Source organism: Mycetohabitans endofungorum, assembly GCF_002927045.1.
Taxonomy (GTDB): Bacteria; Pseudomonadota; Gammaproteobacteria; order Burkholderiales; family Burkholderiaceae; genus Mycetohabitans; species Mycetohabitans endofungorum.
Genome location: NZ_PRDW01000004.1, coordinates 229,286 through 279,875 on the forward strand (window position 1 = coordinate 229,286; position 50,590 = coordinate 279,875).

Annotated in this window: 50 protein-coding genes and 5 pseudogenes; 25 read left to right on the forward strand and 30 right to left on the reverse strand. The window is 61.1% G+C overall.

Annotated elements, in window-relative coordinates:
• Positions 1 to 26 precede the first annotated feature (26 nt).
• The gene (locus B0O95_RS05840) at positions 27 to 266 is read right to left on the reverse strand and encodes a hypothetical protein (RefSeq protein ID WP_104077111.1); all 240 of its coding nucleotides are present in this window, start codon (positions 264 to 266) and stop codon (positions 27 to 29) included.
• 225 nt (positions 267 to 491) lie between these two features.
• Between B0O95_RS05840 and B0O95_RS05845 the strand changes: the two genes are divergently transcribed.
• The 6 genes and pseudogenes from B0O95_RS05845 to B0O95_RS05870 all read left to right on the forward strand — a co-directional run.
• A complete protein-coding gene (locus B0O95_RS05845; protein ID WP_104077039.1) occupies positions 492 to 911 on the forward strand; it encodes a hypothetical protein in 420 nt (139 codons plus the stop codon).
• 64 nt (positions 912 to 975) lie between these two features.
• Complete coding sequence (locus tag B0O95_RS15370; RefSeq protein ID WP_146063993.1) at positions 976 to 1,362, forward strand: hypothetical protein; 387 nt, start codon at positions 976 to 978, stop codon at positions 1,360 to 1,362.
• Entirely contained in the window at positions 1,359 to 2,825 is a 1,467-nt protein-coding gene (locus B0O95_RS05855; RefSeq protein ID WP_104077041.1) for a TolC family protein, read from the forward strand. Before B0O95_RS15370 ends, B0O95_RS05855 begins: the two co-directional genes overlap by 4 nt.
• Before the next feature lies 1 nt (position 2,826).
• Positions 2,827 to 4,131, forward strand: coding sequence for a multicopper oxidase family protein (locus tag B0O95_RS05860; RefSeq protein WP_104077042.1), 1,305 nt, complete (start codon positions 2,827 to 2,829; stop codon positions 4,129 to 4,131).
• 104 nt (positions 4,132 to 4,235) lie between these two features.
• Positions 4,236 to 5,177: a class A beta-lactamase gene (gene bla / locus B0O95_RS05865; RefSeq protein ID WP_104077043.1), complete on the forward strand. Its 942-nt coding sequence runs from the start codon at positions 4,236 to 4,238 to the stop codon at positions 5,175 to 5,177.
• Positions 5,178 to 5,233: 56 nt separating this feature from the next.
• Positions 5,234 to 5,422 (forward strand): annotated as a pseudogene (locus B0O95_RS05870) (helix-turn-helix transcriptional regulator); the annotation flags it as partial.
• A 125-nt stretch (positions 5,423 to 5,547) separates the two neighbouring features.
• Here the strand turns inward: B0O95_RS05870 and B0O95_RS05875 are convergent.
• From B0O95_RS05875 to B0O95_RS05885, 3 genes are all read right to left on the reverse strand, one after another.
• A complete protein-coding gene (locus B0O95_RS05875) occupies positions 5,548 to 5,793 on the reverse strand; it encodes a hypothetical protein (RefSeq protein ID WP_104077112.1) in 246 nt (81 codons plus the stop codon).
• A gap of 167 nt (positions 5,794 to 5,960) precedes the next feature.
• Positions 5,961 to 6,380 carry an Hsp20/alpha crystallin family protein gene (locus B0O95_RS05880; RefSeq protein WP_104077044.1) on the reverse strand — a complete coding sequence of 140 codons (420 nt, stop codon included), beginning with the start codon at positions 6,378 to 6,380 and terminating at the stop codon, positions 5,961 to 5,963.
• A gap of 37 nt (positions 6,381 to 6,417) precedes the next feature.
• Positions 6,418 to 6,858, reverse strand: a complete 441-nt coding sequence (locus B0O95_RS05885) for an Hsp20/alpha crystallin family protein (protein ID WP_104077045.1) — start codon at positions 6,856 to 6,858, stop codon at positions 6,418 to 6,420.
• A 412-nt stretch (positions 6,859 to 7,270) separates the two neighbouring features.
• Here B0O95_RS05885 and B0O95_RS05890 point away from each other — a divergent pair, with 412 nt between their 5' ends.
• From B0O95_RS05890 to B0O95_RS05910, 4 genes are all read left to right on the forward strand, one after another.
• Positions 7,271 to 9,862, forward strand: a complete 2,592-nt coding sequence (locus B0O95_RS05890) for a penicillin-binding protein 1A (RefSeq protein WP_233203160.1) — start codon at positions 7,271 to 7,273, stop codon at positions 9,860 to 9,862.
• Positions 9,863 to 10,283: 421 nt separating this feature from the next.
• Positions 10,284 to 11,378 carry an NAD(P)H-dependent flavin oxidoreductase gene (locus B0O95_RS05900; RefSeq protein ID WP_233203142.1) on the forward strand — a complete coding sequence of 365 codons (1,095 nt, stop codon included), beginning with the start codon at positions 10,284 to 10,286 and terminating at the stop codon, positions 11,376 to 11,378.
• A gap of 83 nt (positions 11,379 to 11,461) precedes the next feature.
• Positions 11,462 to 11,905 (forward strand): hypothetical protein, encoded by a 444-nt coding sequence (locus B0O95_RS05905; RefSeq protein ID WP_146063994.1) that lies wholly within the window; start codon positions 11,462 to 11,464, stop codon positions 11,903 to 11,905.
• 383 nt (positions 11,906 to 12,288) lie between these two features.
• Positions 12,289 to 13,458: a chitinase gene (locus B0O95_RS05910; RefSeq protein WP_269845324.1), complete on the forward strand. Its 1,170-nt coding sequence runs from the start codon at positions 12,289 to 12,291 to the stop codon at positions 13,456 to 13,458.
• 93 nt (positions 13,459 to 13,551) lie between these two features.
• Here the strand turns inward: B0O95_RS05910 and B0O95_RS16425 are convergent.
• Positions 13,552 to 13,804, reverse strand: a pseudogene (locus B0O95_RS16425) (OmpW family protein); the annotation flags it as partial.
• A gap of 88 nt (positions 13,805 to 13,892) precedes the next feature.
• Between B0O95_RS16425 and dinB the strand changes: the two are divergent.
• Positions 13,893 to 15,062: a DNA polymerase IV gene (gene dinB, locus B0O95_RS05915; RefSeq protein WP_104077049.1), complete on the forward strand. Its 1,170-nt coding sequence runs from the start codon at positions 13,893 to 13,895 to the stop codon at positions 15,060 to 15,062.
• A gap of 93 nt (positions 15,063 to 15,155) precedes the next feature.
• Here the strand turns inward: dinB and B0O95_RS05920 are convergent, their stop codons facing one another.
• The gene (locus B0O95_RS05920; protein ID WP_104077050.1) at positions 15,156 to 15,806 is read right to left on the reverse strand and encodes a GntR family transcriptional regulator; all 651 of its coding nucleotides are present in this window, start codon (positions 15,804 to 15,806) and stop codon (positions 15,156 to 15,158) included.
• A 216-nt stretch (positions 15,807 to 16,022) separates the two neighbouring features.
• On the opposite strand from B0O95_RS05920, the gene bioB reads away from it, so the two are divergent.
• The 3 genes and pseudogenes from bioB to B0O95_RS05935 all read left to right on the forward strand — a co-directional run bounded on the left by bioB (position 16,023) and on the right by B0O95_RS05935 (position 17,983).
• On the forward strand, positions 16,023 to 17,063 hold the full coding sequence (bioB, locus tag B0O95_RS05925) for a biotin synthase BioB (protein WP_104077051.1): 1,041 nt from the start codon (positions 16,023 to 16,025) through the stop codon (positions 17,061 to 17,063).
• Between the two features lie 17 nt (positions 17,064 to 17,080).
• Positions 17,081 to 17,224, forward strand: a pseudogene (locus tag B0O95_RS05930) (8-amino-7-oxononanoate synthase); the annotation flags it as partial.
• A 315-nt stretch (positions 17,225 to 17,539) separates the two neighbouring features.
• Positions 17,540 to 17,983, forward strand: coding sequence for a hypothetical protein (locus tag B0O95_RS05935; protein ID WP_146063995.1), 444 nt, complete (start codon positions 17,540 to 17,542; stop codon positions 17,981 to 17,983).
• A 153-nt stretch (positions 17,984 to 18,136) separates the two neighbouring features.
• Here B0O95_RS05935 and map read toward each other — a convergent pair whose 3' ends face one another.
• Together map and B0O95_RS05945 are read right to left on the reverse strand one after the other, a co-directional pair.
• A complete protein-coding gene (gene map, locus B0O95_RS05940) occupies positions 18,137 to 18,967 on the reverse strand; it encodes a type I methionyl aminopeptidase (protein WP_104077114.1) in 831 nt (276 codons plus the stop codon).
• A complete protein-coding gene (locus B0O95_RS05945) occupies positions 18,967 to 19,200 on the reverse strand; it encodes a ParD-like family protein (RefSeq protein ID WP_104077053.1) in 234 nt (77 codons plus the stop codon). The genes map and B0O95_RS05945 overlap by 1 nt, the downstream gene beginning before the upstream one ends.
• Positions 19,201 to 19,533: 333 nt before the next feature.
• Here B0O95_RS05945 and B0O95_RS05950 point away from each other — a divergent pair, with 333 nt between their 5' ends.
• From B0O95_RS05950 to B0O95_RS05980, 7 genes are all read left to right on the forward strand, one after another.
• Positions 19,534 to 20,535 (forward strand): LysR substrate-binding domain-containing protein, encoded by a 1,002-nt coding sequence (locus tag B0O95_RS05950; RefSeq protein WP_104077054.1) that lies wholly within the window; start codon positions 19,534 to 19,536, stop codon positions 20,533 to 20,535.
• A gap of 204 nt (positions 20,536 to 20,739) precedes the next feature.
• The gene (locus B0O95_RS05955; protein WP_104077055.1) at positions 20,740 to 21,942 is read left to right on the forward strand and encodes an ABC transporter substrate-binding protein; all 1,203 of its coding nucleotides are present in this window, start codon (positions 20,740 to 20,742) and stop codon (positions 21,940 to 21,942) included.
• A 12-nt stretch (positions 21,943 to 21,954) separates the two neighbouring features.
• The gene (locus B0O95_RS05960; protein WP_104077056.1) at positions 21,955 to 22,872 is read left to right on the forward strand and encodes a branched-chain amino acid ABC transporter permease; all 918 of its coding nucleotides are present in this window, start codon (positions 21,955 to 21,957) and stop codon (positions 22,870 to 22,872) included.
• 14 nt (positions 22,873 to 22,886) lie between these two features.
• Positions 22,887 to 23,924, forward strand: coding sequence for a branched-chain amino acid ABC transporter permease (locus B0O95_RS05965; RefSeq protein WP_233203145.1), 1,038 nt, complete (start codon positions 22,887 to 22,889; stop codon positions 23,922 to 23,924).
• A complete protein-coding gene (locus B0O95_RS05970; RefSeq protein ID WP_104077058.1) occupies positions 23,921 to 24,691 on the forward strand; it encodes an ABC transporter ATP-binding protein in 771 nt (256 codons plus the stop codon). Before B0O95_RS05965 ends, B0O95_RS05970 begins: the two co-directional genes overlap by 4 nt.
• Entirely contained in the window at positions 24,688 to 25,404 is a 717-nt protein-coding gene (locus B0O95_RS05975) for an ABC transporter ATP-binding protein (RefSeq protein WP_104077059.1), read from the forward strand. Before B0O95_RS05970 ends, B0O95_RS05975 begins: the two co-directional genes overlap by 4 nt.
• Positions 25,405 to 25,459: 55 nt before the next feature.
• Positions 25,460 to 26,368 (forward strand): alpha/beta hydrolase, encoded by a 909-nt coding sequence (locus B0O95_RS05980; RefSeq protein ID WP_104077060.1) that lies wholly within the window; start codon positions 25,460 to 25,462, stop codon positions 26,366 to 26,368.
• Here the strand turns inward: B0O95_RS05980 and B0O95_RS05985 are convergent.
• From B0O95_RS05985 to B0O95_RS06015, 7 genes and pseudogenes are all read right to left on the reverse strand, one after another.
• On the reverse strand, positions 26,316 to 27,080 hold the full coding sequence (locus B0O95_RS05985; RefSeq protein ID WP_104077061.1) for an alpha/beta hydrolase: 765 nt from the start codon (positions 27,078 to 27,080) through the stop codon (positions 26,316 to 26,318). The two genes, B0O95_RS05980 and B0O95_RS05985, sit on opposite strands and share 53 nt — an antisense overlap.
• 361 nt (positions 27,081 to 27,441) lie before the next feature.
• Positions 27,442 to 28,107, reverse strand: a complete 666-nt coding sequence (locus B0O95_RS05990; protein WP_233203147.1) for a MarC family NAAT transporter — start codon at positions 28,105 to 28,107, stop codon at positions 27,442 to 27,444.
• A gap of 440 nt (positions 28,108 to 28,547) precedes the next feature.
• A pseudogene (locus B0O95_RS05995) lies at positions 28,548 to 30,059 on the reverse strand (SpoVR family protein); the annotation flags it as partial.
• Positions 30,060 to 30,166: 107 nt separating this feature from the next.
• Positions 30,167 to 31,438, reverse strand: coding sequence for a YeaH/YhbH family protein (locus B0O95_RS06000; RefSeq protein WP_104077062.1), 1,272 nt, complete (start codon positions 31,436 to 31,438; stop codon positions 30,167 to 30,169).
• A gap of 146 nt (positions 31,439 to 31,584) precedes the next feature.
• On the reverse strand, positions 31,585 to 33,507 hold the full coding sequence (locus tag B0O95_RS06005) for a PrkA family serine protein kinase (RefSeq protein WP_104077063.1): 1,923 nt from the start codon (positions 33,505 to 33,507) through the stop codon (positions 31,585 to 31,587).
• A 326-nt stretch (positions 33,508 to 33,833) separates the two neighbouring features.
• The gene (locus B0O95_RS06010; protein ID WP_104077064.1) at positions 33,834 to 34,823 is read right to left on the reverse strand and encodes a LacI family DNA-binding transcriptional regulator; all 990 of its coding nucleotides are present in this window, start codon (positions 34,821 to 34,823) and stop codon (positions 33,834 to 33,836) included.
• A 364-nt stretch (positions 34,824 to 35,187) separates the two neighbouring features.
• On the reverse strand, positions 35,188 to 35,571 hold the full coding sequence (locus B0O95_RS06015) for a response regulator (protein WP_158249450.1): 384 nt from the start codon (positions 35,569 to 35,571) through the stop codon (positions 35,188 to 35,190).
• Positions 35,572 to 36,163: 592 nt separating this feature from the next.
• On the opposite strand from B0O95_RS06015, the gene B0O95_RS06020 reads away from it, so the two are divergent.
• Positions 36,164 to 36,700, forward strand: a complete 537-nt coding sequence (locus B0O95_RS06020; RefSeq protein WP_104077066.1) for a hypothetical protein — start codon at positions 36,164 to 36,166, stop codon at positions 36,698 to 36,700.
• A gap of 134 nt (positions 36,701 to 36,834) precedes the next feature.
• Positions 36,835 to 37,425, forward strand: a complete 591-nt coding sequence (locus B0O95_RS06025) for a BPSL1445 family SYLF domain-containing lipoprotein (RefSeq protein WP_104077067.1) — start codon at positions 36,835 to 36,837, stop codon at positions 37,423 to 37,425.
• A gap of 139 nt (positions 37,426 to 37,564) precedes the next feature.
• Here the strand turns inward: B0O95_RS06025 and B0O95_RS06030 are convergent, their stop codons facing one another.
• The 10 genes from B0O95_RS06030 to mltG all read right to left on the reverse strand — a co-directional run bounded on the left by B0O95_RS06030 (position 37,565) and on the right by mltG (position 46,752).
• Entirely contained in the window at positions 37,565 to 38,665 is a 1,101-nt protein-coding gene (locus B0O95_RS06030) for a glycosyltransferase family 4 protein (protein ID WP_104077068.1), read from the reverse strand.
• A gap of 159 nt (positions 38,666 to 38,824) precedes the next feature.
• Positions 38,825 to 40,225 carry an alpha,alpha-trehalose-phosphate synthase (UDP-forming) gene (gene otsA / locus B0O95_RS06035; RefSeq protein ID WP_104077069.1) on the reverse strand — a complete coding sequence of 467 codons (1,401 nt, stop codon included), beginning with the start codon at positions 40,223 to 40,225 and terminating at the stop codon, positions 38,825 to 38,827.
• A gap of 80 nt (positions 40,226 to 40,305) precedes the next feature.
• Positions 40,306 to 41,487 carry a mechanosensitive ion channel family protein gene (locus B0O95_RS06040; protein WP_104077117.1) on the reverse strand — a complete coding sequence of 394 codons (1,182 nt, stop codon included), beginning with the start codon at positions 41,485 to 41,487 and terminating at the stop codon, positions 40,306 to 40,308.
• 10 nt (positions 41,488 to 41,497) lie between these two features.
• Positions 41,498 to 41,863: a Rap1a/Tai family immunity protein gene (locus B0O95_RS06045; protein ID WP_104077070.1), complete on the reverse strand. Its 366-nt coding sequence runs from the start codon at positions 41,861 to 41,863 to the stop codon at positions 41,498 to 41,500.
• A gap of 60 nt (positions 41,864 to 41,923) precedes the next feature.
• Positions 41,924 to 42,733, reverse strand: coding sequence for an ankyrin repeat domain-containing protein (locus B0O95_RS06050; RefSeq protein WP_370641762.1), 810 nt, complete (start codon positions 42,731 to 42,733; stop codon positions 41,924 to 41,926).
• A gap of 49 nt (positions 42,734 to 42,782) precedes the next feature.
• Complete coding sequence (locus B0O95_RS06055) at positions 42,783 to 43,565, reverse strand: TatD family hydrolase (RefSeq protein ID WP_104077072.1); 783 nt, start codon at positions 43,563 to 43,565, stop codon at positions 42,783 to 42,785.
• Between the two features lie 45 nt (positions 43,566 to 43,610).
• Positions 43,611 to 43,925: a GNAT family N-acetyltransferase gene (locus B0O95_RS06060; protein WP_104077073.1), complete on the reverse strand. Its 315-nt coding sequence runs from the start codon at positions 43,923 to 43,925 to the stop codon at positions 43,611 to 43,613.
• Positions 43,922 to 44,995 carry a DNA polymerase III subunit delta' gene (locus tag B0O95_RS06065; RefSeq protein ID WP_104077074.1) on the reverse strand — a complete coding sequence of 358 codons (1,074 nt, stop codon included), beginning with the start codon at positions 44,993 to 44,995 and terminating at the stop codon, positions 43,922 to 43,924. The genes B0O95_RS06060 and B0O95_RS06065 overlap by 4 nt, the downstream gene beginning before the upstream one ends.
• A 10-nt stretch (positions 44,996 to 45,005) precedes the next feature.
• Positions 45,006 to 45,662 carry a dTMP kinase gene (tmk, locus tag B0O95_RS06070; RefSeq protein WP_104077075.1) on the reverse strand — a complete coding sequence of 219 codons (657 nt, stop codon included), beginning with the start codon at positions 45,660 to 45,662 and terminating at the stop codon, positions 45,006 to 45,008.
• 1 nt (position 45,663) lies between these two features.
• Positions 45,664 to 46,752 carry an endolytic transglycosylase MltG gene (gene mltG / locus B0O95_RS06075; RefSeq protein ID WP_104077076.1) on the reverse strand — a complete coding sequence of 363 codons (1,089 nt, stop codon included), beginning with the start codon at positions 46,750 to 46,752 and terminating at the stop codon, positions 45,664 to 45,666.
• Between the two features lie 239 nt (positions 46,753 to 46,991).
• Between mltG and B0O95_RS06080 the strand changes: the two genes are divergently transcribed.
• Both B0O95_RS06080 and B0O95_RS06085 read left to right on the forward strand, forming a co-directional pair.
• A complete protein-coding gene (locus B0O95_RS06080; protein ID WP_199180435.1) occupies positions 46,992 to 47,162 on the forward strand; it encodes a hypothetical protein in 171 nt (56 codons plus the stop codon).
• Positions 47,163 to 47,268: 106 nt separating this feature from the next.
• Positions 47,269 to 47,561: pseudogene (locus B0O95_RS06085) on the forward strand (addiction module antidote protein); the annotation flags it as partial.
• Positions 47,562 to 47,773: 212 nt separating this feature from the next.
• On the opposite strand, the gene B0O95_RS06090 reads toward B0O95_RS06085, so the two are convergent.
• The 5 genes from B0O95_RS06090 to B0O95_RS06110 all read right to left on the reverse strand — a co-directional run.
• The gene (locus B0O95_RS06090) at positions 47,774 to 48,109 is read right to left on the reverse strand and encodes a BrnA antitoxin family protein (RefSeq protein WP_104077077.1); all 336 of its coding nucleotides are present in this window, start codon (positions 48,107 to 48,109) and stop codon (positions 47,774 to 47,776) included.
• A gap of 124 nt (positions 48,110 to 48,233) precedes the next feature.
• Positions 48,234 to 48,599, reverse strand: coding sequence for a helix-turn-helix domain-containing protein (locus B0O95_RS06095; protein ID WP_104077078.1), 366 nt, complete (start codon positions 48,597 to 48,599; stop codon positions 48,234 to 48,236).
• A gap of 4 nt (positions 48,600 to 48,603) precedes the next feature.
• Complete coding sequence (locus tag B0O95_RS06100; RefSeq protein ID WP_104077079.1) at positions 48,604 to 48,906, reverse strand: type II toxin-antitoxin system HigB family toxin; 303 nt, start codon at positions 48,904 to 48,906, stop codon at positions 48,604 to 48,606.
• A gap of 484 nt (positions 48,907 to 49,390) precedes the next feature.
• Positions 49,391 to 49,948, reverse strand: a complete 558-nt coding sequence (locus B0O95_RS15375) for a hypothetical protein (RefSeq protein WP_146063996.1) — start codon at positions 49,946 to 49,948, stop codon at positions 49,391 to 49,393.
• Between the two features lie 340 nt (positions 49,949 to 50,288).
• Positions 50,289 to 50,590, reverse strand: a 302-nt coding sequence (locus tag B0O95_RS06110; RefSeq protein WP_146063997.1) for a transposase, incomplete at its 5' end; no start/stop codon positions are given.

The window sequence follows — 50,590 nt, forward strand, 5'->3', positions numbered from 1 at the left end:
CTCGGCTGATCGAGGAGCGGCGGGTTTCAGGCGTCCAGCAGGGCCATGATGCGACCGGTTTCCCGGTCCGATTCGAAAGGGCCCATGCCATGTTGCTGCAGCAGTGCCCGGACGGCATAAAACATTAGAAAACGGTTCATATCGACTTCGTGACGGCGGCCGACGAGCAACTCGTCCAACGTAACGCTGGCGCTGTTTGGCAGGTACTGCTTGACGATGGCTGATCCATCGTTGCGAATCCATTTCAGCAAGTCGTTCCTGTTCATCTCGACTCCTGGCGGGGCCGTGCCCGAGCCGGTGCCGATCATCGGGCAGGCGCAACGGATCATGACGGCGGTAAGGTGGCGGTGCGATACGGCATGCACCGACGCGGTGCTGTATGTGGCGAAGGCGCAAGGCCGCAACGCCGCAACGCCGTGGTCGCCACTTAGCAGGTATCGGTTCATGCTAAACTGCTGCGTATGTCCGTCTGGCGCAGAGCTTCTATCGTCTTGCTGTTGATGCTGGGTTTGCCGATCCGGCTCGCGGTGGCATCCGTGAATTGCGATCTGTCGCAGTTCGCGCCGCCAGTAATGCATGCGCATTCCGCGCATGTCAAGACCGCCGTGTGCGACATCGATCCGCATGCGGTGTTGGCCACCCGGGCGGTATCCCCGGACGCTTCATACGTGGGCGCGTCCGATGGCGCGCATGCCGGCCAGCGAGGCCATGGCGACCACGTATCACATCATGGCGCGGGCCAGTGCAGTGGTGGCGCAAACTGCTGCGTCGGCGCGCCACTGCCGTGTGTCGGCACGATTGCCGACATTCGTGCATTCGTCAATCTCCGTTTGTTGCCTCAGCCATCCGTTGGCGCAATCCGCTTCTTGACTGGCGGTATTGAGCGACCTCCGAGCGCGTATCCCGTCTGAGTTCATCGTCCGCTCGCCAGTGCAAGCGAAGCGGTGACTTGTCGGCCGGCCGTCACGCCGGCCCTTGGACCTGTTCGAGATCATCATGCGCAAGCTGTTTGCAGCGCTCGCGTGCGCCGTGGCTCATGTGCCGCAGCTCATCTACGCCGAGTCTGCCTTTCCCGGGCCGGCCGACGCCAGTGCGTCGGTTCCGGCTGTCACCGTGCCACCGGCCTTTGCCGGATATCATCGATACGACGATAGCGACGCCGTCGAGTGGATTCGGTTGAATCGTGCGCTCGCGCCGGGCCGTGGCGAGTCGGTCGGGCCGAGCCGTTCCACCCCGCAGGGGCGGGCCGCGTCGCATGATCATGCCGGCCACGTTGTCCGTGTCAACCACGCTGGCCACACTGATTCCATTGGTCGAGTTAATCACACAGGTCACACAGGTCATCAGGAGCATACGCAATGAGGTCCCGGCGCGCTCGATGCAGAGCCGTACTGACCGTGGCGCTGGCCACGACGATACTGGCGGGCTGCGCGGTACCGCCAGCCGATGGAGGCTTTGGCGCGATCGCTGACGCCGCGTCCAAGCGGCTCGGCAAGCAAGCTGTCTGGGTGCGTACCGACGAAGATCGGCAAGCGGTGGCGCAACGTACCCGCGAGCTGCTTTTACGGCCGCTGTCGATCGACGATGCCGTCCAGGTGGCGTTGCTCAATAATCCCGGCTTGCAGGCCACGTATGCCGATCTGGGTATTGCACAAGCGGATTTGGCGCAGGCCAGCCGCCTGCCGAACCCCGGATTTCGCTTTAGCCGGACGCATTCGAACAGCAACTTGAGCATCGAGCGTACATTCTCGCTCGGTCTGCTCAGCGCGCTGACGATGCCGGCGGTGATGCGTATCGAGGGGGCGCACGTGGAGCAAACCAATTTAGCCCTCGCCGACGCGATGCTGGCCGTCGCAGCCGACACGCGCCGGGCCTACATCGAGGCAGTGGCGGCACGGCAAGCGCTGCAATATGCGCAACAGGTGGTGGACTCGGCGCAAGCAGGGGCAGAGTTGGCGCGCAGACTGCGCGAGGCAGGCAATTGGAGCAAGCTGGATTATGCACGGCAGCAGGCATTCTATGCGCAAGCGGCCGCGATGCTGGCCAAGGCGCAGCTACAAGTGTCAACCGAGCGCGAGAAGCTGACCCGCGTAATGGGACTGTGGGGCGATGCGATCGACTACGCGTTACCTGATCGCCTGCCGGCGCTGCCCGCCGAGCGCATGGCGCTTGTCGACTTGGAACCGTGGGCGATCGATCAGCGTCTGGACGTGCAGGCTGCACGACTGCAGGCGCGCCGCGTCGCCGCGTCGCTTGGCCTGACGCGCGCCACGAAGATGGTCAATGCCTTGGATCTCGGCTACATGGACAACAACGAGACGGACAAGGGCCACGAGCATGGCTACGAGATCAGTGTCGAGGTGCCGATATTCGATTGGGGCGGCGCAAAGGTGGCACGTGCCGAGGCGACGTACAGGCAGGCGGTTGAGCGACTCGCACAGGTGGCGCTCCAGGCACGCTCGCAGGTTCGGCAATCTTATGCCGCGTACGTCACGAGCTATGACGTCGCACGGCACTATCGCGACGAGGTACTTCCTGTGCGCAAGGCGATTTCCAACGAGATGTTGCTGCGCTACAACGGCATGCTTGCCAGCGTGTTCGATCTGCTGGCTGACGCCCGCGACCAGGCTGACGCGGTGAGCGCATCTATCGACGCACTGAAAGACTTTTGGCTCGCCGAAACGGAGCTAGAGCGTGCGCTCGGCGGCCGCCTGCCGACGGCGGTAGCGCAGCACGCCGGGGCGGTGGCGGCGGCAAGCGTTCCTGTAGCAAGTCAACCAACGACACACGAGCCGGCTGCTGCTCACCCGCGGGAGGGGCACTGAGATGGTCACACGCCGACAATTCTTGAACGGCTCCGGCGCCGCATTGCTGGGCGCGGCGCTGGTTAGCAAAGCCGGCGCGGCGGCTTTGCCGGAGGCACCGTCCAGCGCCAGTGTCGCGACCCAGCCGCCGTTGGCTCCGCGCGATGGCCGGCCGTACAAACCGGTCGTCACGCTCAACGGCTGGTCGCTGCCTTGGCGCATGCGCAATGGCTGGAAGGAATTCCATCTGGTAGCTGAGCCGGTGGTGCGCGAGATCGCACTGGGGATGCAAGCGCACCTGTGGGGCTATAACGGACAGGCGCCGGGCCCGACGATCGAAGCGGTTGAAGGCGACAAGGTGCGCATCTTCGTGACGAACCGCTTGCCCGAGCGTACCACCGTGCATTGGCATGGGATGCCGCTGCCGTGCGGGATGGATGGCGTGGGCGGTCTGACACAGCCGCATATCCCGCCCGGCAAAACGTTTGTCTACGAGTTCCAGCTCGAGCGGCACGGCACTTTCATGTATCACCCGCATGCCGACGAAATGGTGCAAATGGCGATGGGCATGATGGGCCTGTTTATTGTCCACCCGAAAGCGCGTGGCGTGATGCCAGTCGATCGGGATTTCGTATTCTTGATGTCCGCGTATGACATCGATCCTGGCAGCTTCACGCCGCGGGTGAACGAGATGACGGATTTCAACGTCTGGAGTTGGAATGCACGGGTGTTTCCTGGTATCGACCCGCTGCCGGTGCGCCGCGGCGATCGTGTGCGGATTCGCTTCGGCAACCTGACGATGACCAATCATCCTATCCATCTGCACGGGTACACCTTCGAGGTGACGGGAACCGATGGGGGCTGGATCGCGCCGGCAGCGCGATGGCCGGAAGTGACCGTGGATGTCGGCGTTGGCCAGATGCGGGTGATCGAGTTCGAGGCATCGCGCCCGGGAGATTGGGCGTTCCATTGTCACAAGTCGCACCATACGATGAATGCGATGGGCCACCAGGTGCCGAACATGATCGGCGTGCCGCAACAGGACTTGGTCAAGCGTATCAACAAGCTGGTGCCCGACTATATGGCAATGGGCAGCACCGGCGGATCGATGGGTGAAATGCAGATGCCATTGCCAGATAACACGCTGCCGATGATGACCGGGCAGGGACCGTTCGGTGCGCTCGAAATGGGCGGGATGTTCACCATCGTGAAGGTCCGCGAGGGCCTGGGCCGCGACGACTACCGGGATCCGGGCTGGTACCGGCACCCCAGGGGAACGGTCGCGTACGAATACGCGCAGGACTCGGCCGCCGCGCGCGTAAAGTAATTATCATTGCTTGTCTACACACGGAAAAGAACCGATAGTTCTCTTTCTCGGGCAATACTATTAGACAACAGCATTTTCTGCATCGACTAACAAAAGGAAAGCTAATGCGTTACTGTCGCTCCCGTCGCGCGCTGCTGCGTGCCTGTGCAATGCTCCCGTGGATGCCGACGCTGGCAGCGTGCGCGGCGCAAGGACCGAGCGCCTCGGCGCCGGGGCCATCTATGTTGCGAGGGCCGGCCACATTGCAAAGACCAGCCGCGTTGCAACTCGAAGCGCTTGCGGTACTGGAGGCGCGCATGAGCGGGCGCCTCGGGGTTTGCGCGATCGACACGGGTAGCGGTGCGCGGCTCGTGCACCGTGCAGAGGAGCGTTTCCCGTTCTGCAGTACGTTCAAGGCGGTGCTTGCGGCAGCCGTACTGGCCCGCAGCGGGGATACGCCCGATTGGTTGTCGCAGCGCGTTCGGTATGGCTCGGCTGATGTGGTCAGTTATTCGCCGATCAGCGGGCAACATGTCGGCGCCGGAATGCGCATTGACGAAATGTGCGCGGCAACGCTGCAGTACAGTGATAATACGGCAGCGAATCAGTTGATGAAGGTCCTTGGCGGAATTGATGCGGTAACAGCATTTGCCCGTTCAGTGGGCGATGCTACCTTCCGGCTGGATCGCTGGGAGCCGGAGTTGAACACAGCGATACCTGGGGACGTGCGCGACACGTCGACGCCGGCGGCGATGGCGGACACGCTGCGTGCGGTGATGCTGGGCAATGTGTTGCGTCCGTGGCAGCAGCAGCGATTGCAGCAATGGATGCTGGGCAATCGCACAGGCGACAAGCGAATCCGTGCCGGCGTGACCGCGCAGTGGCGCGTTGCCGACAAGACGGGTACCGGGGAGTACGGCACTACCAACGACATCGGGGTCCTTTGGCCGCCCGGACGGGCGCCGATTGTGCTGTCCATCTATTTCACCCAGCCGCAGCAGGATGCACCGGCGCGCGACGAGGCGATCGAGCACGCCACGCGTATCGTGGTTGACGCGCTGAGTTGAAGGCGTACCCCGGCGAGCCGCCATTCGGAGCGCTCGTGAACGAGACTTTGTCGGATATGCCACCAGGCGCCCAATTGGGCAGCCAGCTCAGGCGTTGGCGGGCGCTGCATCGCATCAAGCAGGCGCATGCTGCCGAGCTGTTCGGTGTCAGCCAGTCGACGATTTCTCGCTGGGAGGCGGGCTTACAACCAATGGAGTTGGCCGAGCAGCGGCACGTGGCGCATACATTGTCGGCGCGGCTCGAGTATGGGCGCCGGTACACGAGCACCCATCCGTTCTTCGCCGAGATACGGCAAGTGCTTGATAGCGAGACGCTCGCACGGATCACGCAACCGTGGTGAACCATCGTTGTGCACTCGTGCCTGCTGTGCTAGAGCGCGTCCTCCGCGCCGACGTGCCGTTGCGGCGGTGTGTGGGTGGCCTTCAGCCGGCGCGCTGCGGCTAGCAGCGACTGGCCGGTTGGCGTCAGCATCGGGCGGCGATGGCCTTCGGCGAGCTCTTCCAACTCGACGAGTTGCCGCTCGAGCAGCGTGTCCAGTTCAGCACGGTTCATGTCGATCTGCTCCGGTGCGTTGCGGATCAGCATCAACGTGGCGAATTCGTGTGGGCTCAGCATCTTCGTCTCCAAATCGTTCATGAGGCTGCGATCCTGTCGCCTAGGATCACAAGATAAAGCGGCGAGATGACAGGCCGATGGCAGCGGCCGCCCAGCGCCCCAGCGCGATTACGCATCGGGGCGCGGGCTGTCGAGCGGACACCGGTCCGCTCGATCACTGACGGTGTTCAGCCGATGCTGACGTCGATCCGGCGGGGCTTGGCCTCGTCGCGGCGTGGGATGGTCAGCTTCAGCACGCCGTCGCGCAACTGCGCGTCGCTGCGTGATGCATCCAGATCCGCACCCAGCGCGAACGTGCGGGCGAAATGCGGATCGCGCAATTCGGCGTGCTGGACTCGCAAGCCGGTGGGCGTCGGCACGACGGCCTCGGCCTCGATCGACAGTGTGCTGTCCTGCACGCTCACGCAAAGCTTGTCGCGTGGCACGCCGGGCAGGTCGACCAGTAGCGTGACGCCGTTGCGGTCCTCGAAAATATCCACGGCCGGCGCCACTGTCGTGCGGCGTGGTTGCGGCGCCGTTGCGTTTTGTGCGGCGACGCTGGCGTCCTGTTGGGTGGGACGTTCGACCAGTTCGGTGGTGTTGCTCATGGTGTGCTCCTGGTTTGCGTCAATGCGGGTCAATAGGTCATTGCACTGTGATCGATCGCGGCTTAGATGCCTCGAGCTTGCCGATGGTCACGCTCAGGCAGCCGTTCACATAGCGCGCCTGGACCTTGTCTGGATCGGCCTGGTGCGGCAATTCGATGATGCGGCGGAACGTGCCGCTGAAACGCTCCTGCAGATAGGTCCGCGTGTCGTCGGGACGCTCCGGTTGCACGCGCTTGCGCTCGCCGCTGAGGATCAGCAAGCCGTTGTCGATCGACACATCGATCTGCGCCGGATCGAGTCCGGGGGCGAATGCGACAATCTCGATCGACTCGTCCGTGCTGCCGATGTTGACCGCCGGGAATGTCCCGACGCGCGACGCGCGCAAGCTAGTCGGCATGTTGGCGAACAGGTTCGCGACCTGCCGTTGTAGACGATCGATGTCGTTGAAGATGTCTGTGCTAAAAAACAAATCACTCATGGTTTGCTCCTTCGATCCTTCGTCGAAGGGGCGAACCGGGCTACGCGCTCCAGCCCGCCCGTCAACGCTGGATCCGTCGACAAACAAATCGAAACACGCAGCGCGTAATACGCGACTGCCCAAGTGATTCATAACATAGTTCTGCCACACGAAATTTCAAGAGGAGGCGGTTGATGCAGGCGCAGGTTGGTGTTGGATCAGCGGCAAGTTGGCGGTAAGCAAATTGGCGGTAAGTCAGTGGTAAGTCGGCGGGGCCGGCGACACGGCGTGCCCCCGGTACACGCAGCATCCGAGCCGACGTGCGATCGCCGCCTATTTTGGTACGATTCAGTCTTTCATCGAACGGTAGCCGACTGTGAGACGCACGGACATTGCCCCGCTGCGCGCGTGGTGCGCCGCCCTGCTGGACCGCATGGGGCCGCACGCCACGAGGCTCTGGCGGCGTGCGCGGCATCCGGGTCGGTGCAACCTGGCCTGGGTGGCCGCGGTGGTGCCTGCCGCGATGGCACTGTACGTGCTGATCCTGGCGCCGTTCACGCCCGGCATCGGCGATATCCGTAAGGCGAAGGTCGAGCAACCGGCGCAGGTATTGTCCGCGGACGGCAAGTTGCTGGCCCAGTTCAAGCCGTCCAATCGTGAATGGGTCGCTTTGTCCGACATCTCGCCGCACGTACTCGATGCGTTGATTGCGACGGAGGACCATCGGTTCTATCAGCATCACGGCTTGGATTGGCGACGCACGGCAGCGGCGGCCGCACAGACGTTTTCCGGCGACCGGCAAGGCGGCTCGACCCTCACGCAGCAGCTTGCCCGCAATCTGTACCCGGATGAAATCGGGCGGGCGCCCACGCTCACGCGCAAAATCAAGGAGGCGATTACCGCCTTGAAGATCGAGGCCGTGTACACGAAAGCCGAGATCCTGGAAACCTATCTGAACACCGTCCCATTCCTGTACAACGCGTATGGGATCGAGATGGCGGCCCGCACCTATTTCGACAAGCCAGCCAGCGAATTGGATGTGTTGCAAAGTGCGACGCTGGTCGGCATGCTCAAAGGCAACAGCTACTACAACCCGGTCATCAACCCGGAGCGCGCGTTACAGCGGCGCAACACGGTGCTCGCGCAGATGGTCAAGTACGGCAAGTTGACGCCGAAGGCGTACGAATCGCTTGCGCGTCGGCCGTTACGGCTGGATTTCGAGCGGCAGGTCGAGCCGCCTGGCCCCGCTCCCCATTTTGCGCAGCAATTGCGCAAATGGCTGATCGCGTGGGCGGATCGCCACGACTACAATATCTACTCCGACGGCTTGGTCGTGCGCACAACCATCGATTCGCGGCTGCAGGCGATAGCCACGCAATCCGTCGTGCTGCACGGCAATCAATTACAAACCATTGCCAACGCTGCTTGGTCGAGCGCTTCGGCGTGCGTGGGCAGTCACGATTTCGTACAGACCTTCGTGCGCGACACGCCGGATTACCGGGCGGCGCTCGACGCGGGGTTGACGAGCCAGCAGGCGCTGAAACGGCTGCTGGCCGATCGCGGTTTCATGCAGGCGCTGTGTGACGAGAAAACACGTGTACAGGCGGACTTTGTCGCACTCGATCCGCGCGATGGCGCAATCAAAGCATGGGTAGGCAGCCGCGATTTCAACAAGGATCCATTCGACCACGTGCAACAGGCGCGGCGGCAACCCGGCTCAACGTTTAAGCCGTTCGTCTATGCCGTCGCGTTCGAGCAGGGCGCTCGTGCCGACGATACGATTGTCGACCAGCCAGTGTCGATCGCGCTGGAGGGAGGCGAAATCTGGCGTCCCGCCGATGACATCCCGCCCAGTGGACAGCCCATGACGCTGCGCGACGCTCTGGCGTACTCGCGCAATCGTATCACCGCTCAATTGATGCAATCGGTCGGGCCCGCGAAGGTGGCCAAGCTTGCCCAGGCGATGGGCGTGCGCGACAGCATGCTGAACCCTGTGCCGTCGCTGGCGCTCGGCACGAGTCCCGTCACGCTCAAGGAGATGGTGTCCGCATACAGTACCATCGCCGATGGCGGCCGCTATGTGCGGCCGATGATGGTCACCCGTATCGAGGACCGGGATGGCAACGTGCTGGCGCAACTCGCGCCGGATGCAGGCAAGCAGGTGCTGCCTGCCGAGGTCGCATGGACGTTGCTCGACGTGATGCGGGGCGTGATCGATCGGGGCACCGGTACCGCGATCCGCACCCGCTTCGGCATTCGCGCGGACGTAGCCGGCAAGATGGGCACGACGCAAGACAACGCGGATGGCTGGTTCATCCTGATGCACCCGCAATTGGTCGCCGGCGCGTGGGTTGGCTTCAATGACAGCCGTGTAACACTGCGCAGCGATTACTGGGGGCAGGGCGCGCATAGTGCGCTGCCGATCGTTGGCGATTTTTATCAGCGTGCGCTGCGCGCGCGGCTGATCGATCCGCGCCTGCGGTTCGCGAGCGAGCCGCCGCCCGGTATTGTGCAGCGCACGCTCGCGCAGGTTCGTGCCTGGCTCGCGCAAGTGTTTCCTGCGACGCACCAGGCCGAGCCCCCAGCGCCGCCGCGCCGGGCGCCGCGACGGATCGAACCGTCAGCGGGTGAGGTTGTCGTGCCGCCGCCGGCGAGCGGCGTCGCCGTGGACGGCGCGAACATGGGGCTGCCGGCGGGCGCGCCGGTATCATCGGCGGCATCCGTCGCGTCGGCCTCGTCGGCCGTGTCGGCCAGCGTGCCGCCGACATCGACGCCGGGTTCGACGTCCGAGGTGCCCGTCGCGCTTGCTGCGTCGCCGGCGGCGGCTTCTAGGGCGCCGGGTGCAGCGGCGTCGGTCGGCTCTGGCGGCGCAGCCGGCAGTCCGGCCACGTCGCTCGGCCCGTCGTCGCCGGAACCGGCTGCCTCGCGCGGCGTACCCCCGTTCGGCAATGACGTGCCGTGGGCGCCGACGCCAAGCCCTGATGCAATGGATTCGGATGCCGTCGGCCCACGCGCCGGCGAGTAAAGCGCCTGCGCCGCCGAGCATCGACGTGCCGATGTCGGGCAGGGGATATCGAACGGCGAGCGCTGGCGCATTGCGATAAAAAGCGCAGGCATCAACCAGAAGAACATAAACATCCAGGCGCTATAGCCCGCGGCGTCACCGGCGAGCCGCACGCCGATGGCGTCAATCACGGTGTAGACGGCGATCATTGCGAAGTCATTCGTGTAGCTGGTCATCGATGTCTCGGCTCGATCATGTCGAAGCCCGGGTTCTCGATACAGTCGATACAACGGATCTGTTTTGGCGATGGGTTGCATCTTGCATTTTCATTGGATCGCCGGCGGCTGAGCCCGTATGCTACGAACATGCCCTTCCGGCGTCCGTGCTGCCGGACGCACCGATCTGGCCAGGCATTGGCACGATCCGCCACCAGGAGACCACCATGAACCCTTCGCCTTCTTCACCGAACACCGGCGATGCTCGAAGCCGTGCGGCCGTGTTCTGCAGCCAATTTGGACTGTCGGCGCCGATCCTGCTAGCGCCGATGGCCGGCGCGTGCCCGCCGGCATTGTCGATTGCCGTGGCCAATGCAGGCGGCATGGGTGCCATGGGGGCACTGCTGACGCCACCGGAAGGTATCGTGCAATGGGCCGACGCGTTTCGCCGCGGCAGCACCGGGCGCTTCCAATTGAATCTATGGATTCCCGATCCGCCGCCTGAACGCGACCGGGACAACGAGCAGCGCGTGCGCGCATTTCTGGCGCAGTGGGGGCCTGGCGTGCCCGAGTCAGCAGGCGAGGCGGTGCCACCGGATTTCGCCGCGCAATGCGACGCGCTGATCGAGGCGCGGCCGGAGGTCGTCACCTCGATCATGGGGGTATTTCCGCCCGCGTACGTGAAGCGCTTGAAGGACCACGGCATTGCCTGGTTCGCGACGGTCACGACGCTGGACGAAGCCCGCGAGGCACAGGCAGCGGGAGCCGATGCGATCATTGCGCAAGGCTTCGAGGCGGGGGGTCACCGTGGCGCGTTCGATGCGGCCCGGGCGGAACGGCAGGCCGTTGGCCTGTTTGCGCTGTTGCCTCGCCTGGCTGACCACATTCGCGTACCGTTGATCGCCGCCGGCGGTATCGGCGATGGCCGCACGTTGGCGGCCGCGCTGATCCTCGGGGCGAGCGCGGTGCAAATCGGTACTGCCTTCCTGCGTTGCCCGGAGGCGGCGCTGAACTCCGCATGGGCGGACGCGCTGGACGGGTTGGAGCCGGAAGACACCGTACCGACGCGCGCGTTCACCGGCCGCCTCGGCCGTTCGGTGGCGACCGATTACGTGCTTGCAGCGGCGGCGCCGGATGCCCCGCATCCGGCGCCGTATCCGGTACAGCGCGCGCTTACCGCATCGATGAAAGAGGCCGGCGCAGCGGCGCGCGACTATCACCGAATGCAGGTATGGGCCGGGCAGGCTGCTGCAATGGCGCGAGCGGTCCCCGCGGCCGACATGGTGCGCGGCGCGTGGGCTGGCGCACAGCGCTATTTATAAATAGTGCGCTCGTCACCGGCGGCTCGGCAAGCGCCGGGTGGTAGTCCAGTGGAGAGTCGTGGTCGATCTCGATCGAGTTCTGGGTGTCGTCGATGCTGCTTTTCCCGATCGCGCGACAGAGGTCGGCGTGGCTTGCGCTGGGGCTTGCGTTCGCGGCGTGGGCATTCTTCTTCGCGCTGCACGGTCCAAACCTGCTGACGCAGTCGGACTATACGCGCTACGTGAACTTCGGCGTCATGCGCGGTATTGGCGGGATGCTGTTCGGCAACCTGTTGTTCCGGTTGAGCTCGACGCCTGTCGCATCGAGCCTGCGCCTCTTGAGCGCCCAGCCGGTTCAGGTGGCGCTTGTTGCGGTCGTGGGATGGGCCGTCTTCTATCAGGACGGCCACGCGTGGTTAGACGTGTCGATTATTCTGGCGTTCGACTGCGTTGTGCTGCTCATGGATGGAGGGAGGGAGCGGTATCGGGCGCATCTTCTCGCAGACGATCACTTCTCCGGGAGCGTCAGGCGCACCTTCCGCTCCTGAAGATATGCCATTGAGTATGACGCCCGCACCGGTATGTACCACTTTCCATGCCTTCGCCAGGTGCGATGCCGGCTCGCGCCTGCGATGCATCAATGCCCACTTTCGCTCATGATCCGGCAATGTTCGTGGACGGCGCGACGTCTGCTTCGGCCCGCCGCAGTAGCGCAATACGTGTCGACTCCCGAACCTGATCTTCAGCTTTGTTCTAAACGCCACGAGAATCAATTCGGACGTTGTTCATAGCGACTATCACGAACAGACAGACCTGTATTGTCGAGTGTTAATAGCGATGCGGCCAGCGCGCCTGTGGTGATCACCGTTCTCTTCATCGATCAGGAGAAGCAATGAAAAAGCACCTGTTGAAAGCGATAGCCCTGTCAGCCATGAGCGTTGGTCTCTGCGGGCAGGCGTTTGGCGAAGGCGTGTATGCGCCTTATGTCGACATGACGGCATGGCCCACGCCCTCGCTGGACGAGATCGGCGTGCAGCAAGGGATCCAGCAGTTCACGATGGCGTTCGTGTTGTCCGGCGGCAACCAATGCGTGCCGTCGTGGGGCGGCGTGCAGCCGATTGGGCGCGGCCAGACGTCGGATTTGCTGACTTCCATCGCCAAGTCGATCAACAATTATCGGGCCAAGGGTGGTGAGGTGTCGATTTCGTTCGGTGGCCAAGCTGGCATGCCGTTGATGCAGGCATGCAGCAGCGCGTCAGCATTGGCCGCGGCGTATCAGACGGTGATCGATACGTATTCGTTGACGCATATCGACTTCGATATCGAAGGTGCAGCGCAAACGGACAGCGCGGCGCTGACGCGCAATTTCCGGGCGGTACGGCAACTGCAGCACACGATGCGCACCAACGGCAAGACACTGCATGTGACGTTGACCCTCCCGGTGATGCCATCGGGGCTTACCGCCGATGGCTTGCGCGTACTTAACGCAGCACTGGACAATGGTGTGACGCTGGACACGGTCAACATCATGGCAATGGATTATGGCAATGGCACAACTGACATGGGCGCGGCGGCGAAGCGGGCTGCCACGTTGGTCTACGCGCAGTTGGATGCGGCGTACAAGGCGGCGGGCAGCACGAAGACCGACGCCCAATTATGGCAAATGATCGGCGTGACGCCGATGATCGGCAAGAACGACGTGCAAGGCGAGACGTTCTCGCTGGCAGACGCAAAGGCGCTGCTCGATAAGGCTCGCTCGGATGGTATCGGACTGCTCAGCAACTGGTCGATTGGCCGGGACAAGGCTTGCGCGAGCAATGGCGGTGGCGCATCGCCCAGTTGTTCCGGCGTCTCGCAGCAACCGTATGCATTCACGCAGGTGTTCCGGCAATTGAAGGGGCACTGGGGCGCTGGCGTGACGCAGGATCCGTCATATGGTGGTGGCTCGAATGGTGGTAAACCGGTGCCAGGTGCGCAATGGTCCAGCTCGCAGATCTATACAACCGGGATGACCGTCAAGTACCACGGCGTGACGTATCGCGCAAAGTGGTGGACGCAAGGCGACGTGCCGGGCCAGTCGGAGGTGTGGGCGAAGGTTTGAGCATGCCACTGTTGCGGCCCGCGCAACCGAGCTATCGTACACGCTCGATCTCGGTGTGCACGGTGGGAGACGGCGACGGGCCGGTGATTCGGAGGACAGTGCCAGCAACGTGATGAGCGGGTCGGCGTTCAACTTTGCCTTGGACATTGCCAGCGTGGTGCCGTCCGCCGCTTTGATCGTCGTGCTCGCATAGGTTGTCAGCGGCATGTACGACACCGACGCGGTCAATGGACCAGTGCGCGTAGTTCAACCCGAGGCTGAGGATCGGTGCGAGCGACGACGATGTGTTCACGCTGACCGAAGCGGATCCCGGCTTGCCGGCACCGACGGCCAGTACGCTGCCTAGGAAACGTACACGCTCCCGTTGCGTATCTGTACAAATATACAGGTATACTATCGCCGTTTAGCATCGCATAGCCGCCATTCCAATTGCCATGGTTCCGACGCGCCGGATTGCCCATCTCGACATGGATGCCTTTTACGCATCCGTCGAGTTGTTGCGCTATCCTGAGCTGCGCGGTAAGGCGGTGGTGATCGGCGGTGGCCGGAAGGCGGCGCCGCAGACGCTGCCGGACGGCACGCGCCGGTTTGCCCGCTTGCGCGATTATGCCGGTCGTGGTGTGGTCACCACGTCCACGTATGAGGCGCGCGCGCTCGGCGTGTTTTCCGCAATGGGCATGATGAAGGCCGCGCAGCTCGCGCCCGACGCCATCCTGCTGCCCACTGACTTCGACTCGTATCGCCATTATTCACGGCTGTTCAAGGCCGCAGTAGCGACTTTCACTGACCAGATCCAGGATCGCGGGATCGATGAGATCTACATTGATTTGACCGCGTTGCCCGACGACACGCGAGCGCTGGCGATGCGCATCAAGCAGGCGGTACGCGACGCGACCGGTCTCACATGCTCGATCTGCGTTGCGCCGAACAAGCTGCTCGCAAAGATCGGCTCGGAGTTGGACAAGCCGGACGGCATGACGATTCTGTCCATCACGGACCTGCCGACGCGGATCTGGCCACTGCCAGTGCGCAAGATCAACGGTATCGGCCCGAAGGCGGGCGAGAAGCTTGTGTCGCTGGGCATCGCCACGGTCGGCGATTTAGCGAAGGCCGATCCCGGACTGCTGCAGGAGCATTTCGGCCACAGTTATGCCGCCTGGCTGGCCGATGTCGCCCACGGCATCGATGAGCGGCCGGTACAAGTCACGTCGGAGCCGAAATCGATGAGCCGCGAAACCACGTTCGAGCGTGATATGCACGTGCGCCACGACCGCGCCGCGCTCTCGGCGATCTTCACGGACCTGTGCGTGCGCGTGGCGCAAGACTTGGCGCGCAAGGGCTATGTCGGACGCACGGTCGGGCTGAAGCTGCGCTATGCGGATTTCCGCACCGTTACGCGCGATGTCAGCTTGCCGGAGCCCACCGCGGATGCGGCCGTGATTCGGCGCGCCGCCACCGAATGTCTGAAGCGTGTGCCACTGGACAAGCGGCTCAGGCTGCTCGGTGTGCGGGTCAGTGCACTGCGACCGGCGCACGCGCAGCGCTTGGCGCGCGCGCCGGTGCAACACGAACTGCCATTTGCCGAAGCAGGGATCCAGAAGTGAACTGCTCCCGTGCTCTCGCTGAACTCCCATTGCGCGACGAAAGCCATCGGTGATCAACAGCCACGGCTCGGTGGCGCGACGGATATCACCGCGCTAGCTGACCGGAAATCCGACGCGCTCCATGGTGCCGATGTGACGTGACAGCAATTGAGCGGCACGCTCGAGATCATGGCCTTTCAACGCGTTGATGATCAGTTGATGATCGTGGTTCGAGCGCGATTGCCAGCCGCGCGCCCGGCCGACGGCGAGTACGAAGCGCGAACTGGTCAGTTGCAGCACGTCCAGCGTCGCCAGCAGGCGGGGCATCGCGCAATGGCGCACCAGCGCATGGTGGAACGCACGGTTGGCTGCATCCCACGACGCAAGCGAATTGGCGGCGTCGCACGCGGCGTGGGCGTTTTCAAGCGCCTCGAAATGTTCGGCGCGCAAGTGTGGCATGGCGTGGCGCAGCGCGAGCGGCTCGAGCACCGCCCGCATGTCAACTGCTTCCTTGATGGCGGCACGATCCAATGCGGTGACGCGTACGCCGCGCCTGTGCAGAATCGTTACCAGTCCGATTGCCTGCAGCCGCTGAAACGCTTCGCGCACAGGTACATGGCTCGCCCCAAATTCCTTGGCGATGTGGTCCTGCCGAAGAGCGGTACCGCCGGCTAACTCCCCGCTGACAATACGCTCGCGCAACCGGTCGACAATATACTCGACCAAGCTCGGCGTGCGGGTATCGCTTAGGCGCCCAATGTCCATTTCATAGATTATCTATTTTCATGAGTAGGTAAACTGACGTCAATTCCGTTATAACATCCGGGACGCAATCGGTGTGAGCTTGGGAAGTTGGTAGATTATCTATTAAATAAGCCGGGTGGTCGATACCACTGCGGCCGTGGCGCGTCAGCGGCGCGTGTCACACCTACCCGTAGCCGCCGGGTCGTTTGGATCCCATCCGCATAGGAGTATCTGCATATGTCGATTAGGCCAACAGAATCGTCGGCTCATTCCTCCAATCTGTCCGGCGACGACGCAGCGCCAATCCGGCACGATTGGACGCGCGAGCAAATTACGGCGTTGTTCGATTTGCCATTCGATGACCTGCTATATCGCGCGCATACCGTGCAGCGACGCTATCATGCCGGCCGCGGCCTGCAAATTTCGCAATTGCTGTCCATCAAGACGGGTGGATGCCCGGAGGACTGTGGCTACTGCAGTCAATCGGTCCACGCCGAGACCGACCTGAAAGCGATCGCATTGATGAGCGTGGACGCGGTGTTGCAGGCCGCTGCGCAGGCCAAGGCCGCCGGCGTGCAGCGCTTTTGCATGGGGGCCGCATGGCGCAGTCCGCGCGAGCGCGACCTGGAGCGGGTCTGCGCGATGGTGGAGGGCGTGAAGGCGCTGGGGCTGGAGACCTGCGTGACGCTCGGCATGTTGACCGACGCACAAGCGCAGCGCCTAGCCGACTCCGGACTGGACTACTACAACCACAACATTGACACGAGTCCCGAATACTATCCATCCGTGATCACCACGCGTACGTTGCAGGAGCGGCTTGACACACTCGAGCACGTGCGCAACGCGGGCCTGAAGGTTTGCTGCGGCGGCATCGTCGGCATGGGGGAGTCGCGCGAGGACCGAGTCGGCATGTTGCAGACATTGGCCAATTTGCCAGCACACCCGGAGTCAGTGCCGGTCAATTCCCTAATGCGGATCGAAGGCACGCGGCTCGCGCACGAGCGCGACGTCGATGGGTTGGAGTTCGTGCGCACGATCGCGGTGGCCCGCATCGTGATGCCGGCGTCCGTGATACGGCTCTCAGCCGGGCGTGAGCACATGAGCGACGAGCTTCAGGCGCTGTGCCTGTTTGCTGGCGCCGGCTCGGTGTTCATCGGCGAGAAACTGTTGACCACGTCCAATCCGGCTCCCCATCAGGACCGCGAGCTGATCGACCGGCTTGGCGCGACGAGCCAGGAATCGGCCCCGATCCAATGGATCGCCAAATCACGGCAATGATCTCCAGGAACACTCGCATGAAGCTGATTGAATCGCTTGGGCGTGGCTTGTCGGCGCTCGATGCAGACCACTTGCGCCGGCATCGGCGCATTGCCGACAGTGCGTGCAGCGCGCGGATGAGCGTGGACGGGCGACGCATCGTGGGTTTTGCGAGTAACGACTAAAATCCCCCCCCGGCACGCAATTTATGCCCCTGTTGTGCGAGCACGGCTGGCTATGCCGCTCAGCGCCGACTCGCGCCGTGCAAGTTACGCTGCCCGACTGGACCGCACTGCATGAGTATCTCGGTCGGGATGACAAGATGTTGCGGATGTCGCGGAAGTCCCTGAGTTGCATCCGCTGGCCTGAGCCGCGTGGGCATGCACCGCGCCGATTGCCGCGACGCCGCGGTCGATGCCGCCAGAAGTCTGAAGGACGCACGGGCGGGCGCTGGCACATGAAATGCTTAATGTCGGATCGCGACAATGGAGGGCATCATGGGGCATCAACGATATTCGGATCGCGTGACGCGCGATCAAGGGCACGCACAATGGACGCTGCGACAGGTGCCCAGGGCTTCACGGTCATCACGGCCATGCCTCGGCCTGGCGGCATTAACGCTGGTTTGCTGCGTCGCCGCCGCTGTGCCGCGGGCGGCGCTCGCAGGCACCGCGGATCGCTCGGTTGACAATCGCTCGGCCGACACGAGGTCTGCCGGTACGGTGGCACAAGCGAAGCCGGCGCCGGCGGCACCGGACCCAGCGGCGACGCAGGGGAAGCGAGTCGCGCCGCCGATGCAACAATCCGGCGGCAGTGCCGACCACGCTCGTCATCGCGGCGCAGGCAACCACCCACCCAGTGATCGAAAGAACGGGCTGGGGCTCGACACCGACAAGAGCGGACTCACTGAGCAGCCACAGCCGTCCAAGCTTAGGCGGTAGCGGCGCGTTTCGTACCCCGGTCGTCGGTGGGGCGGAATGTATCGCTGGAGCCCTATCCAAGCAAGTGGCCGATTTACTTGACTCGGTGGGGTACGCGGCATCCCCGGAAGGCAGTCGAACCCAAGTGCTGACGTAACGTTGGCGCGGTCAGTGTTAGGCGGGGTGGGGTACGGCATCGCGCAGGCCGAACGGCTGTGGCATGGCGCCATGCCGCGCCTCGGGCCACGGTGTGAGGACCTGCGCGCCGGTCTCCGTCACCACGACCATATGTTCCCACTGCGCGGACCACGAGCCATCCTGCGTCACGACTGTCCAGCCGTCCGCCAGTTGCCGCGTGTCAGCCGACCCGGCGTTAAACATTGGCTCGATCGTAAAAATCATGCCGGGCTTCAGTTCGAGGCCGGTTCTCGGGCGTCCATAGTGGAGCACCTGCGGCTCGTCGTGATAGACGCGTCCGATCCCGTGGCCGCAATACTCGCGTACGATACCGAAGCCTTCGCGTTGCCCGACGCGCTGGATCGCATGGCCGACATCGCCGAGCGTGGCGCCCGGACGCACGGCGGCAATGCCCGCCATCATCGCTTCGTACGTAGTGCGCACTAGTCGCCGTGCCTCATCGTCTGGCTCGCCGACAAAGTACATGCGGCTCGTATCGCCATACCAGCCGTCCTTGATCACGGCGACGTCGATGTTCAGAATGTCGCCGTCTTGCAACGGGCGCGATGACGGAATGCCGTGGCACACCACGTGGTTCACCGACGCGCAGATCGTCTTCGGATAACTGTGATAGCCAACGTTGGCCGGCGTCGCTCGTTGCACATTGACGATATAGTCATGGCATAGCCGGTCGAGTTCGTCGGTGCTCACGCCGGGCTTCACGTAAGGGCCGATCATCTGCAAGACGTCCGCGGCCAGCATGCCGGCACGACGGGCCATCGCAATCTCGGCGCGCGAACGGAGCGGGACTCGGGCAGCGCGCCGCATCATGCTGCCTTGCTGACGTCGTTGTCCAAGCCGGCAGTATGCCAAGGCGTGCCCGCCGCCTCGGCCTGCATTAACAGCCGGCATAGTCCGGTGTAGTCGAGCGTTGGGTTCAATTCCGCAAGCATCCCGATGCGCAGCCAGTGTTCGGCCTGCGCGTTGATTGAGCGGCTCAGCGCGCCGCTTGCGTAGCGCAGCGACTCGTGCATCTGTTCGGAGATTTTAACGATGCCCATCGGTGACTGTTCGAATATATGTTATGTATATGATTCGTATCATACTACACTGTCGAAACAAGTTAAACCCACCCGTAGCGGTAGCGGCGATGGTCCCGGATAATAGGTGTGTCCACGCTAAGACTTGAGCTTAACTTAGCCTCAGCCGTAACGAACGCACCAGTGAGACAGGCCTTGTACTCCCTGCTGCACGACAGCATTTCGCACGGTAAGAGGGTGGATGGCCAACGCGATTGGTTCGACGGGCACCGTACCTCGCGTGCGCCAGCCCGCAGCGTGTCCATGCAGCGGCCTCACGCGGGCCGATATATGGAGGATCGATGAGACTTTACGATGAACGAAAACGTACGCCAACCCTTACCGCACACCCATAAGCTTACGCATGTTTCGCTGTCGCGCAAGCTCAAGTTGCAGCAGTTGATCCTGATCGCCAAGGTCATCGACAGTGGGTCGCTGCTGCGCGCTGCCAATGAGTTGAGCATGACGCAGCCGGCGTTGACCAAGTCCGTCCAGGAGTTGGAGGCATTCTTCGGCGAGGCCCTGTTCGAGCGCACGAACCGCGGCGTCGTGCCAACGGAACTGGGCCGGCTGCTGGGCCGTCGCGCTAAATCGATGATCACCGAACTGCGCTACCTAACCGACGAGGTCAATGCTCTGCAAAGCGGTACGGCCGGGCACGTGATCGTCGGCACGCTGATATCGGCGTCGGCCCGGCTGCTGCCGGTGGCGATCCGCAAATTGAAGGAGAAGGCGCCGGACATGCTGATCACGGTGCGCGAGGGGGCGACTGCGCAGTTGTTCCCGGCGCTGGCAACCGGCGACCTGGATATCGTGGTCGGCCGCCTGCCTGAGCGCGAGCTGCCGCTTGCCAATGCGTTCCCGCTGCAACACGAGGTCCTGTTCGAGGAATCGATGTGCGTGGTGGTCGGTGCTAGGCATGCGGCAGGCCTACCCGCGCAACCGGGCCTTGCCGACTTGATGCACTTGCCGTGGATCGTGCCACTTGGTGATTCTCCAGTGCGCTTGCGAGCTGAACGGCTGTTCTATGATGCCGACTTGCCGATGCCGGCCGATCGCGTCGAGTCGCTGTCAATGCTGACCAATCTCGGCTTGTTGCTCGAGCGACCCTGCGCGGCGCTGATGCCGCGCGCCGCCGCGCGTCAGTTCGTCGATGCGGGTTTGTTGGCGGTTGTCGAGATCACCGAGGCGGCGGACTTTGGCGCCGTGGGATTTTCGGTCCGGGCAAACAAGAAAATTAGCCCTGCATGCATGCGCTTCATCGCCTGCCTTCGTGAAAGTGCGGCCTTGGTTCACGGCGTGCTCGACGGCGGATAGATCGGTATAACGGTAGGGAATAGCGCATCCTGAAAAGGTTATTATTGTTTATGCTCAACGCCGCTTAGACTGGCTGCACTGCTCTGATTCGTAGACCTGACGCGCGGCTCGGGCAGGTCGCCGCGGCGATGCGGCGACATACCGGGAGCGGGCCGCCGTTCCGTCTGCTGAATCAATATAACAGCCTCGTCAGGAGACCCACGCATGACCGACCGAGTCGATTACTCCGCGCCGTGCCGCGGCGCCCGCATGCTGATTGCGCTGGCCGTTGCCGTACTGTACCTCATGCCGGTACAAGCGGCTGAGCCGGGACCGCTGAAAATCGGTTTCCTCGCGACATTGTCCGGCACAGCCGGCGCGCTCGGCCAAGACCAATACGATGCATTCATGCTGGCTGTCGAGCAAAAAGGCGGCAAGCTGGGCGGCGTACCGGTCCAGGTGCTGCGCAAGGACGACCAGCTCAAACCGGATGTCGCGCTTCAGGAAGCACGACAACTGATCAATCGCGATGGGGTGAAAATCATCACCGGCGTGACGTTCTCCAACGTGATGATGGCAATCCACAAACCGGTGACCAGCGCCGGCGTGTTCCTGATCGGTTCCAATGCCGGCCCCACGCAGCTTGCTGGGCCGGGGTGCTCGCCGCTGTTTTTCTCGACCTCGTGGAACAACGACGAACTGCATGAGGCAGGGGGGCAATTGGTGCAGGACTTGGGCTATAAGCGCGTCTATGTGATGGCCCCGAACTACCAGGCGGGACGTGACGCGATCACGGGCTTCAAACGCGATTACCGCGGCACGATCGTCAATGAGGTGTACACGCAGGTCAACCAGCCTGATTACTCGGCCGAATTGGCTCAGTTGCAGGCTGCGCGTCCGGACGCCGTCTATGTGTTCTATCCGGGGGGCATGGGCGTGAACTTCGTCAAGCAGTATCGGCAGGCCGGTTTGCTGGGCAAGATCCCGTTGGTTTCGGTCTCGACGATCGATGGCACGACATTGCCGGCGCTCAAAGAGATCGCAGTCGGCGCGATTACCGCTGCACCGTATGCGCCTGATCTGAAGAACGCCCAGAACGCGCAATTTGCCTCGTCGTTTGAGTCCAAGTACGGGCGCAAGCCATCCATGTACGCGGCGCAGTCATATGATGCGGCTAACCTACTCGATGCAGCGCTGTCGGCTGTCAAGGGCAACGTAGCGGATCGCGATGCGCTACGTGCCGCACTGCGCACCGCGCGGTTTCAATCGGTGCGGGGCGCCTTCAGCCTGGAATCCAATCAATTCCCCCGTGCCGGCTTCTATCGCGTCGACGTCGTGCGCACTGCCGCCGGTGCCGCGTTTGAGAGCAAGAACCCGATCGTGCCGAAGTCCCGCACGCCGATCTTGCAGCAGTGCAAAATGAACTGAACGGATGCTACGATGAACCTGACGTTGGCGATCATGCAGTGCCTCAATGGCCTGCAGCTCGGCATCCTATTGTTCCTGATGGCGGCCGGCCTCACGCTTGTATTCGGTATCGCAAACTTCGTCAACCTGGCACACGGCTCGCTTTACATGATGGGCGCTTTTGTCGGCGCGCTGGTGTACAACCTGACAAGTTCATTCATGTTGGCGGCGCTGGCCGTCGTTCCCGCCATGATGGTCGTGGGCATCGCGCTGGAAGCGGGAATATTCCGCCGCCTCTATGCACGCAGCCACCTCGATCAGGTGCTTGCCACGTTCGGGCTGATCTTGTTCTTCAATGAACTGGCCCGCACTTTGTGGGGTCCTTCTCCCTACTATATGGAAGTGCCGCCCTCGCTGTCCGGCGCCATCGACGTATTCGGCATCAACTATCCTGCCTATCGGCTGCTCATCGTGGCTGCCGGTATTAGCATTGCCCTAGGCTGCTACGTCGTCATTCATCGCACCCGCTTAGGCATGCTGATACGTGCGGGCGCGACACATCGTGACATCGTCGCCGCACTAGGCGTCAACATGGGATTACTCAATGCGTTGTTGTTCGGCGTCGCCGCTGCGCTAGCGGGCGTTGCAGGGTTGCTTGCCGGCCCGATCTTGTCCGTGCAGTCTGGCATGGGCGAGCCCGTTCTGATCCTGACGATGGTGGTCATTGTCATCGGCGGGATCGGATCGATCCGCGGTGCTTTCTATGCGGCACTGATCGTCGGCGTGGTGGACACGCTCGGCCGTACGCTGCTGCCGGTGGCGCTGCGCGAGCTGCTGGAGCGCAGCGCCGCCGACAGCGCCGGGCCTGCGCTCGCATCGATGCTGATCTATATCCTGATGGCGGCCGTGCTCGCGTGGCGTCCACAAGGGCTTTTTCCGGTCAAACACTGAATAGGCGAATGATCATGTCGATCCCATTAGCCGCACGCCGTACGGCGCGTTCAACATTGAGCAGCCACGAGCCAGCCGCGCGCGCGACGCTCGCCGGCAGGATGTCATGGTTGGTCATGGCCGCGTTGATCGCGGTGCCGCTCTACGCACAGGCAACCCAGCAGATGTTCTTACTGACGCTGGTCACGCGCATCGCAATTCTCGCCATCGCCGCCATGTCGCTGGATCTGATATTGGGCGTCGGCGGTCTTGTGAGTTTTGGACACGCGCTGTTCTTTGGGCTGGGCGCTTATGCCACCGGGATGCTCGCGCAACACGGCGTGAGCAGCGGCTGGCTGCATTTGCTTTGCGCGGTCGCGGTCAGTGCACTGGTGGCTGCGGTGACTGGGGCCATCGCGTTGCGCACCCGCGGCATCGCATTCATCATGATCACGCTGGCATTTGCGCAGATGTTTTACTTTTTTGCGGTCGGTCTTCGCGAGTATGGGGGCGACGATGGCTTCGCGCTGGCTGCCGGCAGCCAGTTCGGCGCCGTGCAGCTGACTGATCCGCTCACGCTGTACGTCGTATCCGCATGCCTGCTGATGGTGCTGCTCGCGTTCGGCAGACACTTCCTACACACTGCCATGGGCCTGACACTGGGTGGCATCCGGATCAACGAGTGCCGGATGCAGGCGCTTGGCATACCCACTACGCAATGCAAACGGGCTGTCTATGTCGTGGCCGCGGCATTGTCGAGCATCGCTGGCATGCTATTCGCGAACCTGACCCAATTCGTGGCTCCGTCGTATCTGTCCTGGACGATGTCCGGTGACCTGATCGTGATGGTAGTGATCGGCGGCGCCGGCACGTTCATCGGCGCAGTGCTCGGCACGTTTGCGATCGTGTTGGCAGAAGAAGGGCTCAAGGCAGTGACGGAACACTGGATGCTCGTCATGGGGCCGTTGATCGTGGTGGCGGTGCTCGTCAATCGCCACGGGCTGGCAGGGCTGCTCGAGTCGTTCGGCACACGCATGGGCCGCGGCCCCCGTGCGGCGGGAGAGCAGGTATGAGTTTGTTGCAAGTGACGGGATTGGTCAAGCGTTATGGCGGCTTTGTCGCGACCGACCATTTCGGCATGACGATCGAACCGGGCGAGATTCATGCGGTCATTGGGCCGAACGGGGCAGGCAAGAGCACGCTGATCGCGCAACTGGCCGGCGAGTTGCGCCCGGACGCTGGCATGATCAAGTTTGACGGCCGCGATGTGACATCGGCAAGCATCAGTCAACGGGCGCGGCTCGGCTTAACACGCTCATACCAGATCACGTCTGTGCTCCCGGACTATACCGCACTGCAGAATGTCATGCTCGCAGTCAATGCGCTCGGGCCGCGGCGCTTTAGCTGCTGGGGCGCGCTCGCGCGCCAGAGCCGCGTGCGCGAGCCCGCATTGGAGCTACTCGAGCGTGTCGGGTTGGCGCAGCGCGCGCACGTGAGCGCGGCGCAGATGGCACATGGCGAGCACCGCCAGTTGGAGCTGGCGATGGCGCTCGCCGGCCGGCCCAAGCTGTTGTTGCTCGATGAGCCCATGGCAGGCATGAGCCAGGCCGAGTCAGAGAACATGACGGCACAGCTGCGCGAACTCAAAGGCCGTCATGCGATGTTGCTGGTGGAACACGATATGGACGCGGTCTTTGCACTGGCCGACAGGATCACTGTATTGGTCTACGGCAAGCCGATTGCTACGGGGCGTGCCGACGAGATCCGCATTGATCCCCGCGTACGCGAAGCTTACCTCGGTGATAACACGGCACCGCACGGCAAAGGGGAACACGTATGACGGGCCGATTGCTCGAAGTCGAATCGCTGGTAGCGTTTTATGGCCGCAGCCAAGCGTTGTTCGGTGTTGATCTGATGGTCGACGACGGCCAATTCGTGACACTACTGGGTCGTAACGGGATGGGCAAGTCCACCACAGTCAAGTCGATCACCGGCTTGCTGCACAATTGCACGGGTGCCGTCCGGCTTGGTGGCAAGCCGGTGCATTCAAGCGCGTCCTATCGGATTGCGCGGGCCGGCATCGGTCTTGTGCCCGAGGGCCGACACGTCTTCCCGACCTTGACGGTGCGCGAGAATCTTGTCGCGACGGCACGCGCCGGCCATCCGCGGCAAGGGGGGCCGTGGACACTGGAGCGTGTCTACCAGCTGTTTCCAAGGCTCAAGGAACGCGAGCGTAATCTCGCTTCGGACCTGTCCGGCGGGGAGCAGCAGATGCTCGCCATCGGCCGTGCGTTGCTCACCAATCCGCGCCTGCTGATCCTGGACGAAGCGACAGAAGGGTTGGCCCCGTTGATCCGCGAGGAAATCTGGCGATGCCTTGCTGAGCTGAAGCGGACCGGATTAGCGATTCTTTGCATCGACAAGAACCTCGCGTCGCAACTGGCGATTGCAGACCATCACTACCTGATGTCCAAGGGGCGCGTGGTCTGGCACGGCGATTCGGCACAGCTGCGGGCGCAGGCGGACAAGTTGAGCGCGCACCTAAGCATCTAGCGACGCGGCAACCGGTGCAGCGTATCATGCATTTCGAACTGACAGCGGGAATATCATGCCGTTTGATTTGACGTTTTCCGACCTCGCCGAGCGCGCTGTTCAGTACAATGCTCGCGCATCCGTGGCCGACTTCGATGCGCAAATGCGCCTATACGCGCAGCTAGCCGAACGGTCTCGGCAAGCCTGCCCGGCGATGCTCGACCAACGCTATGGCATGGGACAGGCCGAGCGCATCGATATCTTTCCGGCCGTCGCGGCCGGCCAGCCCGCGCCGCTCTTCGTCTACGTCCACGGTGGATACTGGCGTTCGCAGTGCAAGGAGGACGCATGTTCGATGGCGCAAGCATTGACGAGCCACGGCGTGGCAGTGGCGATGGTTGAATACACACTGTTGCCCGAGGCGACGCTTGCCGAAGTCGTTCGCGAGGTGCGCAGCGCGGTCGCATGGTTGTATCGCCATGGCGGAACATATGGCATCGATGTTCAGCGGATCATCGTCTGCGGTAGCTCGGCGGGAGCGCATCTGGCCGGCATGCTGTATGGCGACGACTGGCAACGTGCGTTCGAGGTTCCGTCCGACGTCATCAAAGGGATCGTCGGCCTGAGCGGACTCTACGATATCCGGCCGTTATGCGACATCGACGTCAACGAATGGCTAAGGCTCCATCCGGAGCAAGCGGCGTTACTCAGCCCGGCGTTGCGGCTGCCGCACGACGGACCGCCGGTGGTATTGGCGGTCGGGGACCTGGAGACAGCCGGCTTCAAGCACCAGACCTATCATTTCCATGAGCTGCTGGTCGCAAAAGGGTTGCCAGTACGACTGGTACAGCAGCCGGATCGCAATCATTTCAACCTCGTCAACGAGCTTGCCGATCCGTCCAGTGAACTGTTCCGCGCTGCGCTAGCGCTGCTTACAACCGACGCAGTTGCTCCGAGAAAAACGAGCGGGTACGCTCGGCGATGATTTCTTTGTCAAAGTCGATGGTCGCGACGTGGAAAGAATTTTGAAGCACTAACAGCCGTCGGTCCGTCGAGCTAATGCCATTCAGGATGATCTGCCCATTCGCCGGCGGCACGACATGATCTTCTGGGGAAACCATGACCAGAGTCGGACAGACGATTTTTGGCAGCAGATCTCGTGTCACGTTCATCAAGCCGTAGATTTCCTTGATCGTGGATACCGGGATTTCGTGGTATGCCACCTCGGTAACATTCGGATCCTTGACGTCATTGCCTACACCGACAAGGTAGTCCGGCGCATCTTTTTTGTATGCCAGCTCAGCCAGCGCGTGGGTTCCGAAATAAAGGCACGCGTTGATCGGCACGGCGGCCTTGATCTGCTGAGCATACTGTGCGGCCATGTACAAGGTGAGGCAACCGCCCATTGACAGTCCCGCCATAAAAATCGTCGTACACCGCTTGGAGAGCAGCGCCAGCCCGTCTTCCAGCGAGCGGATCCAGTCGCTCGCCGTTGTTTCAGCCATTGCGGCAGGCGAGTCGCCATGCCCTTTGAGCCGCGGCGCGTGGACCGTCCAGCCCTCCTTGCTGTGCAGATACTCGCCCAGATACCGCATTCCTGACGTCGTGCCGGTGTAGCCGTGTGACAGCAGCACACCCACTTCATTTCCTTCCAGTAGGAAGGGCTGTCCGTTTTCTCGATAGACTTCCGGCGTCATGATTTTTGTGCTCCTGTATTGATTGTGTTACTTATTTTTAAGGCCATAAACGATGGCGGTAAAGGCGATGGCCCCCCCTGAACAATGAGTTTACCAGGCTCCTTGACACCCCCATTACGGTGAGCAGTGGAAAGAGCAGGGCAAAGCCATCACGGTCATGCCGCTTCAGATGGCCTCGAATGGTCGTACGGCTGGGCTGAGCCGGCTGCGCTTTCTCGTTGGTACGCGATGTGCAACTTGACGAGAGCGGCGGTCATTGGCTGCACCGCATCGGTAAGGGCAGCAAGCCTGGCAGAGCGACGCTGTTGCCACTGGCAACTGACTTCACCCAATTTCCTCGATGCGACAGAACCTTAAGGGGTCATTCTGACGGCATGAAAGCCCCGTGTAGCCCATTTAAGCCAAACTGAACCCCCATACAGACCAGCATGAAACCCATTACTCGGGAAATGGCATCGGTACCAGACCTTCCCAACAAATGAAGCACCCGCGATGCGCTGCGCAAAGTCAACCACAGGATCAACGTAAGCGCAATATCGACGGTTAGCACGACAAGATGATCGATCAGACGATACCCACCCGTTCGATGGATTGCTGAAGCATCGCTAACAATCATCGCGATCGCACCTGGGCCAACGGTCACGGGCAAGGTGAGTGGAATAAAAGCCACATTTGCTGGAGGCGTTGATGCTATTTTCTTTTGTGTTTCAATCTCGTGATATTTTGGGAAGAGCATTCCAAAACCAATATAGGTGACAATCATCCCTCCCGCGACACGCATTCCCGGAACCGAAATGCCGAACGCATTCATAATGGCACTGCCTGCGTAAAAACAGGCTAATAGCGATATCAGTACATAAAATGCGGTCAAATTGATCTGTTGATTGCGCTGCGCAGGACTCATGTGAGCACTCAATCCGAGAAATACGCTAGCGCTGGTAATTGGGTTGATGATTGGTAAAAGCGTTATCAGGCCAATTCCAACATAATTCAGATAATCACTCATAATGTTGAACTCCTCTTCCATGCGTAGCTCATGCCGTTGGTTCCAAGTTGTGGACCGCCTAGCAGTTTCCTCGCATATTCCGCGCCTGCCTTCAGCTGCACTGGCTGTGCCACCGGCAAAATACAATGATGAACGGGACTGCTCGGATGTTGCTTGCAGCTTATATTCCCGCACATCGAGACGAAATGGATGCCGGCAGGGTTTCGGGCAGGCGCTCGTATCCGGATTCCCAGAGCGCTGCGGCATCGGCTGCGTCGTTTTTATTCGACTTCACAAACTGGGCCCTAAAATGCGATAATTCACGTTATGTAAAATTATGTCGTTATGTTGTTTGGCCTGGCCTCTAACGGTTGCTCGAACCAGCCCTGAAATTTGTAAATCCCTCCAACACTTCGTTTTTCTGCGCTTGATTATCAAAAGGTGCGTATCGTCAACGTTATCGCGCGGCGATGCCGCCCGCCCTAGACCCGCACCGCCGGCGCGACGTAAGGACATTCGTAGCGACGTCGCACCGTGCCGTTCTCGTCGACGCTTTCCAGGTGCACATTAAACTGCCACAGCCGCGCCATGTGTTTGAGCACCTCTTCGGTGTCGTTGCCCAAATGTCGATGGTCAGTCATGAAGTGACGCAGCGTGAGACTGCGATCACCTCGTGTATTCACTGACCATACTTGGATATTTGGCTCACGGTGATGGATATCATACTGGCGCGACAGCGCCTGCCGGACGTATTGGTAGCCGCTTTCGTCATGAATCGCGGAGATTTCCAAGGCCTCTTTCGAATCGTCGTCCAGGATCGAGAACAGCCGCATGTCCCGGATCAATGACGGCGACAAATATTGGGCAACGAAGCTTTCATCCTTGAAGTTGCGCATCGCATAGTCGAGTGCCTCGAGCCACGAGCTGCCCGCCAAGTCGGGAAACCAGTGCCGATCCTCGTCGGTCGGCTGCTCACAGATGCGGCGAATGTCCGTCATCATCGAAAACCCCAGTGCATACGGGTTGATCCCGCTGTAATACGGTTTGGTCACCGGGGGCTGGTAGACGACATTGCTGTGCGAATGCAGAAACTCGAGCATGAAGCCGTCAGCCAGCTTGCCTTCGTTGTACAGCGTATTGAGCAGTGTGTAGTGCCAGAAGCAGGCCCACCCTTCATTCATCACCTGGGTTTGCCGTTGCGGATAGAAGTACTGCCCGATCTTGCGCACGATTCGTATGACTTCGCGTTCCCACGGCTCCAATAGCGGCGCATTCTTTTCGGCGAAATACAGCAGGTTTTCCTGCGGCTCGGGCGGATAGCGGGTTTCATCCGCGTCGTCCACGGTTTCGGGCTTGGAGCGCGTTGGCAGTGTGCGCCATAATTCGTTGACCTGCGTCTGCAAATACGCCTCGCGCTCGCGTTGCCGTTCCAGTTCCCGCTGTAGCGACAGCTTTTGAGGACGCTTATAGCGGTCCACGCCGTAGTTCATCAGCGCATGGCATGAATCGAGCAACTCCTCGACGCGGTCCAGGCCGTAGCGCTCCTCGCATTCGGCAATGTAGTGCTTGGCATAGACCAGGTAATCGATGATCGCGTGAGCGTCGGTCCACAGCCGAAATAGATAATTGCCTTTAAAAAACGAGTTGTGGCCGTAGGCCGCATGCGCGATCACTAGTGCCTGCATCGTCATCGTGTTTTCTTCCATCAGATAGGCGATGCAAGGATTCGAATTGATGACGATTTCGTATGCCAGTCCCATCTGGCCGCGCCGGTAGCTTTTCTCGGTCGCAAGAAAGTGCTTGCCGAAAGACCAGTGCCGGTAATTGACCGGCATGCCGACCGACGCATACGCGTCCATCATCTGCTCGGCGCTGATCAATTCCAGCTGGATCGGATAGGTGTCGAGCTTATAGTGCTCTGCCACGCGCGCAATTTCAGCGTCGTAGCGTTCGATTAGCTCAAAGGTCCAGTCCGACGGATTCGGCAATGGCCGGTGGCCATTGCCATGGTCGCTCGGTCGCATGCGGGTATCCCCGTTAGCATCGTCACCGAGCATCGCGACACGTTCATCGCCCGGCTGGCGAGATTTTGGGTTGGAGTTCATGCGGCCACCTGTTTTTCGAACAATTCGCGAAACACTGGATAGATGTCCGCCGCGTCATCGACCTTTTTCATCGTGAAATGAGGTACTGCGTCAGCCAGCTGGCTGTATTCGAACCATAGGTTCTGCACTTCCTGGGCCACCTGGATATACGCAAAGTACCGCGTTTTCGGCAGGATGTCGTTTTCCAGCAGCTTACGGCATTTTGGCGAATCGTCCGTCCAATTGTCGCCATCGGATGCCTGTGCGCCATAAATATTCCATTCCGTCGGCGAGTAGCGCTCGTCGATGATCTTCTTCATTAGCTCCAACGCACTGGAGACCACGGTGCCACCGCTCTCGGTCGAGTGAAAAAAAGTATCCTCGTTGACCTCTTCCGCACGCGTGTGGTGCCGGATGAACACCACCTCAATCTTTTCATAGTTACGCGTCAGAAACAGGTATAGCAGGATGAAGAAGCGCTTGGCCAGGTCCTTGCGCTGTTCGTCCATTGAACCGGAAACGTCCATCAAGCAAAACATGACTGCCTGGCTGGACGGAATGGGTTGCTTGACGCGATTCACGTAGCGCAGGTCGAATGGGTCAATGAACGGTATCCGCCAGATGCGTCCCTTCAGGTGATGGATTTCATCCTCGAGCCGTTTGATCTCGGCCCGGCGATCGCCCGGGTCGTCCTTCAACTCGTCCAATTGCGCCTCGAGTTCGCGCAACTGGTTGACCAACGGCGCACCAAGCGCGATGCGCCGACTCAGCGCACTGCGCAATGAGCGCACGACGTCGATGTTGTTCGGCGTGCCTTCGGTCGCCCAGCCGGCACGCTGGTTCTTCCAACTTGGCACCGCCATCAGGCGTGTCTTAACCAACCGCGGCAGTTCCAGGTCGTCGAAGAAATACTGCATGAATTCCTCGCGGGACAACTCGAACACGAAGTCGTCCTGCCCCTCGCCTTCATTGCTCGCCTGCCCTCCGCTCCCACCCCCCCCGCCACCGCCGGGCGGGCGCGGAATTTTGTCGCCTTTCACGTAGTCCGCGTTGCCTGGATGGACGATTTCGCGCCGCCCGCCCGGTGCATGATGGAACATCGGCTCGCCGATATCCTTCTTCGGAATCGTGATGCTCTTCGTACTCTGGATGTCCTTGATGCTGCGGTCGCGCACCGCCTCGGACACCGCTTCGCGGATATAGTGCTTGACCCGTCGCAAGAAGCGTTCGCGATTTGCAATGCTCTTATTCTTGCCGGCAAGTCTGCGGTCGATGATCTGATGAAGCACGTTGCCGTCCCCCGCTGTCGTGAAAGGCGCGGCCCGCGCACTCGGCGCGGCGACGCGCGCGGTGATGTTCGCCGCCGCGCCGGCACCGCCCCGGTACGCAAGACGCCGCGTTGCTCATGGCGCCAATACGCTATGCACGCTTGCCGTTAGGAAGACTTGCGCACACGTAGATACCAATCGCACAGCAGGCGGACCTGCTTAGGCGTGTAACCCTTGGCGACCATCCGGTTGACGAAGTCCTCATGCTTGCGTTGCTCCTCGGCGGAGCCCTTCGCGTTGAATGAAATAACCGGCAGAAGTTCCTCCGTGTTGGAGAACATTTTCTTCTCGATCACGACACGCAGCTTTTCGTAGCTGATCCACGCCGGATTCTTGCCACCATTAGCTGCACGCGCACGCAGGACGAAGTTGACGATCTCGTTGCGGAAATCCTTTGGATTACTGATTCCCGCCGGCTTTTCGATTTTCTCCAATTCCGCGTTCAACGCCGCGCGATCGAAGCTCTCGCCGGTGTCGTGATCCCGGAACTCTTGATCCTGGATCCAGAAGTCCGCATAAGTCACATAGCGGTCGAAAATGTTTTGGCCGTATTCGGAATACGATTCCAGATAGGCAGTCTGGATCTCTTTGCCGATGAACTCCGCGTAGCGCGACGCCAGAAGCTCCTTGACGAACGATAAGTACTTTTGTTCGACTTCCGGTGGGAATTGCTCACGCTCGATCTGCTGCTCGAGCACGTACATCAGGTGTACCGGGTTGGCGGCAACCTCGGCCGTGTCGAAATTGAATACCCGCGACAGGATCTTGAACGCGAAGCGTGTCGAGATGCCTGTCATGCCTTCGTCAACGCCAGCGTAGTCGCGATACTCTTGGTACGACTTCGCCTTCGGGTCGGTGTCCTTCAGGTTTTCGCCGTCATAGACCAGCATCTTCGAAAACAGGCTGGAGTTTTCCGGCTCCTGCAAGCGCGTCAGCACGGCGAACTGCGCCATCATCTTCAGCGTGCCCGGTGCGCAAACGGCGGAGCCGAGCGACGAGTTCCGGATCAACTTGTCATAAATCTTGATCTCTTCCGAGTAGCGCAGGCAGTACGGCACCTTGATCACGAAAATCCGGTCGAGCAGCGCCTCGTTATTCTTGTTGTTCCGGAATGCTTTCCATTCCGATTCGTTCGAGTGCGCAAGGATAATACCGTCGAACGGAATGGCGCCGAAGCCCTCCGTACCCTTGAAGTTGCCTTCCTGCGTGGCGGTCAGCAACGGGTGCAGCACCTTGATCGGCGCCTTGAACATTTCGACGAACTCGAGCAGGCCCTGGTTGGCCAGGCACAGTCCCCCCGAGTAGCTGTACGCATCGGCATCGTCCTGCGCATACTGCTCCAGCTTGCGGATGTCGACCTTGCCGACCAGCGATGAGATGTCCTGGTTGTTCTCGTCACCCGGCTCGGTCTTGGCAATCCCAATCTGACGCAGCACCGATGGGTAGCGCTTCACCACGTGGAACCGGCGGATATCGCCGTTGTACTCGTGCAAGCGCTTGACGGCCCACGGGGACAGGATGCTTTTCAGGTAGCGGCGAGGTATTCCATACTGCTCTTCGAGGATCGGGCCATCCTCGTCGTAGTCGAACAGGCCGAGCGGTGATTCGTTGACCGGCGAGCCTTTAATCGAGTAGAACGGCACTCGCTCCATTAATTGCTTCAAACGCTCCGCGATCGACGATTTACCGCCGCCGACCGGCCCAAGCAGATACAGAATCTGTTTCTTTTCCTCGAGCCCCTGTGCAGAATGGCGGAAATAGGCGACGACCTGCTCGATGACCTCTTCCATGCCATAGAACTCACGGAATGCCGGGTAAATCTTGATGACCTTGTTGGCAAAAACACGCGACAACCTCGGATCATTGCGGGTGTCGACGTGTTCCGGTTCCCCGATCGCCATCAACATGCGTTCGCCAGCCGTGGCGTACGCGGCAGGATTGTTCTTGCACAGTTCGAGATACTCTTCTAACGAGAACTCTTCCTCTCTCGTCTTTTCGAAGCGGGTCGCGAAACTGTTGTAAATATCCATACCACCTCCTCGCCGATATTCAACGAGAGCTGCCAGTCGAGCGCCGCGGTGCACGCGTCGTGTCACGCGCTCGGGCCGGTCGATCGGCATGCCCTTGGACTCATCCTAATCCTATTTCGGGAGAATTTCACCAACCGCACGTAGTGTTTGCTAAGATAATTTGACCGCTGGCGCGCCATACACCGAAGCCCTACAATATTGATCCCTCACCGTCCGCTGTGCAACGTCATCATGAACGGAAGGCGCGGCGCGCACCGCCAGGTCCGCGTTTAAGCTGCCGACCACGGTAACACGGCCGGCGCACAGATGTGGCCGTTGTACGCTCGTCATAAGGCCGCCGCAGTGGACTCGCGCACCGCCAACTGTGGCGTGACGACGCGCCGTTGTGGACCCCCTTGCGCATTGCCGCTGATACGCTCGAACAAGGTCTGCGCCGCCGCCTCGCCAAGCTGCAAGATCGACTGGCCAACGGTGGACAGCGCCGGGTAAACATAGCGGGACAACTCGATATCGTCGAATCCGATAATCGACAACTCCTCCGGCACCTGGATCTTGCGCTCGGCCGCCGCTCGCAATGCGCCCATGCCCATCATGTCGTTGCCGGCAAAGATGGCGCTGGGCTTCACGCGGTCGAGCAGCCGGCTTGCGGCCACATAGCCGCCTGGGATAGTGAAATCGCCCTCGACGATGCCGTCCTTGACAATCTTAATGCCGTGCTCGGCCATCGCGCGTAGAAAGCCCTGGACGCGCATCGCGCTGACTGCCGTCTGCACCGGCCCGGTGATGCAACCGATGCGTACGTGGCCAAGTTCCAGCAGGTGGCAGGTGGCTAGATACGCGCCGCGCTCATGGTCGATCTGCACCAGATCGGCGCTCAGGCCCTCGATTTCCCGGTCCACCACTACGATCGGCACGCCAGCGGACGCCAGCACGCTATCCCCGCCGGCTGACGCGACAATCAGCCCATCGATGCGCTTTTCCTGTAAAACCCGCAGATAATTGCGTTGCTTGGTCGGATCATCGTCCGAATTGCATAAAAAGACGCAATATCTGGTTCTTTCGCAGTGGTCTTCGATGCCGCGCGCCAACTCGGCAAAGTACGGATTCGTGCCGTTTGGAATGACCAGCCCGATCGTCGCGGTGGAACGCGCCTTCAGTGAACGGGCAACCGCCGACGGCACATAATTCAGTTGCCTGATCGCATGCTCGACCTTTATCCGCACATCGGCACTGACCGGACGGGAATTATTCACCACATGCGAAACGGTGGTAAACGACACGCTTGCAAGTGCCGCCACGTCCTTGATCGTCGTCATTGCCAGTTACTCTTGAGGTTTGAAAGCGCCGATACCTATCATACGGCGCCCTCGCCCGCCAGCACGTCTTATCGGCGTGCAGCGCCCAATGCTTTAGCGGAGGTTGATATCTTAGTGCCTGCCGCGTGGCGGGTTACCTAGCCGCGCGCACGTGCGCAGTGCCGCGAGCGCGGTAGGTATCGAGCACGACCGCCACGACGATCACCGCGCCAGTCTCGTGCCGGACAGCGTGACCGTCGCCAGGCGCGCTGTCCGGTTATCGGCGTCGTGCGCCGGTCGCTTCCGAACTTTTGAGCTGTAATGGTATGGAGGGGAGCCGGCGCGTCGCTTGGGCATATTCATCCTGGCTCGGTTCCGCCACCGCTCATTGACGACCGGAGCACTGTGACGGGTGGGTGGCGAAGTGGTGATCGATCAGCGACAGCAGCGTATCGACGTCCACCGGCTTGACCTGATGGTGGTTGAAACCGGCCGCGCGGCTGCGAGCGATGTCGTCGAACTCGCTCAGCCCCGTTAACGCAATGATCAGCGCGTCACGTGTCGACGGATGCCCGCGCAGCCGGCGCGCGACGTCGTAACCGCTCATGCGCGGCATCGCCAAGTCGAGCAGCACGATATGTGGGGCGAAATGCGTGGCGCATTCCACTGCGGTGGGACCGTCGAGCGTCGCCTCGACCTGGAACCCCTCGATTTGCAGCAGCAATGCCAGCCCCTCGCACGCGTCTTCGGCGTCGTCGACCACGAGCACGCGCAAACCGCGTCGGGCAAGGGTCCCACCGGCCGCGGCCGTGGCGGATGACACGGAACTGGAGGGCTGGACAGGCTGCGATGCCATTGCGAAATCGGACGTTAGACAAATGAACAGTAGGAATGCTGCACTACAGAGTGCCATGCAGCACGGCGGTCGTTAAGTAAGCAAACGCTGTTCCAACGTGAAGGCAATCACCGCAATCTGCGTTGGGGCATTCGCCTGCCATCGCGCCGCGTGTACCGATGACGCCCTGCGCCGCGCCGGGATGCCCCCGTGGCCGTCGGCCGAGGCGCGCGATAGGGCACCTTTACACCGGCTTTGCAGAACTTACCGGCATGTCACGCACCGCCGGCTCGCCGCCCAAGGCCCCCACGAAAGGTTGCCTAGGCACCAAGCCTGCAGCTGACGCACGCCGCCTCGGGATCCGCATCGCGGCCGATACGGCCGCTCGTGGTGCGGTGCACCGTGTGCAGCGCCGTCGAATTCTCTATGATCGGGATACGGCGTCCTGTTTAAGCCGAATGGCCAGCTGATCGCTGCAGACTGCCGTTGTTTCGTGACCACACACCAATGCGGACGGAGGCGCGTGATGGCATGGAGACCGAACCGCTGGATCAGGCGTTGGCTGATCGCCATGTTCGTATGGGCGGTGCCCGTCGCGCTGATTACGATTCACGAGATCCAGGTTGAGATGGCCTACAACCGCACCGATCTGCAACGCGCGCTCGACAATTGGAAACTCAGCGCGCCCGAGCGTGCCATGGACGCGGCTGGCCGTTGCGCCGGGACCGCGGAGCAGGCCCGGGCAGCCGGATGTCCGGCCGCGATTGTGTCGGCGCATGCGTCGGCATTGCAGGCAGCGCAGGACGACTATGCGAGACGCCGGCGCACACTGCTGTCGTACCTGAGCCAGGCCATCTTCGGCTATTGGGTCGTGCCCTCGTCGTTTGTCTTCGCTGTCGGCCTAGTTGTCGTATTCGTGCGCTTGGCGTTGCGACGCCCCTCGCCCAAGCGGCCGAGGCGCACACCGACGGCCTCATCCGCGTTGTGTGGCGCACCGGCGCCTGCCCGCCCTGCCGTGCCGGACCCGACGCCAACACCAGGCCCCGATGGAATCGACAGTTGAGACACACCCGCATTGAGGGCCCTGTATCGCGCAATTGGGCAACCGTCCGGGTTATTTGGGGAACCATTACGCAGTTGGCCCGCTCCATGCTTCAGTGTTGTGGCAGTTCCCCGAAAGCAACCTAGGAGAATGAGATGGAAAGAAGAAAGTTCATAGTGACGACCTCCGCCCTGCTCGCCTCAGGCGGCCTCGCGCTCACCGGTTGCACGACGACCACCCAGACTTCTGCGTCGAGGGCATCCGGCAACGCAGCCAAGCGCCAGAGCATCAATACTTCGGTCAATGAAACGTTGGCACGCCTCTATACCACCGCCAACGGTTCGCGGGAGCTGGTCGCGAAGTCCCGTGGCGTGCTGGTGTTCCCGTCCGTCGTGTCCGCAGCCTTCATCGTCGGGGGGCAGTATGGCGAAGGCGCGCTGCGTGTCGGTGGTGAGACGACTGGCTATTACAGTACCGCAACGGGCTCGTTCGGCTTGCAGGCCGGTGCGCAATCCAAGGCGCTGGTTTTCCTGTTCATGACGCAGGACTCACTGGACAAATTCCGCAACAGCGAAGGCTGGGCCGTGGGCGCCGATGCGACCGTCGCGGTGCTGAAAGTCGGCGTGAACGGCAAAATCGATACCACCACGGCCACTGCGCCGGTGCAGGCGTTCGTGCTGACGAATGCTGGCCTGATGGCCGGCGTGTCGTTGGAAGGCACGAAGGTGACGAAACTGAAGCTCTAAGCCGCGTGCGCTCATGAGCCTGGCTGGCTTGTTCGGTGACAAGCTGCATTGACATGGACGGTAGCTCAACGCATGGCCCCTGATGGGGCCAGGTCGCCCGCCGGGCCGGCGACACGTCACACAAAGCGGCGTCGCGGCGTCAGCTTGCCGCGTCCACCGCACTGTGTAGTTCGGCCGGCGCTGCGCGATCGATAACTTTGAAGCGCGAGCGCCGCTGCGCGCGTACGACCGTATGGTAGGCTTCTAGATACTGCTGCGCCATGCGGCGCGACGTGAAGCGTCGCTCGAAGCACGCTCGCACGCGTTCACGCGACAACGTGCCAACGCGGTTGACCGCCGCAACCGCACTGATTTCGTCCTCTACGATGAAGCCAGACCGCGCTTCATCGATCACCTCTGACACCGAACCCCGGTTGAACGCGATGACCGGTGTGCCGCAGGCCATCGCCTCGATCACCACCAGACCGAACGGCTCGGGCCAGTCGATCGGAAACAGTAGTGCGTGTGCGCCAGACAGGAAGTGCGCTTTTTGCTCGTCAGCGATTTCACCAATGAACTCGACGTGCGGCAACGCCAACAATGGCCGTATGTCGCGCTCGAAATACTGCTGGTCGGCGGCGTCGACTTTGGCAGCGATGCGAATCTTCATGCCGCAGAGCCCGGCGATTCGGATCGCGATATCGACACGTTTTTCCGGAGATATCCGGCCAAGGAACGCTAGGTACTGTGGCTGCACGGGCTGCGGCGTGTACAGCATCTCGGGCAGGCCGTGGTAGACGGTCGTCAGCCACTTCGCCTGCGGCAGCGGCTCGCGCTGTGCGTCCGAGATCGATACGACCGCTGCGCTCGAGAAAGTGTCGAAGATCGGCTGTTGCTCCGGCAGGTCCAGCCGCCCATGCAGCGTAGTGATAAAGGGCGTGTTCTGGCGGCCGAACAGCGAAAACGAGTAGTAGTCCAGGTGAAAATGCAGCACGTCGAATTCTCCCGCTTGCTGCCGCACCCGTTCCATCAACAGCATATGCGGAGCGATCCGATCGCGAATGGCGGGATCGAGTCGCAGCGCCCGCGGCCAGACCGGTACAAGCTTGGCCCGAGTGTCCGAGTCTGCGCTGGCGAACAGCGTCACATCGTGGCCGAGATCGACCAGCGCTTCGGTGATATACGAGACGACGCGCTCCGTGCCGCCATACAGCTTAGGCGGCACCGACTCGGTAAGTGGCGCGATCTGGGCAATCCTCATGCTTGTCTCCGATCTGGAAATTCCCGCGGTGATGCGGTCATCGGGCCTGCAACCGGGCGTGCCAGTATGACACACTGCACGTGCACGTTTGCACCATGTTTCACCACGCAGCCGCCGCAGCACGGGCGCTTGCCGTGGAAAAATCAGCGCGGTGGCCGGTCAATGCTGCCCCGGCACCGCGCGTGCGTGCCCGCGCAAATCGGCGATGAAGGTGTCGCGCCAGACGCCCAAGTCATTATTGCGCAGGTTTTGCATGTTGGTCTGGTAGCGTTCCTGTCGCTCCACCAATGGCATCGCCAACGCATGCTCAATGGCCTCGGACATGCCGATAATATCGTGCGGGTTGATGATCAGTGCGCCGGGCAGTTCCAGCGCCGCGCCGGCAAAGCGCGATAGGACCAGCACGCCAGGATCATCCGAATTTTGGGCGGCAACATACTCCTTGGCCACCAGGTTCATTCCGTCACGCAGTGGCGTGACCAGGCCGATTTGTGACTCGCGAAATAGCGACATCAGTTTCCAACGGTCATAGCGCTGGTTTAAATATCGGATCGGCGTGTAGTCCAGGCCGGAAAACCGGCCATTGATCCGGCCGGCCTCATATTCGAGGCTCTGCCTAATTTCCTGATACGACTGGACGTCCGAGCGCGTGGGCGGAGCCACCTGAACGAGCGTGACGTTGCCGCGCCAGTGCGGCGCACGCTCTAACAATTGCTCGAATGCCCGGAAGCGCTCGACAAGCCCCTTCGAGTAATCGAGCCGGTCCACGCTCATAATCAGCTTGCGCCCTTCCAAGCTTTGCTTCAGTTCCAGCACGTGTTGCCGGCTCTCGTGGCGACGCGCTTGCTCGGCGATGTCATCGGGGAAAACACCGATCGGGTAGGCAGCGCCGTGCAATACGCGCCCGTATGCCTCGATCCGGCCGTTGTCCCACACTTTGCCCTGCGCGTGTCGCTCGACATAATCGGCGAAGGCACGCAGATCGACCGCGGTTTGGAAACCTACCACGTCATAGCTGCATAGCGCACGCACCAGTTCGTCGTGCGGCGGGATGTTCAGCAGAATCTGCGGTGATGGAAACGGGATATGCAGAAAAAAGCCGATCCGGTTCTGCACCCCAAGCTGGCGCAGCGCGTCGCCGAATGGTATCAAGTGATAATCGTGGACCCAGATCACATCGTCAGGCCGCAGCAAAGGCAGTAGTTTCTGCGCAAGCCACCGGTTCACGCGCAGGTACCCTGCATAATCTGCGCGGTCGTAGACGGCCAGGTCATTGCGATAGTGGAAAACAGGCCACAGCGTCGCATTCGAAAAGCCGCGATAGTATTGATCGTAGTCTTTGCGCGTCAGCCCGACGGTTGCGAACGTGACCTTGCCGTCCTCTACGAGCGTCGGCGCAGCGTTTTCGACCGTTTCGCCGACTACGTCGCCACTCCAGCCGAACCAGACCCCTCCCGTATCCTTCAGCGCGCCAAACACGCCGACGGCGAGTCCACCGGCGGATCCCTTGCTCTCAGTGGGGGTTGCGACGCGATTCGACACTACGACCAGTCGGCTCATTCGCTTGTTCTCCGTCAGTTGCTGAATGGGACATGTCGGTTATGACCGATAGCGCGTCGCTGCGGTTCACTCAATGCGCGTCAATCGTCCCGGCGCATCGCCACCGGGTCGGCCTCCGTATGGGCGGCGGTCTTGGACGCTTCCGGTGGCGTGGCCTCGTGCATCGGCTGCGGTTCGGCCTGCAGTGCACGTTCACGTTCAGTGGACAGATCCGCCCGCATCTTCGGCAGGCACTCTGGATAATAGCGCTGGATGAAGGCAATCAATCCTTCTCGTACGCGGCAACGCAAATCCCAATTCAAGCCCGAATCGCTCGAGCTGACCAGTACCCGCAATTGCATCGCGCGATCAGTCGCGTCGGTAACTTGCAATACTTGGACGCGTCCATCCCATTCCGGCGCGTTGCTGACGATACGTGACAGTTCCTCGCGCAACGGCGGCAACGGCATTTTGTAGTCGACAAACAGGAATACCGTGCCAATGATCTGTGAACTGCTGCGGGTCCAGTTCGTGAACGGATTTTCGATCAACCATTGCAGCGGCACGATCAGCCGCCGCTGATCCCAGAGTCGAACGGCGACATAGGTACCCGTGATTTCCTCAATCCGTCCCCACTCGCCCTGGATCACCACCACATCGTCGAGTCGGATCGGCTGAGACAACGCAATCTGCAATCCAGCGATCATATTGCCCAGCACCGGGCGCGCCGCGATACCGGCGACCAGACCGGCGACGCCCGCCGACGCGAGCAGGCTCGTGCCGACCTGCCGCACGTTGGGAAACATCATCAACATCGACGCGATGCCAAGCATCACGATCAGCGTCATCACCGACCGAGCAAGCACGCGCGTCTGCGTGTGGATGCGTCGCGCATGCAGGTTGTCGGCCGTGTCCAACGGGTTCGCGGCGACGATTGCATTGCCTACGCCGGCAACCGAACGTACGGCCAACAGCGTCAGCATGCCGATCAACGTCAGGCCACCGACATCGCGCGCGACGCGTATCAACGCCAACTCGTCCGGCGCCTCGTGCAGCACCAGTTCGATAGCCAGCATCGCCAGCGCGTAAAGCGATGGCCACTCGATCGCCCCCGTCACGACAGCCAGGATCGGATAGGGTCGCGTCACGCGACGCATGATCCGGGCGCCGACCCAGTGCCCGGCGCGCACGCACGCCACCGCGATCATGGCAACGACGATCAGGCCGGTCCACGAATGCAGCGGCGAAGCAGCAATGTTGCTGATCGGTTCAAGCCAGTTCACCAACGCTCCATCACTTGCCTGTTGAGCATGGATAGCTCTTGCCCAGCCCCAGTGCGACGACCGTACTGGCGTTGTAGCCCTTTGCGTTTGGCGTATTCGCCAAATACTTGCGCACCGCGTCAGTCAACTCCGCCGCTTTCACGTTATCGGGCAAGCAAAAGTACTGTCCCACACGTGGCCCTGTCGTACCGCCGATGGCTTCGATCGTGTTGAACACACCATCCGCTGCACCTTCGATGTAGGCTTCGCACGACACGCGCGATTTCACATCGGTGCGCTGGCATAGGCGGTCCAGGTCTGCGCCGGTGAACGCGTGAGCGCTCATCGGCACACTGATCGCAAACATTGCGATGGCGCGGAGCAATGTCCGTAGCATGGTGTTCCTTATGTTGTGATCGACAAGATCCGGCACGGCGCACCGCCGTGCCGGGCCGGGTTATTTTGCACTGCCTGCGTTACCTGCACTGCCACCGGCCGTGGCAGGCGGGCGTGAATCCTTTTGTCTTTGTTGCATCTGTATTTTCTCCAGTCGCGCGGCCAGGCCGTCCGCGATGTCCTTCTGGTTGTATTGTTTCGCAAAATCGATCGCGGTCAATTCCAACTGGTTCTTCAACGTCAGGTCGGCGCCCTCGTCGAGTAGCAGCTTCACGGTCGTGATATGGCCGCCGCGCGCGGCCATCATCAGCGGCGTGGTGCCGTTCGGCGACGCGGCATCAATGTACGCGGAATGATCGATCAGCAGCTTGACGACCTCATCCTGGCCGGTCGTCGCCGCGTAATGCAGCGGTGTCCAGCCCGACTTGTTGACTGCGCCCCCCTTCTCGATCAGCTGCTTGACCAGCTCAGTCTCGCCGTTGAGCGCGGCCAACATCATCGCGTTCTCGCCAGCACGATCCAGCTTCCCCAGGTCAGTCTTCGGTTGGTCCGCCAACAGCGCGGCGACCTTTTCGGACTTTTCTCGCGCGGCGAGTACTAGCATCGGCATGCCGCTAGCATCGACCAGGTTCGGATCGATACCGGCGGCGAGCAGCTTGCGCACCGCGTCGACATCGTCGAACTTCACCGCCTTGATCATCGTGTCGGCCGGGCTCGCTTGCGCCGTTGACGGGATCGTGGCCCCTATCCCCATCGTCAATACGCACGTGAGCCATGCCCCGGCCAGCCAGCGCGCTGAGCAACAGTGCAATACCCGGGCGACGGTGAACGATGAGCGAATGACATTGGAAAACCCAGCGAAATTATTCATACATGACATGAGTTATTTGTCTAATTTATCAATTATAAAAAATTAGACCTCAACATTTTGCGCTGCGGAACAGGCGAAAAAAGTTGGCCGACGTCGCCGCGCCAAGTTGCTCCACGTCGATGCCGCGCAGCTGCGCGACGAAACGTCCGACATGGCTGACATACGCAGGTTCATTTGGCTTGCCCCGGTACGGCACAGGCGCCAGGTAAGGCGAGTCTGTTTCGATCAACAAGCGTTCGAGCGGCACTTTGCGAGCGACTTCTTGGATTTGCGTCGCGTTCTTGAATGTCACAATGCCCGACAGCGAAATGAAAAAATTTTGCTCGAGCGCCGCTTGCGCAACATCCCACGTTTCGGTGAAACAATGCATCACGCCGCCGACTGCGGCTGCGCCCTCTTCCTGCATGATCCGCAGCGTATCCTGTGCGGCGGCACGCGTGTGGACAATCAATGGCTTGCCGGCAGCGCGCGCAGCTTGGATGTGCGTGCAGAACCGTTGCCGCTGCCATGCCATGTCGTCCAGCGTGCGGCCTTCGAGCCGGTAGTAATCCAACCCGGTTTCGCCAATCGCAACAACCTTCGGGTCCTGCGCGAGCGAGACCAATTCGGCAACGTTCGGCTCGCGTGCATGCTCGTGATCCGGATGCACGCCCACTGACGCGAAAATATGGGGATGCGCATGGGCGATCGCCAGCACGGACGGGAACGTCTCGAGATCAACGCTGACGCACAGCGCATGGGTCACCGCATTGACGCGCATCTGCTCGAGCACGTCCGGCAGGCGCTCGGCCATTCCGTCGAAGTTGATGTGGCAATGTGAATCGATAAACATCGGTACCCCGCGGCGCCGCTACGCGGCGCGCTATTGAAACTGACTTTACGCGCCAGCAGTGAGCCGGCGCCCAACGATGACCACGTCGCGCTCGATGCCATCCAGTGTCGCGATCCGCGGCAACCAGCCCCAGTCATCGAAGCCGTAACGGCGGAACAAACGCAGGCTGGGCTCGTTGTGGCCAAAGACGAAACTGAGCACCGTGTGCACGCCCAGCGAGGGCGCATGCTCGAGCGCCGCAGACAGCAATTGTGATTCCAGGTCAGCAGTCACCTGCTTGGATGAAACCGTCGAATTATAAATCGCGACGACCGCCGGCAGATCGGCGCGTGTAGCGACGCGATAGGGCATTTGCGTCATGGGTTGCTCCCGAACATGCTCCGATAATGGATAAACAGCTCCTCAAAAACCAGTCGGCCATTCAGCGGATGCTGCTCGACGGCCCGTTGTTGCGTGATCCGCTTCAGGCACTGGGCGACCTGCAAAGGCGTGGCACCTTGTGCAACATGCTTGAGCGCGTTGCGGTGCGCTGGGAAGTAGCGTGGCTCGCCACTCGTCTGCATGGCCAGCACATCATAGAGCCAGCGTTGCAGCCAGCCGAGCACCGACGGCACCGGCACCTTTTGCAGGGCTTCGCCGCAGGCGAATGGGTCGCACGCCGGGCCGGCCGCAAGTTGCTCCAGCGTGAAGCGCTTGAGCGGCGCGTGCTCGTCGCGGGCAACGGCCAGCGCGGCCAATGGCGCGCCGCCGGCTTCCGCGAGTACCCCCGCCGGATCGTCAATGGACTGGCTACGGAGCCAATCCGAGGCACTCGCCGCGTCGGGCATCGCCAGCGGCCATTGTCTGCAGCGGCTCACGATGGTCGGCAGCAAACGCTCCACGTTCGCGCTCACGAGCAGGAACACCACGCCGGACGGCGGCTCCTCCAGCGTCTTGAGCAGTGCGTTGGCTGCCGCCACGTTCAGCGCCTCGGCCGGGAACAGTACCACCACGCGCCGGCCGCCGCGGTGCGAGCCAATGCTGCAGAAATCGAGTAGCGCCCTGACCTGCTCGATTCTGATCTCCTTGCTCGGCGCCTTGGATTTCTTGCCGCCTGCGCTTGCGCCATCGTCGTCGCCCGTGCGCTCACCGTTGGCATTCTTGCCGATATCGCTGTTCGCTTGCAGCAGCGTGGCCTCGGCGGCGACGGCTTCAGGGCAGACGAGCCTGAAATCCGGGTGATTGCGTTGCAGGAACCAGGTGCATGCGGCGCACTGCCCGCACGCGCGTGCGTCATCACGAGGCTGCTCGCACAACAGGCTCTGCGCAAGCTCGCAAGCGAAATCCACCTTACCGATGCCGGCCTGCCCGTACAGCAACAACGCGTGAGGCCAATGTTCGCGCAGTGCCTGGATACGCGTCCAGTCGTCGTATTGCCATGGATACGGCATCTTTTATCGATCAAAGGGTGATGAGGATGGCTTCGAGCTGTTCGCGCACTTCGGCGATCGAGCTTGTCGCATTGACGATCGCAAACCGCGCCGGTGCCTGCGCGGCGCGGCGCAGGTATTCGGCACGGGTGCGCGCGAAGAACGCGTCTGATTCGCTTTCGAATTTATCGGGTGCGCGGGCTCCACCACGCCTTGCACTGGCAGTATCGGTCGGCACATCGAACAGCACGGTGCGATCCGGTTGCAGCCCGGCCTGTACCCATTGCTCGAGCACTTGCAACTTGTCGATCGACAAGCCGCGCCCGCCGCCCTGGTAGGCGAATGTCGCATCCGTGAAGCGATCGGACAGCACCCAGTCACCGCGGGCGAGCGTGGGCTCGATCACCGCGGCGATATGCTCGCGACGCGCCGCGAACATCAGCAATGCCTCCGCTTCGAGATGCATCGGCTGGCGCAGCAGGATTTCCCGCAGCGCCTCGCCCAGTGGCGTGCCACCCGGCTCGCGCGTAACGATGACACGTGCGCCCTGCCGTGCGGCACGCTCGGACAGTCGATCGCAAAACCACGTCAGGTGAGTCGTCTTGCCGGCGCCGTCGATCCCTTCGAACGTGATGAATTTGCCGCGCGGCCGGTGCCCGTCGTGGCGACTGGTCGTGATATCCGTCATGTCACTGACCCCTGATGTATTTGTCGACGGCCTTGTTGTGATCGCCGAGATTATCGGAAAAATGACTGCTGCCGTCGCCGCGTGCGACGAAGTACAACGCGCTGCTGGCAGCCGGGTGCAGCGCGGCTTCCAGCGACGCATTGCCGGGTAGCGCGATCGGCGTGGGCGGAAGCCCACCGCGCATATAGGTATTGTACGGGGTGTCAGTCTGCAAGTCCTGCTTGCGCAACCGGCCAGCGTACGATGTGCCAAGCCCGTAGATTACAGTCGGATCGGTTTGCAATGGCATCGACAGACGCAATCGGTTGACAAGTACCGCAGCCACCAGCGGCCGGTCTTGCGCGCGGCCGGTCTCCTTCTCGACAATCGAGGCCACTTTCAGCGCATCGTAGGGCGTCGCATAGGGCAGCCCCAGCGCGCGGCCCTCCCATGCCTGCTGCACCCGCAGATGCATCAACCGGTATGCACGGCGGTAAATGTCCAGGTCGCTGGTGTTCTTGTCGAACAGGTACGTATCCGGGAAGAACAGGCCCTCGGGCTCCTGCGCAGGCGCACCTTGCAGCGCCGGCATGCGGCGCGCGGGCGGCGATGCCGGCGACGTGCCCGCCGCGCGTGGGTCGGTGGGTGCGATGTCGGCCAGAATCACGCGCATCAATTGCGCGTCGCTGAGCGCGGCGGAATCATGGCACAACGCCGGGTGCGCGTTGATCTCGTCGCGCATGCGGCGAAACGTCCAACCCTCGATGATCGTGACGACGTATTGGTTTACGTCGCCGCGCGCCACCTTCTGCAACACGCCGTATGGCGTGACCCCGGCCGAGAACGCGTAATTGCCGGATTTCAATTGCGAGGACAGGCCCAGCACGCGGGCCATCAGCACGAACAAGCGCGGCTCGACCGGCACGCCGCCGCGGCGCAATTGGACTGCGACGCTGCGCAGGCTGCTGCGCGGCTTGATCGTGACATCGAGTGGCGAAGGCGTGATCTGAAGGGGCGTGCGAGCCCAATACCAAACGGCGCCACACGCCGCGACGACGGCGACTGTCGCGACCGCCGCCGTGGCGAACAGCACTTTCTTGAACAGGGACATGCGAAACAGGGTTGAGCAAGACTCAATATAATACAGTTGTTAAATTTGGCTGTCTCCCGCCACAGTAGGCGAATTCAGCCGTTATACCTGTACCTTTGGCGCGTTTACGATGAGCGTGTAAGTCATTGATTTGTATACAGCAGATTTTTGCCTATGGCACAGGGTTTCAGCATAATCCGAGGCAGTAGCGAGTGTAGCTCAATGGTAGAGCAGGAAGCCTCCAAGCTTACGGCCGGAAAGTGCGCTGGAAGCGTCAAGGTAGCTGGAAGAGCGGCGGTGTCCGCGTCATCTACTATAACCGGCTTGCGAACGGCGAAATTTGGTTGCTCACGATCTACGCCAAGAGTGCACGGGAGAACATTCCCGGCCACACGCTCAAGGCAATCAAGGAGGCTATCGAGGACGCCTAAGACCGAAAAAGAACTCATCGCGCGTGACGCGACGCGCGACATCGGGGCGGAACTGCTGCTAGCAGTGAAGCATCGGATGTTGAATTGCCTTGATACGGAGCGAAAGATGGACAAAATCAAGATCCGGCCATGGAATTCGGCCGAGCACCTGAAGACCGAAGAAGATGCCGCCGAATATTTTGAGGCATGCCTTCTAGAAGGCGGCGATGATCCAACATTCATTGCACAAGCACTTGGCGTGATTGTCCGCGCGCACGGTATGACACAAGTTGCCCGCGATGCAGGCCTGACACGGGAGGGCCTATAAGGGCGTTGTCAAGCGAGGGTAATCCGAGCTTCGGAACAATTTTAAAAGTCATCAAAGCGCTCGGGCTGCAATTGCACGCAACGGCGCATGCTCGCTGCCGAAAAAGATTTCGATTACTAACCAGCGGACTGAACCGGCATCGTGCTTGGATTGCATCCCGCCGTCTTTGGCCGCGCCGCACATACGTAGCGCTGGAGCGCTCGAAGCTTGTCTATCTGCCGCCGCCGCACCGGAGTCAAATTGCGGCCCGCAAACCCTTGCCCCCGCTTGGGTGCTTTTTGCGTTGCGGAACGGGAGCGGAGCTTCAGTGAGCAAGCGGGTGCTCGGCCAAGTACTGGCGCAGGGCCGCATTTACGCGAGTTTGCCAGCCTTTCCCGGTAGCCTTGAACGCATCCACTAGGTCAGCGTCCAGGCGTATGGCTGTAAATACCTTGTTCTCTTCCGCCTTCGGGCGACCGCGAGGGCGCTTGGCGACCAGCGCGGCATATACTTTGGACGGTAAGACCTCACTTGCAGGTTTCGCCTGGGCAAAATCCTCATCGGTCCACTCATGGGTCTCCGGGTCAGCCGCGATGCCCGTGTTGACGGCAGCGTCTTCTTCCGGGGTGGGGCTAATGTGCCCGACTTTAAGTTTCGGCATATTCTATCTCTCGCTGGTCGTCGGCCGCGACGGCGAAAACACACTGCACCGGAATTGGATCATGGCCCGCAAACCCTTGTCCTACTTAGGGTGGCTTTAGCGTTGCGGAACAAAATTCGGGGCATCAACCGGGCTTTCCAATCAGTGCTTCAGCAGGAATGTGCAACCCGTGATGCAAGCGCCTAATCATGTTCAGGCTAAGGTTGCGAGTACGGTTTAGCACTTCATACACTCGACTTGTACTACCCAAGTAAGGTTGCATGTCAGCCACTGACAAATTGCCTTGTTCCATGCGAAACTTGATCGCCTCAATCGGATCCGGCAATTCCAGCGGAAAGTGCTTGGCCTCGTAGTTCTCGACCAAGACCGATAAAATTTCCAACTGGTCACCTTCCGGGGTGTTGGGCGCCGGATCAGCATCCACCAGCACGGCAATAGCTTTCAGCGCTTCGCTGTAATCCTGTTCAGTGTGAATCGGACGAATTTCCATTTTGTTACTCCAGTTCCACCGTTAAGGCATCGATTTTGTCGTATTCGGCATGAGTACCGACAAACTTGATATAAACCACGCCTAGGCGGTAGGCGACGGCCACAATCAGACGATAAGCGTTTCCTTTGATGTTGAACACAACCCGGTTATGCCCAACAAAGCTGACCGACGCGTAACGTTCCTTGATATCTTGCGGCGATGTCCATATGGTGCTATGGGCTTCTTCATGCCATGCCAACAATGCTTGCTTGGCGGCCGGGTGTTTTTCACAGAAAGCAGCCAAATTTTTCTTCGCAACGACACGCATGAAGTCATCATAGTCCCATTTTGGGACTCCTGCAAGCCCTGGGTAAAGGCCACTTTGGTGCCATGTTTTTATTTTATTATTCTCGGCACATGGATAGATTTTATCTATTAATTGAAACTGTTCACTAGAACAAAGCTAGCAATGTCAACCGGTAACGTACTTTAAATGACGTGCGGCTCAAATATCGATGACGCAGCTTTCACTTTCCAGCCGTCTCCGGCCGCACCGTGTACACGTAGCACTGTAGCGCGCGAAGCTTGTCTATTTTTCGCTGGTCATGGACCGCGACGGCGAAAATGTGTTGCGCCGGAATCAGATCGCGGCCCGCAAACCCTTGTCCTGCTTGGGGACTTTTCGCTTTGCGAAACACAGTCCGTAACAATAACTAGGCTTTTCGAGCCGCACTTCAGCGAGGCCATACTGCCCACGTCGCAAGGCAGGCTACACAGCTTGCCTTGCGTGAGCCGTCAGCGTCGCTCATTCATCACGCTTGCGCCGATGTAGAGGCTTGGCCGCTCGCTTGCGCTAATGGGGAGGCTTCGTTGCTTGGTTGCTCCGAAGTGGGAATTTTGCCAATTTCGCTAAGGGGCCGATGGGTGATGATCAACTTCTTGTATACGCTACCATTATCTGCAAGTTGGGTGACTTCACCGTTTTCTGTCCATCTTCCTTGTTGCAGTAGCTGAGTATGCAGGTCGACTTCTTCCAAAAACGCATTTGTGTTACCAACAGTAACAGGCAGGCAGTTATTTTTGCACCCGATGGCTCTGCCTTCGCCCATGCTTATCATCGCGTGAACAAGTTGACGTTCCTCCGGCGCTTTAGGATCAAAGAAGCCGATGACGTCTCCGCGCGGCACCTCTTTAAGAGCTTCGGCACTGTTGACTTTTTTGTCATTCAGTGAAATTACATCGAGTGAGCCAGTCTGCGCGTGCATTGAATCGTACTCGGACTGGGAAATGATCCCCGCTTTGACCGCACAATACCTAGGCAAATTCCAACACATCAGATTACTTACGAAACTAAAGGCTTTTTCATCCACCCGGTTACCTGTTGTTTCGTCGCGTGCTAAGGCGTCTGTTGCGACCCCCAATGCTTCCTCGGATAAGGCGCGATGCTGAGCTTGCGTCCAATTGGACCGAATCGCTTGGTAACTCTTCAGGGGGTTTTCCGTATAAGGGAAGAAGGGATGTGTGCCGTCGGCGTGAAGCAGATCTAGAGGCTTTAATGTGAAGAATTGGGGCCTATTTTCTCCTTCCGAGCCAGAGCTTGAGCTTGGGTGAGGCGGCGGGCAACAACTTGCCATCGCTGCGCTTACATCTGATAAGGTTTCTGCTGCAACTTCGCGTGCCTTTGACGAGAATGCGGCCAGCTTAGAGTCGCTAACACAAGTCGTCCACGAAGCGCGAACAGATAACGGCAGCGGCCAAGCAGAGCAAGGCGATATGAATGTCTAGGCGCCGCTCGAAGCGGATGCGCAGCTTACCAAAACCGGCAAACCAGGCGTGCGTGCGCTCGACTACCCAGCGATGCCGTCCGAGCCGCTCGCGCTTTTCTACGCCGCGACGGGCAATGCGTGCAGTGATTGTGCGTTGCTTCAGATAGCGTCGGCAGCGGGCAAAGTCGTAGCCCTTGTCCGCATGCAGTGTGCCCGGGCGTTTGCGCGGCGAACCGCTCAAGCCCG

Bases quoted from the DNA above. Each gene is read 5' to 3' on its own strand.
- B0O95_RS05840 (WP_104077111.1), bottom strand. From the start codon at position 266: ATGAACAGGAACGACTTGCTGAAATGGATTCGCAACGATGGATCAGCC.
- B0O95_RS05855 (WP_104077041.1), top strand. From the start codon at position 1,359: ATGAGGTCCCGGCGCGCTCGATGCAGAGCCGTACTGACCGTGGCGCTG.
- B0O95_RS05860 (WP_104077042.1), top strand. From the start codon at position 2,827: ATGGTCACACGCCGACAATTCTTGAACGGCTCCGGCGCCGCATTGCTG.
- bla (WP_104077043.1), top strand. From the start codon at position 4,236: ATGCGTTACTGTCGCTCCCGTCGCGCGCTGCTGCGTGCCTGTGCAATG.
- B0O95_RS05875 (WP_104077112.1), bottom strand. From the start codon at position 5,793: ATGCTGAGCCCACACGAATTCGCCACGTTGATGCTGATCCGCAACGCA.
- B0O95_RS05880 (WP_104077044.1), bottom strand. From the start codon at position 6,380: ATGAGCAACACCACCGAACTGGTCGAACGTCCCACCCAACAGGACGCC.
- B0O95_RS05885 (WP_104077045.1), bottom strand. From the start codon at position 6,858: ATGAGTGATTTGTTTTTTAGCACAGACATCTTCAACGACATCGATCGT.
- B0O95_RS05890 (WP_233203160.1), top strand. From the start codon at position 7,271: ATGGGGCCGCACGCCACGAGGCTCTGGCGGCGTGCGCGGCATCCGGGT.
- B0O95_RS05900 (WP_233203142.1), top strand. From the start codon at position 10,284: ATGAACCCTTCGCCTTCTTCACCGAACACCGGCGATGCTCGAAGCCGT.
- B0O95_RS05910 (WP_269845324.1), top strand. From the start codon at position 12,289: ATGAGCGTTGGTCTCTGCGGGCAGGCGTTTGGCGAAGGCGTGTATGCG.
- dinB (WP_104077049.1), top strand. From the start codon at position 13,893: ATGGTTCCGACGCGCCGGATTGCCCATCTCGACATGGATGCCTTTTAC.
- B0O95_RS05920 (WP_104077050.1), bottom strand. From the start codon at position 15,806: ATGGACATTGGGCGCCTAAGCGATACCCGCACGCCGAGCTTGGTCGAG.
- bioB (WP_104077051.1), top strand. From the start codon at position 16,023: ATGTCGATTAGGCCAACAGAATCGTCGGCTCATTCCTCCAATCTGTCC.
- B0O95_RS05935 (WP_146063995.1), top strand. From the start codon at position 17,540: ATGGGGCATCAACGATATTCGGATCGCGTGACGCGCGATCAAGGGCAC.
- map (WP_104077114.1), bottom strand. From the start codon at position 18,967: ATGCGGCGCGCTGCCCGAGTCCCGCTCCGTTCGCGCGCCGAGATTGCG.
- B0O95_RS05945 (WP_104077053.1), bottom strand. From the start codon at position 19,200: ATGGGCATCGTTAAAATCTCCGAACAGATGCACGAGTCGCTGCGCTAC.
- B0O95_RS05950 (WP_104077054.1), top strand. From the start codon at position 19,534: ATGAACGAAAACGTACGCCAACCCTTACCGCACACCCATAAGCTTACG.
- B0O95_RS05955 (WP_104077055.1), top strand. From the start codon at position 20,740: ATGACCGACCGAGTCGATTACTCCGCGCCGTGCCGCGGCGCCCGCATG.
- B0O95_RS05960 (WP_104077056.1), top strand. From the start codon at position 21,955: ATGAACCTGACGTTGGCGATCATGCAGTGCCTCAATGGCCTGCAGCTC.
- B0O95_RS05965 (WP_233203145.1), top strand. From the start codon at position 22,887: ATGTCGATCCCATTAGCCGCACGCCGTACGGCGCGTTCAACATTGAGC.
- B0O95_RS05970 (WP_104077058.1), top strand. From the start codon at position 23,921: ATGAGTTTGTTGCAAGTGACGGGATTGGTCAAGCGTTATGGCGGCTTT.
- B0O95_RS05975 (WP_104077059.1), top strand. From the start codon at position 24,688: ATGACGGGCCGATTGCTCGAAGTCGAATCGCTGGTAGCGTTTTATGGC.
- B0O95_RS05980 (WP_104077060.1), top strand. From the start codon at position 25,460: ATGCCGTTTGATTTGACGTTTTCCGACCTCGCCGAGCGCGCTGTTCAG.
- B0O95_RS05985 (WP_104077061.1), bottom strand. From the start codon at position 27,080: ATGACGCCGGAAGTCTATCGAGAAAACGGACAGCCCTTCCTACTGGAA.
- B0O95_RS05990 (WP_233203147.1), bottom strand. From the start codon at position 28,107: ATGGAAGAGGAGTTCAACATTATGAGTGATTATCTGAATTATGTTGGA.
- B0O95_RS06005 (WP_104077063.1), bottom strand. From the start codon at position 33,507: ATGGATATTTACAACAGTTTCGCGACCCGCTTCGAAAAGACGAGAGAG.
- B0O95_RS06010 (WP_104077064.1), bottom strand. From the start codon at position 34,823: ATGACGACGATCAAGGACGTGGCGGCACTTGCAAGCGTGTCGTTTACC.
- B0O95_RS06020 (WP_104077066.1), top strand. From the start codon at position 36,164: ATGGCATGGAGACCGAACCGCTGGATCAGGCGTTGGCTGATCGCCATG.
- B0O95_RS06025 (WP_104077067.1), top strand. From the start codon at position 36,835: ATGGAAAGAAGAAAGTTCATAGTGACGACCTCCGCCCTGCTCGCCTCA.
- B0O95_RS06030 (WP_104077068.1), bottom strand. From the start codon at position 38,665: ATGAGGATTGCCCAGATCGCGCCACTTACCGAGTCGGTGCCGCCTAAG.
- otsA (WP_104077069.1), bottom strand. From the start codon at position 40,225: ATGAGCCGACTGGTCGTAGTGTCGAATCGCGTCGCAACCCCCACTGAG.
- B0O95_RS06045 (WP_104077070.1), bottom strand. From the start codon at position 41,863: ATGCTACGGACATTGCTCCGCGCCATCGCAATGTTTGCGATCAGTGTG.
- B0O95_RS06050 (WP_370641762.1), bottom strand. From the start codon at position 42,733: ATGAATAATTTCGCTGGGTTTTCCAATGTCATTCGCTCATCGTTCACC.
- B0O95_RS06055 (WP_104077072.1), bottom strand. From the start codon at position 43,565: ATGTTTATCGATTCACATTGCCACATCAACTTCGACGGAATGGCCGAG.
- B0O95_RS06060 (WP_104077073.1), bottom strand. From the start codon at position 43,925: ATGACGCAAATGCCCTATCGCGTCGCTACACGCGCCGATCTGCCGGCG.
- B0O95_RS06065 (WP_104077074.1), bottom strand. From the start codon at position 44,995: ATGCCGTATCCATGGCAATACGACGACTGGACGCGTATCCAGGCACTG.
- tmk (WP_104077075.1), bottom strand. From the start codon at position 45,662: ATGACGGATATCACGACCAGTCGCCACGACGGGCACCGGCCGCGCGGC.
- mltG (WP_104077076.1), bottom strand. From the start codon at position 46,752: ATGTCCCTGTTCAAGAAAGTGCTGTTCGCCACGGCGGCGGTCGCGACA.
- B0O95_RS06090 (WP_104077077.1), bottom strand. From the start codon at position 48,109: ATGCCGAAACTTAAAGTCGGGCACATTAGCCCCACCCCGGAAGAAGAC.
- B0O95_RS06095 (WP_104077078.1), bottom strand. From the start codon at position 48,599: ATGGAAATTCGTCCGATTCACACTGAACAGGATTACAGCGAAGCGCTG.
- B0O95_RS06100 (WP_104077079.1), bottom strand. From the start codon at position 48,906: ATGCGTGTCGTTGCGAAGAAAAATTTGGCTGCTTTCTGTGAAAAACAC.